The organism is Photorhabdus australis DSM 17609 (assembly GCF_000711895.1).
Lineage (GTDB): Bacteria > Pseudomonadota > Gammaproteobacteria > Enterobacterales > Enterobacteriaceae > Photorhabdus > Photorhabdus australis.
This window is the reverse complement of the sequence record NZ_JONO01000011.1, coordinates 57,672-110,413: the sequence shown is the minus strand read 5'-3', so window position 1 is coordinate 110,413 and position 52,742 is coordinate 57,672. Positions and strand designations below refer to the sequence as shown.

49 protein-coding genes, 3 pseudogenes and 1 other annotated feature (1 of these 53 only partly in view) are annotated in these 52,742 nt (G+C 40.9%); of the genes and pseudogenes, 17 read left to right on the top strand and 35 right to left on the bottom strand.

Going from position 1 to position 52,742, the window contains the following annotated elements:
- From BO26_RS05990 to BO26_RS05960, 7 genes and pseudogenes are all read left to right on the top strand, one after another.
- Positions 1-328: ISAs1 family transposase (locus BO26_RS05990; RefSeq protein ID WP_036769866.1), on the top strand; the 328-nt coding region annotated here is incomplete at its 5' end.
- A pseudogene (locus tag BO26_RS05985) lies at positions 276-962 on the top strand (3-deoxy-7-phosphoheptulonate synthase); the annotation flags it as partial. The gene BO26_RS05990 and the pseudogene BO26_RS05985, both read left to right, overlap by 53 nt.
- 429 nt (positions 963-1,391) lie before the next feature.
- The gene (locus BO26_RS05980; protein WP_036769865.1) at positions 1,392-3,461 is read left to right on the top strand and encodes a TonB-dependent hemoglobin/transferrin/lactoferrin family receptor; all 2,070 of its coding nucleotides are present in this window, start codon (positions 1,392-1,394) and stop codon (positions 3,459-3,461) included.
- Between the two features lie 31 nt (positions 3,462-3,492).
- Positions 3,493-4,566 (top strand): hemin-degrading factor, encoded by a 1,074-nt coding sequence (locus BO26_RS05975; RefSeq protein ID WP_036769863.1) that lies wholly within the window; start codon positions 3,493-3,495, stop codon positions 4,564-4,566.
- A complete protein-coding gene (locus tag BO26_RS05970) occupies positions 4,563-5,381 on the top strand; it encodes a heme/hemin ABC transporter substrate-binding protein (protein WP_036769861.1) in 819 nt (272 codons plus the stop codon). Before BO26_RS05975 ends, BO26_RS05970 begins: the two co-directional genes overlap by 4 nt.
- Positions 5,378-6,379, top strand: coding sequence for a FecCD family ABC transporter permease (locus BO26_RS05965; RefSeq protein WP_036769859.1), 1,002 nt, complete (start codon positions 5,378-5,380; stop codon positions 6,377-6,379). Before BO26_RS05970 ends, BO26_RS05965 begins: the two co-directional genes overlap by 4 nt.
- Complete coding sequence (locus tag BO26_RS05960) at positions 6,379-7,173, top strand: heme ABC transporter ATP-binding protein (RefSeq protein ID WP_036769858.1); 795 nt, start codon at positions 6,379-6,381, stop codon at positions 7,171-7,173. The genes BO26_RS05965 and BO26_RS05960 overlap by 1 nt, the downstream gene beginning before the upstream one ends.
- Positions 7,174-7,233: 60 nt before the next feature.
- On the opposite strand, the gene BO26_RS05955 is transcribed toward BO26_RS05960, so the two are convergent.
- Entirely contained in the window at positions 7,234-7,848 is a 615-nt protein-coding gene (locus BO26_RS05955) for a hypothetical protein (protein WP_036769855.1), read from the bottom strand.
- 262 nt (positions 7,849-8,110) lie between these two features.
- Here BO26_RS05955 and BO26_RS05950 point away from each other — a divergent pair, with 262 nt between their 5' ends.
- A complete protein-coding gene (locus BO26_RS05950) occupies positions 8,111-8,476 on the top strand; it encodes a helix-turn-helix domain-containing protein (protein WP_036769852.1) in 366 nt (121 codons plus the stop codon).
- 663 nt (positions 8,477-9,139) lie between these two features.
- On the opposite strand, the gene BO26_RS05945 is transcribed toward BO26_RS05950, so the two are convergent.
- The 26 genes and pseudogenes from BO26_RS05945 to BO26_RS24810 form a co-directional block, all read right to left on the bottom strand.
- Positions 9,140-9,481: a hypothetical protein gene (locus BO26_RS05945; RefSeq protein WP_036769849.1), complete on the bottom strand. Its 342-nt coding sequence runs from the start codon at positions 9,479-9,481 to the stop codon at positions 9,140-9,142.
- Positions 9,482-9,960: 479 nt separating this feature from the next.
- Positions 9,961-10,416 carry a hypothetical protein gene (locus tag BO26_RS05940; RefSeq protein ID WP_036769846.1) on the bottom strand — a complete coding sequence of 152 codons (456 nt, stop codon included), beginning with the start codon at positions 10,414-10,416 and terminating at the stop codon, positions 9,961-9,963.
- Positions 10,417-10,854: 438 nt separating this feature from the next.
- On the bottom strand, positions 10,855-12,129 hold the full coding sequence (locus BO26_RS05935) for an efflux RND transporter periplasmic adaptor subunit (protein ID WP_036769843.1): 1,275 nt from the start codon (positions 12,127-12,129) through the stop codon (positions 10,855-10,857).
- On the bottom strand, positions 12,122-13,618 hold the full coding sequence (locus tag BO26_RS05930) for a TolC family protein (protein WP_036769841.1): 1,497 nt from the start codon (positions 13,616-13,618) through the stop codon (positions 12,122-12,124). Before BO26_RS05930 ends, BO26_RS05935 begins: the two co-directional genes overlap by 8 nt.
- Positions 13,611-14,801: an ABC transporter permease gene (locus BO26_RS05925; RefSeq protein ID WP_081861857.1), complete on the bottom strand. Its 1,191-nt coding sequence runs from the start codon at positions 14,799-14,801 to the stop codon at positions 13,611-13,613. Before BO26_RS05925 ends, BO26_RS05930 begins: the two co-directional genes overlap by 8 nt.
- Positions 14,802-14,809: 8 nt before the next feature.
- Positions 14,810-15,541 (bottom strand): ABC transporter ATP-binding protein, encoded by a 732-nt coding sequence (locus BO26_RS05920; RefSeq protein WP_477707008.1) that lies wholly within the window; start codon positions 15,539-15,541, stop codon positions 14,810-14,812.
- A gap of 480 nt (positions 15,542-16,021) precedes the next feature.
- The gene (locus BO26_RS05915) at positions 16,022-16,573 is read right to left on the bottom strand and encodes a hypothetical protein (protein ID WP_236637349.1); all 552 of its coding nucleotides are present in this window, start codon (positions 16,571-16,573) and stop codon (positions 16,022-16,024) included.
- A gap of 1,377 nt (positions 16,574-17,950) precedes the next feature.
- Positions 17,951-18,436, bottom strand: a complete 486-nt coding sequence (locus BO26_RS05910; RefSeq protein ID WP_036769837.1) for a C40 family peptidase — start codon at positions 18,434-18,436, stop codon at positions 17,951-17,953.
- A gap of 92 nt (positions 18,437-18,528) precedes the next feature.
- Positions 18,529-18,921, bottom strand: coding sequence for a 4-amino-4-deoxy-L-arabinose-phosphoundecaprenol flippase subunit ArnF (gene arnF, locus BO26_RS05905; RefSeq protein ID WP_036769835.1), 393 nt, complete (start codon positions 18,919-18,921; stop codon positions 18,529-18,531).
- Positions 18,921-19,256, bottom strand: coding sequence for a 4-amino-4-deoxy-L-arabinose-phosphoundecaprenol flippase subunit ArnE (arnE, locus tag BO26_RS05900; protein WP_036769885.1), 336 nt, complete (start codon positions 19,254-19,256; stop codon positions 18,921-18,923). Before arnE ends, arnF begins: the two co-directional genes overlap by 1 nt.
- Entirely contained in the window at positions 19,256-20,917 is a 1,662-nt protein-coding gene (arnT, locus tag BO26_RS05895) for a lipid IV(A) 4-amino-4-deoxy-L-arabinosyltransferase (RefSeq protein WP_036769834.1), read from the bottom strand. The genes arnE and arnT overlap by 1 nt, the downstream gene beginning before the upstream one ends.
- Positions 20,918-20,924: 7 nt before the next feature.
- Positions 20,925-21,818 carry a 4-deoxy-4-formamido-L-arabinose-phosphoundecaprenol deformylase gene (gene arnD, locus BO26_RS05890; RefSeq protein ID WP_036769833.1) on the bottom strand — a complete coding sequence of 298 codons (894 nt, stop codon included), beginning with the start codon at positions 21,816-21,818 and terminating at the stop codon, positions 20,925-20,927.
- Entirely contained in the window at positions 21,818-23,800 is a 1,983-nt protein-coding gene (arnA, locus tag BO26_RS05885; protein ID WP_036769832.1) for a bifunctional UDP-4-amino-4-deoxy-L-arabinose formyltransferase/UDP-glucuronic acid oxidase ArnA, read from the bottom strand. Before arnA ends, arnD begins: the two co-directional genes overlap by 1 nt.
- Complete coding sequence (arnC, locus tag BO26_RS05880; RefSeq protein WP_051690887.1) at positions 23,800-24,813, bottom strand: undecaprenyl-phosphate 4-deoxy-4-formamido-L-arabinose transferase; 1,014 nt, start codon at positions 24,811-24,813, stop codon at positions 23,800-23,802. The genes arnA and arnC overlap by 1 nt, the downstream gene beginning before the upstream one ends.
- Entirely contained in the window at positions 24,767-25,924 is a 1,158-nt protein-coding gene (gene arnB / locus BO26_RS05875) for a UDP-4-amino-4-deoxy-L-arabinose aminotransferase (RefSeq protein WP_036769828.1), read from the bottom strand. Before arnB ends, arnC begins: the two co-directional genes overlap by 47 nt.
- Positions 25,925-26,062: 138 nt before the next feature.
- Positions 26,063-26,839, bottom strand: a complete 777-nt coding sequence (gene btuD, locus BO26_RS05870) for a vitamin B12 ABC transporter ATP-binding protein BtuD (protein WP_036769826.1) — start codon at positions 26,837-26,839, stop codon at positions 26,063-26,065.
- Between the two features lie 19 nt (positions 26,840-26,858).
- Positions 26,859-27,866, bottom strand: coding sequence for a vitamin B12 ABC transporter permease BtuC (gene btuC / locus BO26_RS05865; protein WP_036769824.1), 1,008 nt, complete (start codon positions 27,864-27,866; stop codon positions 26,859-26,861).
- 69 nt (positions 27,867-27,935) lie between these two features.
- Positions 27,936-28,232, bottom strand: coding sequence for an integration host factor subunit alpha (gene ihfA / locus BO26_RS05860; protein ID WP_011146885.1), 297 nt, complete (start codon positions 28,230-28,232; stop codon positions 27,936-27,938).
- Between the two features lie 4 nt (positions 28,233-28,236).
- Positions 28,237-30,624, bottom strand: coding sequence for a phenylalanine--tRNA ligase subunit beta (pheT, locus tag BO26_RS05855; RefSeq protein ID WP_036769822.1), 2,388 nt, complete (start codon positions 30,622-30,624; stop codon positions 28,237-28,239).
- Positions 30,625-30,638: 14 nt separating this feature from the next.
- Positions 30,639-31,622, bottom strand: a complete 984-nt coding sequence (gene pheS, locus BO26_RS05850) for a phenylalanine--tRNA ligase subunit alpha (RefSeq protein WP_036769820.1) — start codon at positions 31,620-31,622, stop codon at positions 30,639-30,641.
- Between the two features lie 94 nt (positions 31,623-31,716).
- Positions 31,717-31,841: a sequence feature (Phe leader region), on the bottom strand.
- Positions 31,842-31,945: 104 nt separating this feature from the next.
- Positions 31,946-32,302 carry a 50S ribosomal protein L20 gene (gene rplT / locus BO26_RS05845; protein WP_015834008.1) on the bottom strand — a complete coding sequence of 119 codons (357 nt, stop codon included), beginning with the start codon at positions 32,300-32,302 and terminating at the stop codon, positions 31,946-31,948.
- A 42-nt stretch (positions 32,303-32,344) separates the two neighbouring features.
- A complete protein-coding gene (gene rpmI, locus BO26_RS05840) occupies positions 32,345-32,542 on the bottom strand; it encodes a 50S ribosomal protein L35 (protein ID WP_006118955.1) in 198 nt (65 codons plus the stop codon).
- A 98-nt stretch (positions 32,543-32,640) separates the two neighbouring features.
- Positions 32,641-33,180 carry a translation initiation factor IF-3 gene (infC, locus tag BO26_RS05835; protein ID WP_072023221.1) on the bottom strand — a complete coding sequence of 180 codons (540 nt, stop codon included), beginning with the start codon at positions 33,178-33,180 and terminating at the stop codon, positions 32,641-32,643.
- Between the two features lie 3 nt (positions 33,181-33,183).
- A complete protein-coding gene (gene thrS / locus BO26_RS05830) occupies positions 33,184-35,112 on the bottom strand; it encodes a threonine--tRNA ligase (RefSeq protein ID WP_036769817.1) in 1,929 nt (642 codons plus the stop codon).
- A gap of 217 nt (positions 35,113-35,329) precedes the next feature.
- Positions 35,330-35,773: a phage tail protein gene (locus BO26_RS05825; protein ID WP_236637348.1), complete on the bottom strand. Its 444-nt coding sequence runs from the start codon at positions 35,771-35,773 to the stop codon at positions 35,330-35,332.
- A gap of 189 nt (positions 35,774-35,962) precedes the next feature.
- Positions 35,963-36,127, bottom strand: a pseudogene (locus tag BO26_RS24810) (IS110 family transposase); the annotation flags it as partial.
- On the opposite strand from BO26_RS24810, the pseudogene BO26_RS05820 reads away from it, so the two are divergent.
- Positions 36,122-36,325, top strand: a pseudogene (locus BO26_RS05820) (transposase); the annotation flags it as partial. The pseudogenes BO26_RS24810 and BO26_RS05820 sit on opposite strands and share 6 nt — an antisense overlap.
- Positions 36,326-36,453: 128 nt before the next feature.
- On the opposite strand, the gene BO26_RS05815 reads toward BO26_RS05820, so the two are convergent.
- Entirely contained in the window at positions 36,454-37,119 is a 666-nt protein-coding gene (locus tag BO26_RS05815; RefSeq protein ID WP_036769815.1) for a transglycosylase SLT domain-containing protein, read from the bottom strand.
- Between the two features lie 219 nt (positions 37,120-37,338).
- Here BO26_RS05815 and BO26_RS05810 point away from each other — a divergent pair, with 219 nt between their 5' ends.
- From BO26_RS05810 to BO26_RS05790, 5 genes are all read left to right on the top strand, one after another.
- Positions 37,339-38,253, top strand: coding sequence for a metal ABC transporter substrate-binding protein (locus BO26_RS05810; protein WP_036769813.1), 915 nt, complete (start codon positions 37,339-37,341; stop codon positions 38,251-38,253).
- Positions 38,250-39,146, top strand: coding sequence for a manganese/iron ABC transporter ATP-binding protein (locus tag BO26_RS05805; protein WP_036769811.1), 897 nt, complete (start codon positions 38,250-38,252; stop codon positions 39,144-39,146). The genes BO26_RS05810 and BO26_RS05805 overlap by 4 nt, the downstream gene beginning before the upstream one ends.
- The gene (locus tag BO26_RS05800) at positions 39,143-40,018 is read left to right on the top strand and encodes a metal ABC transporter permease (RefSeq protein ID WP_036769809.1); all 876 of its coding nucleotides are present in this window, start codon (positions 39,143-39,145) and stop codon (positions 40,016-40,018) included. The genes BO26_RS05805 and BO26_RS05800 overlap by 4 nt, the downstream gene beginning before the upstream one ends.
- Positions 40,015-40,902, top strand: a complete 888-nt coding sequence (locus tag BO26_RS05795) for a metal ABC transporter permease (RefSeq protein WP_036769807.1) — start codon at positions 40,015-40,017, stop codon at positions 40,900-40,902. Before BO26_RS05800 ends, BO26_RS05795 begins: the two co-directional genes overlap by 4 nt.
- A gap of 122 nt (positions 40,903-41,024) precedes the next feature.
- Complete coding sequence (locus tag BO26_RS05790; RefSeq protein ID WP_036769805.1) at positions 41,025-41,894, top strand: fructosamine kinase family protein; 870 nt, start codon at positions 41,025-41,027, stop codon at positions 41,892-41,894.
- A gap of 57 nt (positions 41,895-41,951) precedes the next feature.
- Here BO26_RS05790 and BO26_RS05785 read toward each other — a convergent pair whose 3' ends face one another.
- Positions 41,952-42,494, bottom strand: coding sequence for a YniB family protein (locus tag BO26_RS05785; RefSeq protein WP_036769803.1), 543 nt, complete (start codon positions 42,492-42,494; stop codon positions 41,952-41,954).
- Between the two features lie 941 nt (positions 42,495-43,435).
- On the opposite strand from BO26_RS05785, the gene BO26_RS05780 reads away from it, so the two are divergent.
- Positions 43,436-43,984, top strand: a complete 549-nt coding sequence (locus tag BO26_RS05780) for a metal-dependent hydrolase (protein ID WP_036769800.1) — start codon at positions 43,436-43,438, stop codon at positions 43,982-43,984.
- A 186-nt stretch (positions 43,985-44,170) separates the two neighbouring features.
- Complete coding sequence (locus tag BO26_RS05775) at positions 44,171-45,562, top strand: L-cystine transporter (RefSeq protein WP_036769798.1); 1,392 nt, start codon at positions 44,171-44,173, stop codon at positions 45,560-45,562.
- A 52-nt stretch (positions 45,563-45,614) separates the two neighbouring features.
- Here BO26_RS05775 and htpX read toward each other — a convergent pair whose 3' ends face one another.
- From htpX to BO26_RS05755, 4 genes are all read right to left on the bottom strand, one after another.
- Entirely contained in the window at positions 45,615-46,502 is an 888-nt protein-coding gene (htpX, locus tag BO26_RS05770) for a protease HtpX (RefSeq protein ID WP_036769795.1), read from the bottom strand.
- A gap of 348 nt (positions 46,503-46,850) precedes the next feature.
- Positions 46,851-48,902, bottom strand: a complete 2,052-nt coding sequence (prc, locus tag BO26_RS05765; protein WP_036769792.1) for a carboxy terminal-processing peptidase — start codon at positions 48,900-48,902, stop codon at positions 46,851-46,853.
- 19 nt (positions 48,903-48,921) lie between these two features.
- A complete protein-coding gene (gene proQ, locus BO26_RS05760; protein ID WP_036769790.1) occupies positions 48,922-49,629 on the bottom strand; it encodes an RNA chaperone ProQ in 708 nt (235 codons plus the stop codon).
- Positions 49,630-49,724: 95 nt separating this feature from the next.
- A complete protein-coding gene (locus tag BO26_RS05755; protein ID WP_036769787.1) occupies positions 49,725-50,222 on the bottom strand; it encodes a GAF domain-containing protein in 498 nt (165 codons plus the stop codon).
- 623 nt (positions 50,223-50,845) lie between these two features.
- Here BO26_RS05755 and BO26_RS05750 point away from each other — a divergent pair.
- Entirely contained in the window at positions 50,846-51,088 is a 243-nt protein-coding gene (locus BO26_RS05750; protein ID WP_036769784.1) for a DUF1480 family protein, read from the top strand.
- A 308-nt stretch (positions 51,089-51,396) separates the two neighbouring features.
- Here BO26_RS05750 and BO26_RS05745 read toward each other — a convergent pair whose 3' ends face one another.
- Complete coding sequence (locus BO26_RS05745) at positions 51,397-51,738, bottom strand: YebY family protein (RefSeq protein ID WP_036769781.1); 342 nt, start codon at positions 51,736-51,738, stop codon at positions 51,397-51,399.
- A 287-nt stretch (positions 51,739-52,025) separates the two neighbouring features.
- Positions 52,026-52,742: the 3' portion of a copper homeostasis membrane protein CopD gene (gene copD, locus BO26_RS05740; RefSeq protein ID WP_036769778.1), read on the bottom strand. Its footprint extends 177 nt past the window's final position; the window shows 717 of its 894 coding nt (coding positions 178-894); its start codon lies off the right edge, out of view — the gene reads right to left on this strand; the stop codon is at positions 52,026-52,028.

Here is a 52,742-nt window from a genome sequence, read left to right as displayed (position 1 = left end):
CGTCAGTGAACGAAGCGTAAAAGGCCAGCCTCCCCATCGTGATTCACGCTGGTATGTCAGCTCGCTACCGTTGGAGGCGGAAATCGTGGCTAAGGCAATAAGAAGGCACTGGTCGGTAGAAAACGAGCTGCATTGGGTATTAGATGTCACTTTTCGAGAAGATGCTATCTCACTCAAAGATCCTGATGGGGCTGCACAAATGGCGCTTTTTAACCGAATTGCATTAAATGTGATTAAACAGAATACCAGTATAAAAGACAGTCAGGCGGCTAAACGTCGAAGAGCCATTTGGTCAGGGGAATTCCGTAGTCAACTTATCTTTGATTAAATTAAATACAAAGTGGAATCCCACCCTGACCAGCCAGTATATTGCTGATCTAATTAGCTGGGGAGCCGTCGGCGCCAGAACAACTGAAAGTCAGATTCATCGCGAAATGGCATCAGCACTCTCCTGTCCAATCGGTTTTAAAAACGGAACTGATGGCAACACCAGAATAGCAATAGATGCCATCCGGGCAGCCAGTGCCAGTCACTCATTCTTATCACCGGATAAGCATGGTCAAATGACTATCTATCAAACCGAAGGCAACCCATATGGCCACATCATTATGCGTGGAGGTAAACAACCCAATTACAGTGCCGAAGATATTGCCTCAACTTGTGATCAACTACGTGAATTTGATTTACCGGAACATTTAGTCGTCGATTTCAGTCACGGTAATTGCCAGAAAATACATAAGCGTCAACTGGATGTAGCAAAAGAAGTAGGTCAACAGATTCAAGAGGGTTCTACAGCAATTGTCGGTGTGATGGCTGAAAGCTTTCTGATTGAAGGCTCTCAAAAAATCATTCCAGGGCAACCACTAAATTACGGCCAATCTATCACAGATCCTTGCCTGAGCTGGCAAGATACAGAACAACTTATTGAAATTCTTTCTAAAGCAGTAAATGCTCGTTTCTAAGCCCTTTTTCCAAGTTAGCTTTTTGATTCACCAAAGGCTAACTAACAATACATTAATAAATTGCATTAATATATTGATCTTGAACGTTAAAAATATTACTTGAAGTCATCTCTCCATATAACGATAATGATTCTCAATATAATAATAGTTAGCATTCTCTAAGCGGATCTATGATTAAAAATTCTACCAATTTCGCCAAACTAAAATCGATAAACTAGTATTAACTAAATAAAAATAACTCAGCCACCCAGAACATGTATCAGGGCAGCTATCTATACCCAATAGATTTCAAGATGCATCGCGACGGCAAGGCAGTCACATAGCTAACTATGTGACTGGGATGAGTGAGTGCGGCCAACAAAGAGGCAACTTGAAAGATAACGGGTATATATCCATAAATCACAAAATATTATTATGGGGATTCGTCTGATGTCTCAATCTACGAAATCAACACTTAAATTATCAGCGCTAAGCTTGGCAATTATCAGTAGTATTCCGACTGTTTATGCAGCAACAAAATCGCCCGATTCCGAAAGCGATAAATCATCCCGCGATGTGATAACAGTTTATGCAACGGGTAATGAAAGGGATAGTTTCGAAGCACCCATGATGGTAACAGTGATAAATAATAAATCACCACAAAGCCAGACAGCCGGCAATGCCAACGATCTCATCAGAAAAGTCCCCGGCATTAATATAGCCGGTACAAACCGTGCCAACGGACAAGATATTAGCTTGCGTGGTTATGGACCACAGGGTGTTTTGACATTGATTGACGGTATCCGCCAAGGCACAGATACCGGCCATATTAATGGTACGTTCCTGGACCCGGCATTAATTAAGCAAGTCGAAATTGTACGCGGTCCTTCAGCTCTGCTCTACGGCAGTGGAGCCTTAGGCGGTGTTATCGCTTATCAAACTGTAGATGCCGCCGATCTTCTGCAAGCGGGTCAAGATTATGGATTCCGAGTTTTTGCCCGCGGTGCAACTGGTGACCATAGCACGGGTTTTGGCGGTGCGACTTTCAGCAAGACAGAATCTCTGGATGGTTTATTTGCATTCAGTACACGTGATGCAGGTAATATCCGCCATAGCAATGGTTTGACGGCTGATAATGATGAATTTATCAGTAACCTAATAGCAAAAGGTCGTTGGAAAATTGATGAAAACCAGTCCCTAAGCAGCCAGCTACGCTATTACCGCAATGAAGCTAATCAACCTAAAAATCCACAAAAGCTCACCGGGAAAAATCAAGAACCTGACTCGTGGACTGATCGAACAACAACTCAACGTGATGCACAACTCAGCTACCAGCTAAATCCGAAAGAATATGATTGGTTAAATGCTAAGGCTGACCTTTATTATTCAGATGTTACTATTGATGCCCGCACTAAAGAAAAGGGTTTCGAAGGCCGCAAGCAGAAAACCTATGGCGTAAAACTGGAAAACCGCTCCCGCCTGTGGACAGACAGTCCATTAGCGCATCAATTTACCTACGGTGGTGAAACTTACCAACAGAAACAAACCCCAGGGGGCAACACAGACAGCTTTCCGGATGCCGATATCCGCTTTTATTCCGGTTGGGTACAAGATGAAATAACCTTACGCGACCTGCCAGTATCTATTATCGCCGGTACTCGCTATAACAACTATAAAGGAACCAATTCTAAATATAAGGATGTCAGCGCAGATAAATGGTCTTCCAAAGGTGCTATCAGCATCACGCCAACTGATTGGTCAATGCTGTTTACCTCTTATGCTCAGGCTTTCCGAGCGCCGACAATGAAAGAAATGTATAACGATTCCAAACACTACTCAATGGGCCCAGGAATGAATAACGACTGGATACCTAATCCTAACCTCCGCCCAGAAAGTAATACAACATGGGAATCGGGTTTTGGGCTACGTTTCGACAACCTGTTAGCAGAGAATGATGAGCTGAAATTTAAAGCCAGCTATTTCGATACCAAAGCTAAAGATTATATTAAGTTAGAGCTTATTAATCCGCTTAAGAAAAAATCGGGCGAGATAGTCAAATCACCATCGGGTGATCCAATATACCTGAACACAACATCGGCTAATGTACCCAGTGCCAAGATTTGGGGGTGGGATATTTCTATGAATTATGAATCCAACCTGTTCTCCTGGGAACTGGCTTACAACCGCACTGAAGGCAAAGATGAAAAAAGCGGGGATTCTCTCAATAACCTTAACCCGGATACTATCACCAGCATACTTGATATCCCTATTGCACAAACTGGTTTCTCTGTTGGCTGGATAGGTCAATTCACCAAGCATACTGATTTTAAAGGCCAAACCAAACAACAAGCCGGTTATGGGATTAATGACTTCTATGTCAGTTATCAAGGAGAAGGAATGTTAAAAGGTGTGACCACTACGGCAGTTCTAGGTAACGCCTTTGATAAAGAATACTACTCACCACAGGGAGTCCCGCAGGATGGCCGCAATGCCAAACTATTGGTCAGTTACCAGTGGTAATTTAATACACTGATTTTTAAGGAGTTAAACTGTGAATTCATCACTTTATGAGCGTTACCTACAAGCCAAAACTGATAACAAAGCCAAATATGCCCGAGATCTGGCTACTTATCTGAATGTCAGTGAAGGTGAATTATTGCATAGCCGTGTTGGTATCGATGCCAAACGCCTTGATATTGATGCCCCCACTTTACTGGAAGAATTAGCTGTTGTTGGTGAAACTAAAGCGATTACCCGCAATGATTTTGCAGTTCATGAACAAATTGGCCGGTATGAAAATACACGTTTCAACAACCATGCCGGGTTAATCCTAAATCCTCGTGAACTCGATTTGCGGATGTTCTTTAATCATTGGAGCAGTGTATTTTATCTGGTTGAACCCGCAAAAAATGGTCTGCGCCACAGCATCCAGTTTTTTGATCATCAAGGTGATGCTCTACATAAAGTTTATGCAACAAGTAATACTGATATGGCAGCCTGGGAAACCTTGGTCGAAAAATATCAGACAGAAGAAAACCCAGCACTGGTTATCAAACCCATAGAAGAAACTCATCATTCAGCGATAACAAATGAACTGAAAGCACAGCTTGATGAAGAATGGCGTGCTATGACTGATGTTCATCAATTCTTCATTATGCTTAAACGCCATAACTTGAGCCGTCAGCAAATTTTCAATGCCGTACAGGACGATCTGGCCTATAGAGTGGAAAATTCTGCCCTGAGTGAGATCATTAATACTGCTTATGGTGATCAAAACGAAATTATGATTTTTGTTGGCAACCGGGGTTGCGTACAGATCTTCACTGGTAAGCTGGAGCGGCTGATGCCATATCAGGAAGAAAACTCAGATCAAAAATGGATTAATATCTTTAACCGCAATTTCACACTACATTTAATAGAGAGTGCTATTGCTGAAAGTTGGGTAACTCGCAAGCCAACAACTGATGGCTTCGTCACTAGCCTTGAATTATTTGATGCTAATGGTAATCAAATTGCTCAATTGTTTGGTCAACGCACAGAAGGCACTCCTGAGCAAACTCAGTGGCGTGAGCAAGTGGCTGCTCTGCCAAAATTGCAACCAGTACAGGAAGAGCGTGTAGCATGAAACAATGGCTTCTAACATTTGTCCTTGTGGTATCGTTCGGTGCTTTTTCCACTGAGCGAATCGTTACTATCGGTGGCGATGTATCTGAAATTGTTTTTGCACTTGGTGAAGGTGAAAAAGTTGTCGCCAGAGACAGCACCAGCCTAAAACCAACAGAGCTGCTTTCCTTACCGGATGTTGGCTATATGAGAATGCTGAACCCTGAAGGCATTCTTTCCATACATCCGACACTGGTTCTGACCAGTGAGCTGGCAAAGCCTTCACTAGCTCTCAAGCAAATCCAAGATTCTGGCGTAGAAGTTATTCAGATAACCGGAAAAGCAGCGTTAGAAGCCATTCCTGAAAAAATTAAGACCGTCGCCAAGGCGGTCAATCAAGGTGAACGCGGCGAACAACTGATTCAGCAATATCAAAGAGAACTGGCAAAAATACCAACAACCAAATTGTCAACCCGCATTCTGTTTGTAATGAGCCATGGGGGTATCATGCCAATGGCTGCCGGGCAGAAAACCGCAGCTGATAAAATGATTCGTGCTATTGGCGCAACCAATGCAATGCAAGGCTTTAACAATTATCGCCCACTTTCTCAGGAAGGGGTTATTGCTAGTGCCCCAAATTTATTACTGGTGACTGAGGATGGTATCAAATCAATGGGTGGTTTAGACAAGATCTGGCAATTACCCGGATTAAAGCACACCCCAGCAGGCCAGAAAAAACAGGTTTTGATCGTAGATGATATGGGGCTGCTTGGTTTTGGCCTCGAAACCCCCACAGTAATGAAACAACTGAGACAGGCGGCGGAGAAAGCTCAATGAGTCGTATGAAATCCCCCGGTTTGGGGGTAGCATTTCTTTGTCTATTACTCTCTGGGTTAGCTATTGGCTCTGCCAATATGGGCGCGTTATCACTATCTTTTAAGACATTGTGGGAAGCCTCTATCAGTGATCCTCAGTGGCAAATCTGGTTAAACATCAGATTGCCAAGAGTATTATTAGCAATACTGGTTGGTTGTGCTTTAGCGACTTCTGGTGCTGTGATGCAAGGATTATTTCGTAACCCATTAGCAGATCCTAGCCTACTAGGTATTAGCAGCGGTGCAGCACTGATGGTCGCCGTGGTCATTGTTCTACCATTTAGCCTCCCATCTGCAATTGCTGTATATGGATATATTATTGCAGCCTTTATTGGCAGCATATTAATTTCATTACTGATTTTTTCATTGAATAAATATAGCTCCGGGAATCTGGCTCGTTTATTGTTAGCAGGTATTGCCATCAATGCGCTCTGTATGTCTGCAATTGGTATCCTAAGCTATGTCAGTGATGATCAACAATTACGACAATTTTCTTTATGGATGATGGGATCACTTAGCCAAATAGAGTGGCCAACTCTGGCAATTGCTGCTTCTTTGATTATTCCAGCCACCATTCTGACTTTCAGTCAGGCCCGTAAACTGAATCTGCTACAATTAGGCGATGAAGAGGCTCACTATCTTGGTATTAATGTCCAGAGCACCAAATTCCAGTTATTACTGCTAAGCGCTCTACTTATTGGTAGCGCCGTTGCACTAAGTGGTGTCATTGGATTTGTCGGGTTGGTTATTCCGCATCTGATCAGAATGCAATTTGGTGGCGATCATAACTGGCTGCTTCCCGGTGCTGCGTTGGGTGGAGCTTCCCTCCTGCTTACCGCAGATACACTAGCAAGAATATTAGTTTCCCCAGCAGAAATGCCTGTTGGTCTAATCACTGGTTTAATCGGCGGTCCATATTTTTTATGGCTGATACTCAAACAGCCAGGGAACCGCGCATAATGGATACAACAAAGAATAATATTTTTCTACAGGCGAAAAATCTGAGTTATTCAATTGATAATAAGAAAATAATTGATGATGTTTCGCTCTCTGTAAATAAAGGCGAGGTTATCGCCATTATCGGACCAAATGGTGCAGGGAAATCCACATTATTGCGGCTATTAACGGGATACATGAAACCTGAATATGGGCAATGTTATTTACATGGAATACCTATTGAGCAATGGTCAGCTCAACAGTTAGCGCGAACCCGTGCTGTCATGCGTCAATACAGTTCACTCTCCTTCCCCTTTAGTGTGGAAGAGGTTATTGCTATGGGACGCTCCCCTCATGGTAATCATCACAAACAAATAGCAATTGATACGGTTATTGAGCAAACAGATTGCCAAGAATTACGCCACCGCGACTATCGACAATTATCCGGTGGTGAACAACAAAGAGTACAATTGGCTCGTGTACTTGCTCAGCTCTGGCATCCAACACCAACAGAATGTTGTTTATTTCTCGATGAACCAACATCAGCCTTGGATCTCTACCACCAGCAGCATACGCTACGTCTGCTTTACCGACTGACTCGAGAACAACCCGTAGCCATGTGCTGTGTTCTGCATGATCTCAATCTCGCCGCTCTCTACGCCGATAAAATATTTCTATTATATAAAGGGAAGTTAGTCGCAGCAGGTACGCCAGAAGATGTACTGAGTGATCAGATTCTAAGGAAATGGTATCAGGCAGATCTTGGTATCACCCGCCACCCTGAAACCCAGCAGCCTCAGATTTATCTGAGGCAATAATAGCAAAGGCTAGCAGGCAAATTATTTCGGTAATTTGCCTGCCTTATTTCTTCACTTATTCTACTCACGAAACTTTATTGCATCAGGAAGATACCAGAAAGTTGAAATCAGACAAAAACAATAACCCAATAGCTCGCATCCCTCTTCAGCCATAGTTTTTACTGTGCGCTCAAACTGCTCCAACATTAAACCTTGCCATAGTTCTCCCATTCCAAACAAACGGGAAAAAACCAACACACATAAAATACCCGCAACCATCATGCCGTAACTTTGATGGCGAGCAAAATGAGCAAGCCCTGCTAAGGTATTCCTACCTCTGCGAACAGCATAAAAAATACAGATCAACGCTAATGGAATGGCTATCCACGCCCAAGCACCATGAAATATTTCATCAAATATGGAATCCAGCTCTCTTATCAACAAGCAGGCAAAAAAACCAGACATCAAAATTAAGGCAGGACGTAATTTGCTATTCTTCCTTGCTTCCCAAAGAAATACAGCAGAAATAACAAACAGTATACTCTCCTGAGAAATTTCAGTTAATGAGTTCTCCTTCACTGCATTCTGCAAATAGATAACATCGATAAAAAGTAAGCCTATTACTATGGACAAGATCAGGGCATACAGGATGAAAAATACCAATCTTTTAGTTAAAAAGGCCAAATCCGATTGCATTACAACCTCCATTAAATTGAACAATTAAAGATGATACTAATTTAAATAAATTGATGAAGAGCATTTGATGCTACTTATTTTTAAAGTGAAGAAAATCTTTATAAATGATAATAATTATCAACTATAAATAGCATTTTTTGCCTACCGATATTTCCGATTTATTTTAAAATACACACATTAATAACTGATGTTATTATCATTACGAAAATAACTAACAGACTCTAATATTTTAGCAACTAGCCCACCCTAGTGGGAGGTGAAAATGTCAGAAATTGTAGTAAACGATATTATCCGGTGGCTTGAAACTCAGCTTCAACGTAACGAAGGTATAAAAATAGACACTATTGCCAACAAAAGTGGTTATTCAAAGTGGCACCTACAAAGAGTGTTTAAAGAGGTAAAAGGTTGTACCTTAGGTGAATACGTTCGCAAACGGCGCTTACACGAGGCCGCAAAATCTCTACGTGAAGGAAATATGCCAATCCTCGATATTGCCTTACAGTATGGTTTCAGCTCTCAGGCAACATTTACCCGAATCTTCAAGAAGCATTTTAATACCACACCTGCCAAGTTCAGAGAGAATGGTAACCTACCTGAATTAAAGTACTTTTTAGGTTATGAGCCATAATCGATTTCTTATACTTTATTGGCAGCACTCTTTAATGGTCAATAATTCATTGGCCATTATTTTCTTATGCTATCTGAACTAACCCCCTCCTACAATGAAGTAAAAACCAGATAAGAATTTCCCAAACAACCATTGGCTAGCCCCAGTTTATTTCCTGGAAATGGAGAACAGATTTCCATAAATCTTCTAGAACAATTACCACATGTACCAGCATAAGTGATTCCGGATAACAATTTTATGAAATGGCAAAAAAACCATCCAGTTTTATTAACCAACGATGAATAAAACAATTAATATAATTTAAAAAAACATTTCCATACAATTCACAATCATAATATACAGTATTTTTTATTCAATCATTAGGATCATTTTCACTCTCAGCGGGCAGATAAAAACCAATCAAAAATATTAAAATACTGTTCCTAAGGTTCAATGTATGTTCAGTTATTAAGAAGTAAAAACCCTGAAAAACTAAACATCAGGGTTTTATTTAGAATTAATTCCGATTCACTATTTATCCCAACAAACGTTATTTTTCATAAATCTTGAGCACTGCCCAAGTTTAAAATGGAAAAGAAAATAACATAATAAGATAGACTTTTAATACCTTTAACGTAAATAATATTTTCTATAGGAATTCTCACTCCTATAATATCTTACCTATCATCCGCCACTTCCTCCTCCACTTCCGCCACTTCCCTTATCCCCTTTAATTAATACGCCATTGATATATCCATGTTTATTATATTCATACCCGGTAGTTCTAAGAGTAACCTTTTTTGAATTAAGGTGTGCAAGAAGCAAAGTTATTAGACTACCATTTCCCTGATAACCCCCGTCAGAGTTATCCAACAGAAAATCCCTTGAAGCACCTTTGTCATCAATAATGACTACATGCACATTGTCTCTAGCTATTTCCGGAGCAATTTGAATGGAAGACACAGTTACATCAGAAATCGATACATTAGGGGCAACTATGTCATTAGAATTATTTTGATCAATCATAATATATTATTCCTTATAAAATTGAGTTCATACCAAGTTACGAATATAGAAATTTATATTACACAAAAAAACTCAACTAATTTATCAACATCCATATTAAACCATCATAATCCATAAACTTATAAAAAATAAAAAAACTTTACAACTTTAAAAATAGTGTAGAACCATTAATTCGTCAATAAAACACTAAAGAAAATCAAACTAAAAAAAATAAACATTTAACATTAATTTATAACAATAAATTAAATTACTGTATATTTTTTATTTTTAACTTAGTGCTAACACATCTCATATATTGTGTTATTTACACCTAACATTATAATAAATAAAAAACCTCCTGATAATAATCACTAATAATTATATAACCAGCAGAAACTGAAAAAATAACCAGCTGACATTTAACTAAATATCAATTCAATGCAAACAATAAAAACAAAATGAGCCAGATATCTCTAATAAGATAACTGACTCATTATTTATTACTTCATAGTAAATTCAACTGACCATTCGTAAGTCACAAAGTTAGTAAAAGTGATGGTCGCATTGCAAATGGCACCACCGCTCGGAGTTGCCCCCTTATTCCACTTAGGCACTTTAACACCATTGACATATGTATTAACGAAAGTAGTCGAAAAAACACAAATCTTATTTCCAATTTTATATCGCACAATCGCATAATTTCCATCAGGTGAAATCGGGCTTTGAACCCGATAAAGATCAGACTCGCCTTGCCTTACGCTAGCCTTGGGCTTGGGTGATGCATTTACCTGTGTACTGACTTCATTATTAGTAACGATGGTATAAACAGCATCAGCACTACCCTGCGCGCCGAGATGCTTAAATGTAACTGTTACGGCTGGTCCTGCATGAACAATACCTGCAGCAGATAAGGAAGCAGTTGCAAACAGGGCCAACAACGATCTACGTACTAACATTTAGATATTTTCCTTATGTTGTTTAGAATGGCTTACTGCATCTTGATACAACTTTTTCTTCTACAAAATCACTTAGAGCACGATATATGTACCAACCTCATAAAGCGAATTTTTGCTTTATATATTTATATAATAGACTACTTTCATTAGAATTTATTCAGAGAGGTAAAATATTCTCAGTTATAAAATCTATAGATATTTTTACCGGGAAAATATGGAGATAAATAAATGGGAATTATTTCATGGGAGAATTAAATCTTACCAACAAATATTAACATTCACTTGTAGCAACACCCAGAATTTACATTTGAACAGTGTAAATATATCAAAGTAAATTAGTTGTAACAAATAAGTTTCAATATATAAATTCTCAGTGCAAATAATAACACCCAAACTGGATTATCCATACGCCGCTACACCATTAGGCCAAATCGATCATTATTGCACAGGAATTTCAACATAGCCGGCTTCTAGCCCACTTACCTCTACCCCCTGAGGAACAGCGTATCCTGGCGTCACCCTAATCTGTTGCACTGGATCACGTAACTCTCGTCGATAAATGACAAAAACCTGTCCGTCAGGACCTGTACGTAACGCATCCGTTGGTACCGCTAAGCCATGTTCATTGCGATACGTGACAATAGCCAGTGTCGCACTCATGTTCAGACGAATACGCTGTCGTTGTTCAGGTGTTAATGGATCAACCTCGACCAACACGTCATAAGTTACACCAACCCCCTGCGATTCAGTTGAACTCCCCTGTACACCAATAGTCTTAATCTGCCCTTGCAAGGACAACCCGGCAAAACCATCTCCTGTGATCTGAACCGGCATTCCTTCATATAATTGATGTAAATCTGCCTCTTCAATGCGAGCCACCGCCTGAATTTGTTCCAAATTAATTATCCCAAAAAGCGGTGTTCCCTGAGTTACCCGTGTCCCTTTTTGAATAGATAACGTTTTATCTGACTCAGCAACAAGAGGACGGACAACAATTCCGTCAAAAGACGAAACCAATTCCCGTTGCGCTTTCTGAGCTTGCAGCGCTTGATAACGCGCTTGAGCATTCGCCAATTCCATATCGGCAATCTGCCGATTCTCACCTGTACCTTTATCAAGCATAGCATTTAGTTCCGCCTTAGCTGCGGTAAGATCGAGCCGTTGAACTTTAACTTGCTGTTTCAGTGCATCAACTTCCATACGAGCAACGATGCCTCGTTCAAACAAAACGCGAGTATCAGCTAATTTACGTTCAGTATCGTTCAGGTTTAGCTGAGCGTTGGTTAAAGTCCTGCGTGCTCTGGCAACATCCTGACTGTTCTTCCAATCCGCTAAATCCTGTACGGCTCGCTGGGCTTTCAGCAATTCTGTAAGTGCCTGTCGCAACTGAATATCCAGTTGTGCAGTATCAATGCTCAATAATGATTGTCCACGCTTAACTCGCTGACCTTCTATCACGACCACTTCGGCGATAACTCCATCGAACGGCGCAGTAATAGTCAAACTGGTAGCGGCCTGAATACGGCCAACTAACCCAAGATGATTTTCTAATAATTGAGGTTCAACGCGAACCCATTGCTCTGGTAATGATGTATTGGTTGAAGCAGAAGAGAAAACATAGGCAATAGTTGCCCCGGCAACCAGAGTCACAGCGAATACCACGAGCCAATGAATTTTATATCTACAACGAGCAAGTGCCCTGATTTTAGTCATTAAGTGCAATATCCCAACTCCCTAGAGTGGTACCCAATGTTTCATCCAACTTCGCTTGTGCATTTAGATAAGCAATCAATGCATTAAGACGAACATTCTCAGCATTGCGCAAATCAGTTTCAAAGCTCAATACCTGAAAGTTGCTGGAGCGACCCACCGTCAATTTTTCACGTTCAATCTCCAGCTTACGTCGGGATAGGTCCAAAGCACGCTGTGCTATCTCATATTGACGCCAACGTGTGCCAATATCGCGCACCGCATTACCTACATCACGCTCCAATGATTGTTTTGCTTCAGTAAGACGGATATCCTGATTCTGAACATCAACCTGCGCCCGGACTTCCGCCTGACGCTGACTCAAATCCCCTATAGGTATCTCCACTTGGACACCCGCATAATTTTCCCAACTGCGGGAGCTATTTGAGCCTGTTCGATCACGTACCTGACTGGCCCTACCGACCAAAGAAACATCCCATAATCGCTCATTACGAGCAACTATCAGGTTTATCGCCGCCTGTTCTGCACTAATCAATTGGGTAAGGTATGAGGGTTGATGTTCTTGTGCCAAATATTGTGCCTGGAGGAGATTGATATCTATGCGTTTAGCCTCCAATTTGTCAGTTGCCTTTACTTGTGTTTGTAAGTCCAAAGCAAGTAAACGTAGTAACTCTAAGCGACTGGTATCCAGTTGATGGCCTGCTTCCTCAGCAGCCAATTCCTGCATAGCAACATCAGCCTCAGTCTGGACAATTTCAAAGGCTGCCATTCTACCCGCATCAATCATGGCTTTGTTAACTTCCAGCAGTTGGCGCGACCGTTCCAGAGCAGCGCGCGCAATTTGCAATTGTTCTTGCGCACGCAGCAACTCACGATAAGCCATAATAACCTGTGTGATCGTCTGGGATACCGTCGCTTTCAGGTTCAAACGATTTATCTGCTCCATCATTTGGGCAAGACGTACCGGTGCTGTAGCCACATCCTTACCAGCACCTCTCAGCAAAGGCTGAATGACAGAGAAGGAAACGCCATCGTTACGATTACGGCCAGCATTGTTTGCCCATGTCGTTCGACTCGTCCATGACAAGCTGAATCGAGTACCATATTCTCCAAGCATTGTAGATGTAGGCATAATCTCACTCTGCTGGTAACGATCACTTTGATTACTCGCAATGGCATAACGACTATTAAGCAATAACTTAGGCGTAAAACGATCCTCAGCAACCCGCAAATCAAATTTCTGCGCAATGCGATCTAAATAGGCACTACGAATAGAACGATTATTTCGTAATCCCAAATAGATCGCATCACCGAGCGTTATATCAATAGTCTGCTGAGTAAGAGAAATTGTCGTTGTTGCAGACATTGTACTTGTTACAGACATAGTCGCCTGTGACGGAACCAACTGCTCCGCAAAAACCGGCTTTACAGACAAGACTACTACCAATCCAATGATGGCCCCCATAATACGTAGAAAAATTTGGCTAATCATCACGCAGTGCCTCTATAGGTTGTAGCTTAGCAGCAGCCAACGCGGGATTAATGCCAAAAAACAGACCAATCACTAATGAACTGACAATACCCAGCGGCACAGAAAATGGGGATAACGTGAATACCCAGCCAGAAAATTTTACGAACAAGTACCCGACAGCCACTCCTAACAATGAACCAACTATTGCACCGGCGATTGCCAGGGTGGCAGCCTCCAACATAAAAAGCACACCGATATCAATGGGTCTGGCCCCCAAAGCCATACGTACACCAATTTCACGCCTGCGTTCCGAGACATTCATCAACATGACGTTCATAACACCTACACCGCCCACCAACAACGAAATACCCCCTAAACCAGCAAGTAAATAAGAGAATGTCTTAGTCTGACGCGTCAACCCATCAAGCAATTGTTGCGGGATTTGAACTTCGACATTACGACCTTTTGATAGTGAGATAAGGTAGTTACGTAATAATGTAGCGTCACTGTTTAACGTTGTTGTGTCATGTGTTTTGGCAATGATGCTGCCAATCTCCGGAGCAGGCCGCAACCGTCTCATTCCTTCAATAGGCAATATCACAGAATCGTCAATAGGGACAGGAAGTAAAGGATTCGCCCCCTGAACAGCGAGAATTCCTATAACTTCAAACAGATAATCCCCAATTTGCAGTTGGCTGCCTACCTGAATCTTCGACTGCTTCGCTATATTTGCACCCACTACGGTATAAGTCGTCTGACGATCATAGCCCGATAAAAAACGCCCCTGCTCAATTTGTAAATTAAGCACTTTAACCAGATCAGGGGATGTCCCTGTAATATTCGTATCGATGCCTCGCCCCTGAAAACGAACATGAGTTGAATGTAATGTAATGGGTGCAGCATATGCGATAGTAGGTAATGTACGAGTCAATGCTTGAACATCCAATGTAGATGGTGCAGGTTTAACATCAACGCCGGGAATAAAACTAAAATGGGCAACCAAAATATTGCTTCCCATGCTTTTAAAAGTGCTAATAGCTTCATTAGCGGCATTATAACCGATGTTCAAAAGTGCAATAACCGAAGCACACCCAACTGCAATGCCAAGCAAAGCAAGCAGAGATCGCCTTCCCAGAAGACGCAGACTATCCAACGACTCACGCAGGGCTTGCGCGAGAGAAAGGCCGTGGCGACCAGAACTCATACTAAACATCAAATATCCGACAGATTAGTTTCGGAAATTCGCCCATCATTAACATACAAACAGCGTTGCATATTTTTAGCTATTTCCCCATCGTGTGTAACCATGACGAGCGTAACGCCCTGCTCATCGTTTAATGACAGAAGAAGTGTCATGATATCGCGTGCCGTAACACTATCGAGATTGCCTGTTGGTTCATCAGCCAAAATGAGAGAAGGCTTGCCAACCAAAGCTCGGGCGATAGCAACGCGCTGCCGTTGTCCACCGGAAAGATCTGCCGGACGATAATGAATACGATTAGCCAGGCCAACCAATTCAAGCTGGTATTGCGCTTCCTTCCGAGCTAGCGAACGTGAATATCCACGATATAACAATGGCAGTGCCACATTATCCAATGCCTGCATTCTAGGAAGTAAATTAAAACTCTGGAATACGAAGCCTATTTCCTGATTTCTTATTTTCGCCCGCTCATCAGAAGTTACTTTTGTTACATTAACGCCATTAAACTTAAAATATCCAGAAGTTGGCTGATCCAGTAAACCTAAGATATTAAGTAAAGTACTTTTACCCGAGCCGGAAGCACCGAGAATAGCACAACTTTGCCCACGCATTATAGTCAGTGATACTTTATCAAGCACAGGGTAATATTGTTCCCTCACACGATAGAATCGACAAATATTTTCCATGTAAATCAAAGACCCCATACACCTGGAAGTCGTGATTGTCATGTCTGATTTATTCATCGTTTTTTACGTCCATTAAATGTTTCACTGACTCCATTTAATCGTTTAACCAAGTTTATATCATGGGAAAAATCTCTTGTAAAAGATTGCGGCCTGAGCAAAGCATAAAAACAGCAAACATTAAAAATACATTATACCAACTTAACAAAAAATCAGATTGTCTATTGCATCTCAAGGTTATCCCATCCAAATTAATCGTGTCTCCTTTAACGTATCGTGCATATTTTTATGAAAATTTAGGAGCAAAAAAGCGCGAGATCGAAATATACCCGTTATCTTTCAAGTTGCCTCTTTGTTGGCTGCACTCACTCACCCCGGTCACATTGTTCTCTATGCTCCCGGGGATTAACTCCCTTGTCGTCGCGATTCATCTTGAAATCCATTGGGTATATATTCTTGTATTCCTGCCCGAAAATATTCTCTGCCAAGACAATAGATGGCAACATCAGTCACCATCTCGATATATCCAGGTGATTAATCCTATGGGAGTTTAACCCCTTTATAACCAGATAAAATAAGCTCCCATTCCTGTTGGGCAAACCATGTCTGAGCTTTGCCCGCATAATGTATATTATCAGGCAAAAAGACACCAAACTGGGGGGCTATTCCGGTAAAGTCAGGAGAATTCCTCGTATCAATCAGTGTCCGGTATTGGGGCGCATCAGCGATAACATTGTTGATTGCCTCAAGCACATAATTGGTGTTGATGGAATCAAACGCAACCGAAAGTGGGTAATACAATCTCCACGGTATACGACAAGAACCCAAGGCATCGCTGATACCGGTAATGATGTGGGTAAAATTCTGCTCTGATGCCTGTGCTGCCAATAAACTCTCAGTTTCTGCTTCCCACTGATTCCAATGGACAGCCAAGATGCGAGGGTTTTTACCCAGTTTGTGCAATGATTCGATTGCCATGCGCAACGTTCTGATTGCACGGGGATAGAGCGATTCCACATCGCAGGGATCACGCTCAGGCGCCCAGCGGTTATCCGGCGGATTGTCCAAATATGATAAATAGAGGGGCATCATTGGGTGCCCATGAGGGACAGTTTATTTCAGGAGAATAAAGTTGTTTATCTATCATCAGTTTTCCTCTCAAGATGATTTAAATTATTGGGTTAGTTCTAATCACAAAAATATAATTGATTTCTGGAAAAAAATAACACCTTATTAATCAATCATATTTATGGTAAGAAAATAAAAACTTCTTTATATATTAAATTTATATTTTAATTATAAGTTAAATCAAATAAAATATAATGAGTCATTAATTTGCTATTTTTATAAAATTACCTTATTCCTTTAAGATATAAATCTGATATCATTATTCACAAACAAAGTCATATTTCATAATATATTTTTCCTTGGAATACAATATACAGAATTGTAATAACTTATCGCTCCTTTCATTAAAAAATACACTTATTATCCCAATCCAGCAAATTAAAATATCACTTATAAAAACAACTTGGTTTAATAAATAATATCTAAGTTTTTTTGTCATAAAGATAAATAAAATGATTTTTATTACTATACGTATATTCTGGTTTTTATGGCCAAGTAGAATCAAATATTGGCTTTAAATATAATACTACCTATACCCAATAGATTTCAAGATGCATCACGACGGCAAGGGAGCATAGATAACTATGTAACCGGGATTAGTGAGTGCAGCCAACAAAGAGGCAACTTGAAAGATAACAGATATATAATATATAGAAATCAATTATGAAAGTAGGAAGCCGTAACCAATAAACTATTCAATATATTGAAGGAAAAGATAACTTTACTTATAAAAATGGTTTTAAACCTGGTAGTGAAGTATAATTTACAATATATAAAAACCTAAATAGTGCAACCAGAGAAATATATTGGGTAACTTCCAATAAGGGTTATATACTCAAGATACTTCAAAGTGTATGTTTGAAAAACGATTATGTTGTTTAATTTAAATGTTTTTATGTCTGACGACTCAAGCATTTTGAAGTTCATTCGGTATATGGGTATACTTATTTCAGATATAAAGAATACTAATATCAGCTCTGTAAAAAACTGGGAAATATTATCTACAATTGCCATATTTCGTGGACTTGAAAGATAACGGGTATATAAACAATCAACCTGTTAAACCAATAATTCATGCGACAAAGAAGGCAAATATTACTAAAAACTCTAATAACGCCAAGATAGAAATAATAAAACAATAGATATTTCAACCAGTTCCCAGCATATTAAGGAACTGGTTGTTTGTTTTATGATTTTATCATGACCTTAATTTATAATTATATTAACCCAACGATATTGAAATAAAGTTGGTAAATCGGGGATCACTGCCATTAATAACTAACAGCTTAAATGCAGTTGCTACCAATAGAATTAATTTTATAGATCGTTCATGAGAAATATTTAAATCCTACGAGCTTGCCAAAAAGCTTTTCTCCAGTAAGCACTATTCATAGATGAGCGGGTAACTCCCTTACTGGTTGATGCATGAATAAATTGATTGTTAGCATCATAAATGCCAACGTGTAACCCATACTCACCACTACCTGTCTTGAAAAAGACTAAATCACCCGGCATTAAATCACTTTTATCAATGCGTGTCCCTAATCCTATTTGCCCACGGGTAGTACGAGGTAACTGAATATCAAACCGGTCACTAAAAGTACGGTAAACAAAACCCGAGCAATCCACACCTCGATGATCCATCCCACCGTAATGATATGGTGTACCATACCATTGTTTCAGCTGCTCCTTAAGCTGAGCAATCACCATAATTGGATCAGAAAGTGCCGTTTTTAACGCTGGTGCTTGAGTCTTGGGAGAATGACTGGAACAACCAATGAGCATCAGGCTGAATAACAACAGCAACACTTTCATTCTTATTGTCATACCCCCTCCTCATAGAACCAGCAAAATAGGCTAACTTTATCCATCACCCAATAGAAAAACAAGACGTTATCCTAAACAGAATGACTAAATATTCATTTTACTGTTCGTTCTGGACGACTGATCAGCCAGACACCAAACAGAACAAAAATCACGCCAACTGTTTTCAATAAGGTAACCGCTTCATTAAACCAAGGCATTAAAGCAACCACCAAATATACAAATACATAACTCAGACTTATTAACGGATAGGCTTTATTTAATGGTAAATATTTCAGTGCAAATAACCAACACAGCATAGATAACAGATAGCTAGTCAAACCAGCCATTATCACCACAAGAGAATTACGATTACCCCACAACCATTCAATATCAAACCAATGCAAGCTAAGGTTTAGTGTGGGCAGGTTTACTACTCCCCATTTCAATAATAACTGTGCTATTGTCACCAACAATACACTAGCTAATCCCCAAATATAACCCTTCATTAATTCAAGCTCATCAGCAGAATTCCCAACATTATACAAACAACGCCAGCCCAATGTTTTCTACCGACTTTTTCCTGATAGAAAAATTTCCCTGCCAAAGTAACAAGAATAAAATTAATGCTCAGCATTGGATAGGCAATTCCCAACGGCAATATCTGTAATAAACGAAGCCAAAACAGCATTCCAATAGCTAACAGAATCACTGCCCCCATTAGCCATTTCAGCGCTGATACCCGCTTATAAACATCACTCTGCCAACATATCACAGCCTGTTTCTGACACAGCTGGCCAGCACATGTAAGCAAACTGACCAACAGCAATAGAGCAAAACTTATCACGGGCGTTTCTCATAGACCATAATAACAAAACGATAATTACGGCTAACTTGATCTGCTTTGGGTAAATCAGGTAATTCTTCATTCTTATACAAATGAAGGAGTACTGATACCCGCCCTTCTTTACGCGCTTTCTCCAACCATTGTGGAAAATCTTTATAACTGATACGCCGATATTGGCTATCTGGGTAATTCAGACCATATTCCAATTCTCCCCAACGTTCAAGCATATAAATATCGCTACGTTTCATTTCCCACGCTGCACTGGTTGCAAGACCAACACTCTCTGAGAGAATATACCGGCTGCCTTCAAGTTCCTGACGATGCAGGTTAATAAAATTCTGGGGTAATTTAGAATTAATCGTATTTTCAGGCAACGCATTACCGATCGCCAGGCTGACAACAATAGAACAATACGCAGCCAACAGCCAGTATTTCCCATTCAACATAAAACATAAGTAACCAATAATTCCCCAGATACCAAAGGCAACAATAGCCAAAACCCATTTAGGCCATTCTGATGGTTGATATAAAGAATGTTGCGTCACAGTTTCCATAGCAAACAAAGCCATCACTGCCAACAGACCAATAAATACGTTAACCATTCCATTGATCTTCAGTAATTTCATCTTGCCATTTTTTACACAATCGACACCAAACTTGGCCATCATCATTGCCAGCGGTGCCATGCAAGGTAAGATATAAGTTGGCAATTTTCCTTTTGCAATACTGAAAAACAATAACGGCACTGCAAACCAGCAAAGTAGAAAAAACATTTCAGGATTGGATTTTCTTTCTTTCCAACCTTTAATCACCGCTCCCGGTAATAACCCCAGCCACGGAATTACACCAAGGATCAGAATAGGAATGTAATACCAGAATGGCGCAATATGTTGCGCATCATTGGAAGAGAAACGCTTAATATGTTCAATCCAGAAAAAATAATGCCAGTAGTCAGGCTCACGTTGAGCAACCGCAATAACCCACGGCAGACTGATGGCTACTGCCGAAATAATGGCAAGCGGGCCAAAATACACTGTTTGCAGGAACCGCTTCTGGTAAATGACAATTGGCAACATAGCAATCACCGGAACAGCCAGTGCCAAAAATCCTTTAGTCATAAAACCCATACCGCAGCACAAACCGAGCACCAAATAAGCTATGACTCGCTGTCTGGTACAGTCTGCTTTTAGCGCCCAGAAACTACACACCATAGCAGCTGTCATCCACAATGAAAACATTGGATCAAGTACGCTATAAGTGCCAATCGCCAATACCAGAAACATTGAGATGTAAATCAGACTGGTGACAAAAGCAATATGCCGACTTTGCCACATCATCATAGCAAGCCGATATAATAAAATCGCACTGATAAAAATACAGAAAACTGAACCAAAACGAACAGCAAAGTTATTATTGCCAAAAATCCATTGGCTGATGTTGTTAATCCAATAACCTGCTACAGGCTTTTCAAAATAACGAATGTCCAGCAAATACGGAACAATCCAATCCCCTCGTTGGAGCATTTCCCGGCTGATTTCTGCATAACGAGTTTCATCAGGCTGCCATAACAAACGGCCATTAAGGGGTAATAAATAGGTAAGGACAAAAAAAAGAGCCATCAAAAAGGCCCCCACTTTACACGCCCGGTTATTTAACATAGATAAGTTAAACCTCTTGTTGACATCCTAACCACCCTTCTCTGCCGGGAAATTCGGAACGAACAATTCTCCCTACAGGAAGTCGCTGTATATTTTCAGGTAGCAGATGACTCAATGCACAAAATTGTATGTTTTCCCGGTGAGCCATTTCCAACAGAGTTGCAAATCCTGTCGCTTTGGACATCCCTTCCACTTCTGTATGGATGGTATATACCGGAACACCTTGGTCGTTTTTCATCTCATTAAGAATAAACTGATTAAAATCCTTGTCCTTAATCTGAGTTCCTACAACTTCATCATAAGTTGGTAGTGTCACCGGGATTTGCACCGTACCGATAGTGCCATCCGGCAAAACTGGCCTAAATGGGTGCGTACCACGGCAATCACTGTTGTAATCGAAACCAAACTGCTGCTTTACCGCCAGTACTCGCTCATCCGCCCGCCAACCAGCTACAGCCGAGCAAGTTACCCGTTGACCCGTTGCCTGAACCAAAGCATCCACTCCCAATTTAACCTGTTCTGTTAATTGAGCTTCAGACCAACGGCCAACTTTCGCCTGCCAACCCTGATGATCCCATGCATGCAAACCAACTTCGTGACCGGCATCCAGAGTCTGCTTCATCAAATAGCCTAAATCCTTGGCTATTTTTTTACCTGGCCATGCAGTACCCGCCAGTAAAATATCAAGACCATACAGAGATGCCGCATTTGATCTCAGCATCTTCCATAAGAATTTCGGTCGCAAAAGGCGCCATAAATGGCGCCCCATATTATCCGGGCCAACACTGAAGAAAAAACTGGCCTGAGTCTGATGCTTTGCCAAGATCTTAAGCAACTGCGGCACACCTTCAACAGTTCCCCGATAAGTATCCACATCAACTCTCAAGCCAACTTGTTTCATTATTTTTTCCCTAATTCTTCCACTGCACCACGCAAGAAGAAATCCAGTGTCTCATCTATCGTCTGTTTCATATCAATAGTGGGTTTCCAGCCCAACAACCGCTCCGCATTTTTAATGCTTGGCTTACGGTGTTCAACATCCTGATAGCCTTTGCCATAATAGCTTCCGCTTTCAATCTTTTTGAATCCAGCAAACGGAGGAAAATAACCTCTCAATTCATGATTCTCGAAGCTATCAAGCAACATTTCTGCTAGCTGACGAATACTGGCTTCATTAGTTGGATTACCAATATTAATAATCTGACCGTCACATAATCCATCACGGTTTTCAATAATACGGAATAACGCTTCAATACCATCATTAATATCAGTAAAACAACGTTTCTGTTCCCCACCATCCACTAGTTTGATCGATGAACCCTCAACTAAGTTCAATATCAGTTGTGTGATTGCTCTAGAACTACCAATACGTGCAGAGTTCAGGTTATCCAAGCGTGGTCCCATCCAATTAAATGGGCGGAACAAGGTGAATTTTAGCCCCTCTTTTTCGCCATATGCCCAAATAACGCGGTCCAGCAACTGCTTAGAAACAGAGTAGATCCAACGTTGTTTGTTAATTGGACCAACAATTAGACGAGAATCATCTTCGTCAAACTCTTTATCATCACACATTCCGTAAACTTCTGATGTGGATGGGAAAATAATCCGTTTATTGTATTTAACGCAATAACGTACAATTTTAAGATTCTCTTCAAAATCCAGTTCAAATACACGCAGTGGGTTACGGGTATATTCAATTGGAGTTGCAATAGCAACCAATGGCAGAATCACATCGCATTTCTTGATGTGATACTCGATCCATTCAGTATGGATGTTGACATCACCTTCAATGAAGTGAAAATGCGGGTTACCGATAAAACGCTCAATCGCGGAAGAGCCAATATCCATACCGTAGATGTCATAGTTGCCATCACGCAACAGACGTTCTGTCAGATGATTACCAATAAAACCATTCACGCCAAGGATTAACACTCGCTTACGGTGGCTAATCTGAGATGTTGCCTTTGGACCAACACGTACATCAGTCACAATGCTCATCTCTGCTGCCAGGCGAATCCCTCGAACATATAAACTAGATTCACTTTGTCCACTGATAATTTCTAATGCCCCTTTTCCACAAGCAATAACCAGTGGATCTACCGATAATACCGTACCCGGCTGTTTGTTATGGACTTCATTCAACGGAGAAGCTCGCCAGATAGTAATCTTGCGCTCACCCAAGAAAGTAAATGCCCCTGGGTATGGCTCAGCCACTGCCCTGACAAGGTTGTTGATTTCCGTTGCTGATTTGCTCCAGTCAATCTCTCCATCAGCAGCGGTACGGCGACCAAAGTAAGTTGCCTGACTTTGATCCTGAGATGTTGAAGTATAGGTTCCTGCTTTGATCTGAGGTAATACTTGATCAAGCAATTCTTCCGCCGCTTCACGGATTTTTCCATGTAAAATCAGTGAAGTATCCGTTTCTGCAATAGCGACTTTATGTTGAGCAATAATATCCCCGGCATCCGGTTTCGACACCATCTTATGCAGGGTTACACCTGTTTCTGTTTCACCATGCAAAATTGCCCAGTTGATGGGCGCACGACCACGGTATTTTGGCAATAGTGATCCATGCAAGTTAAATGCTCCTGAACTCGCCAGTGATAAAATGTCTTCACTCAACATGTTCCGGTAATAAAAAGAGAAAATGACATCCGGTTTAAGTTCACGAATACGTTCAATCCATAGTGGGTGATTAACATTCTCTGGCGCAAAAACCGGAAGCTCTAAATCTGCACTCAAACGGGCAACAGAAGAGAAAAAATGGTTTTCAGCAGGATCATCTGTATGGGTAAATACCGCCTGAATATCAAACCCAGCTTTAATTAAGGCATTGATCCCGACACAGCCGATATCATGATAGGCAAATACAATTGCTTTCATTAGTACTCTTCCTGATTGTCGTTGGTCTTTTTATTTCCGACCACTTTTTGAATAAAATAACGTGGGCGCGCACGAACATCGTTATAGATACGGCCTATGTATTCACCTAATAAGCCCATCGCGACGAACTGTGCACCAATAAACATGAAAAGGATGGCAAAAAGGGTAAATACACCGTCTGCTGCCCATATAGCGCCAAAGATTAGACGTAAAACCACCAGCAATACCGCCAGCAAAAAACCAGAAACTGCAATCACGCTGCCTATTACGCTCAGTAAACGCAAAGGTGCCGTTGTCAAACAAGTAAGCAGGTCATACATCAGATTAATCAGCTTCATGAAGTTGTATTTGGAATCACCAAATTCACGTTCCGCATGAGCAACATCTATCTCGATCGTTTTACGAGCGAAAGTGTTCGCCAGAATAGGAATAAAGGTACTGCGCTCATGGCACTGCAACATAGCTTCAATAATGTGACGACGATAGGCACGAAGCATACAGCCATAATCTCCCATAGAGCGGCCTGTTGCCTTAGTGATCATCGCATTGATGATTTTTGACGCTGTTTTACGGAACAGAGAATCCTGCCGATTAGCCCGGCGGGTACCAACAACGTCATAACCCTGTTCAGCCGTTTCAACAAGACGAGGGATCTCTTCCGGCGGATTCTGTAAATCTGCATCAAGAGTAATCACCAAGTCACCATTGACCTGATTAAAACCCGCCATAATCGCTGAATGTTGACCATAATTACGGTTCAGCAGAATGGCAATAATATGATTTTTAGGTTGTTCCGCTGCTTGAACCAAAATTTCAGCAGACTTATCACTGCTGCCATCATCAACAAGAATAATCTCATAGTCCTGAGTCAGTTGCTTACAGGCTGCTAAGGTTCTTTCCAATAAAAGAGGTAAACTTTCCTCTTCGTTATAAACTGGAATAACAACAGAAACTTTTTTAATTTGTTCAAAAGACACGAAATCTGCGCTCCGAAAGAATTTCTTGTAAAGCATCAATTACACGATCCACATCGTGATCACTCATATCAGGAAAGAGTGGTAATGAACAAAGCGTTGCTGAGTTCCACTCTGATTCAGGCAACAACAATCGCGGAAAGCGTTCCCTATAATATTTTTGTGTGTGTGCGGCTCTGAAATGCAAACCTGTGCCAATATCTTTTTCTTTCAGACATTCCATTAATGTGTCACGGTCAATGCCACATACATCCTTATCCACCCGTACCATAAACAGATGATGTGCATGCAAATGCTCATAATCAGGCACATTCAACATCTGCAAGGGAGAATTTTTTAATGCTGCTGAATAACGAGCAACAATTTGTCGGCGACGAGCATTCATTGATTCCAACTTACTTAATTGCACCACAGCAATGGCAGCATGAATATCTGACAAATTATATTTGTAACCTGGCTCTACAACTTCCGCTTGTGGTTTCCTACCCTGAATCTGACGATCAAAAGCATCAACACCTAATCCATGAAACTTAAGACACCGAATTCGTTCAGCAAGTTCATTATTGTCAGTCGCAACCAATCCGCCTTCTGCACAAGTAATATTCTTTATGGCATGGAAAGAAAAAATAGCTGTACCCTGTTCACCAACCCATTGATTCTTATAACGGGTTCCTACTGCATGAGCAGCATCTTCAACCAATGGAATACCCGCATTCTGAGCAATTGCACGCAATGCATCTAAATCGCAGGGAGCACCAGCATAATGAACGGGAATAATGGCTTTGGTTCTGGGAGTAATCGCCCTTTCCACTGTTGCTGCGTCAACCATTAAAGTATTGCGATCAACATCAATCATGACCGGCTCTGCACCAAGCAAGCAGATCATATTGACTGTAGAAACCCAAGTCAGAGATGGAGTAATCACTTCATCACCAGGGCCAATACCCAATGCCATTAATGTCAGATGCATACCCGCGGTTGCAGAGGTCAACGCAATCGCATGCTTACAGCCAAACATTCGGCAGAAATCCTGTTCTAACTGATGATTTTGAGGGCCTGTTGTAATCCAGCCCGAACGAAGAACTTGTTCTACTGCCTGAATTTCTTCATCACCTAAAGCAGGACGGGAAAATGGAAGGAAACTTCCCATAAAATGCAATCCGATTCGTTCATTAATATAATGATATATTAGATGACTATATTTTAACGAATCATCAACGCAGGCATAGATTTAACAAATTAAGTGGGAAATAAAGCTATCAAAACAATAAATTCACTGTGGCATACATCAAACTGAATTATATTTAGGCAAAAAAGCACGCCAATATTTGTATGTTTTTTCAGACACGCATTTGATATCAGCAGCAAAAACTTTAGATAGCGTATTTTCTTTCATTACCTCATCTGGTTTTCCATCCGCGACCAACTGCCCATCAGCAAGCAACCAGATCCGATCAGCTCTATCATAGCTATGGTTAAGATCATGACCACTCATAACTACGGAACCACCTAGTTCACAGAATTTTTTTACTAACAGATCAAGCGCTGCTACCTGAGCGATATCGAGGTTATTCGTTGGCTCATCCAAAAGTAATAGTTTTCCTTCCAGATTGAATGATGACCAAACTTGCAAAAAAACACCCGTTAATCGAACTCTTTGCCATTCACCACCGGATAATCTCCCTACCGGTGTCTCCAGAAGCGTTCTTAACTTAAAAAAGGAACATAACTCTGACAGTACATCATCATAATTAACCGGAGGAGATGTTAAATACAGCTGCAAATATTGAAAAACCGGCATTATTGGTACAGAAATAACTTGCTGACTCAACCATGCCCTATGACGTGCTAATTCGCAGGGGCTATATTCACTGAGACACTTTTGTTGCAAACAGATTTTGCCACTATACGGCAGAATACCTGCCATACAAGCTAATAACGTACTCTTTCCTGAACCATTCGGCCCAATAAGATGTATTTGTTCACCTTGTTGTACTGACGCTGTCAGCGATATTAAACGGTTTTGGACTGATACTTGCCTGATAGTCATCAATTGACGGGTCATTTGCGCTCTACTCACTTTCTTAACTCCAATCTCTGACTTTTAATAATAACCAAATGAATATTGGTGCTCCTAATGTTGCTGTTACAACACCAATTGGTACCTCTGCGTTAATCAGACTAAGGCGGGAAAGCAAATCAGCCAACAATAACCCATAACCTCCAGTCAGAACACATGCAGGCAACAGTGTCTTGTAATCTGTCAAACCACATAAGCGCAAAATATGTGGAATAACTAAGCCGATAAAGCTGATTGTTCCAGCAAGTGCAACACTTAACCCCACCAACAATCCAACAGCGAGGACAAATAAATTACGCCAATAATAAAGTGAGATACCTAACTGGTGAGCCTGTGTTTCTCCCAACGAAAGAAAATTAAGCACTTTTCCTTGACTACTCAGCCAAATAGTCAAAGGAAATAAAGCGACTACCAACCATTGCTGTCGCCAATCTACTCCACTGAAACTGCCCATCATCCAATACATTAGCTGACGCAAATCTAAACTGGTACTAAAATAGACCATCCATGTCATTAGTGCACCAGAGACAACGCCAAAAGCAACACCTACCAACAACAATCGGGTATTATTCAAATGACGCTTTCTTGAAAAGAACAACAATATCATTGTGACAATAAGCGCTCCCAACACAGCGCCAGTGCTCAGCAACCAAAATGGGGCAATACCGTGAAATATCAACACCAAAAACACAACAACAACACCGGCACCATTGCTAATCCCCAGTAACCCAGGTTCAGCTAAAGGGTTTTCAAACAATGCCTGCATTATCGCGCCCGCGACAGTCAAACTTGCACCCACAGCGACTACAGCCAATACACGAGGAAAACGCAATTGCCACACAAACAACCGACCTGTTTCAGAAAACCACTCATCAGGCCATATCCAATTTTCTCCGGCACAAAGTGAAAGAAAAAAAACAAACAAAAATAAACAAGTAAGAATCGCCAGAAAACGATAATCACGTCTCCTCTGACGAATCACTAATTCAGCAATGGAATGGGTGTGTTGCATTGGACATCAGCTCATGAGAGAAGATATTTTAAGAAAAAGGCCGCTATTAACGCGGCCTTTTTAATTTGATTATTCCTTAGGTGTGGCTTTCTCAACCCTGCTTTTTAACTTCTGACCAGGACGGAATGTCACTACTCGGCGAGCTGTAATCGGAATATCTTCACCAGTCTTAGGATTGCGTCCCGGACGTTGGTTTTTATCCCGTAAATCAAAGTTGCCAAATCCAGACAATTTTACCTGCTCACCATTCTCCAAAGAACGACGCACTTCTTCAAAGAATAATTCAACTAGATCTTTAGCATCACGTTTGCTAATCCCCAGTTTCTCAAACAGATTTTCTGACATTTCAGCTTTAGTAAGCGCCATAGGTTCAGTCCCTCAAGGATGCTTGAAATCGCTGTTTCAGTACTGCAACACATTGATTAACGGTCGCAGCAATCTCTTCTTCTTCCAGTGTACGCGCAGTATCCTGCAAGATAAAACTTATAGCGAGGCTCTTATGACCCTCTGCTACACCTTTACCACAATACACGTCAAACAAGTTTATGCCAACTATATGATTTACGCCAACTTTCTTACATTCAACCAAAACATCTTCTGCTGCAACATTTTCAGGCACAACGATTGCGATATCACGACGGTTTGACGGGAAACGTGAAATTTCTTTCGCGTCAGGAATCACGCAGTCTGCCAGCTTATTCCAAAGCACTTCGAACACCACAGTTCGGCCATTTAAATCAAGTTTGCGTTCTAGCTCTGGGTGAACAACACCTATGTATCCGATATATTCATTTTCCAGATAAATTCCGGCGCTTTGACCTGGGTGCAATGCTGGATTTACATCTGTTCTAAAAGAGATCTTAGATAATTTTCCGGTCAATTCCAGTACAGCTTCCAAATCGCCTTTCATATCGAAGAAATCAACTGACTGCTTTTCCTGTGACCAATGCTCTTCAAAACGATTCCCGGTGATGGCCCCCCCTAACACCAGCTCCTGGCGAATACCCTGTTCCGCATTTTCATCAGGAACAAAACGCAAACCAGTTTCAAACAAGCGCACACGGTTTTGCTGCCGGTTCTGATTATATACCACCGTTGTTAGCAAACCAGTCAACAAAGACAAACGCATTGCTGACATATCCGCTGAAATTGGGTTAGGTAGCATCAACACGTGTTGCTGTGGATGTAACAGTGCCTGAATTTTAGGATCAACAAAGCTGTAAGTAATCGCTTCCTGATAACCTCTATCGACGAGCATTGTTTTAACACGTTTCAGGGAAAGATCTGCTTCACGGTGTTTTTTCATGACAAGATCTGCACGCATCGGTACATCTGGAATATTGTTGTAACCGTAGATACGGGCAACTTCTTCAACCAAATCTTCTTCAATTTCCAGATCAAAGCGCCAGCTTGGTACAACCGCCTGCCAACAATTTTCTTGCGTAGTGACTTTACAACCTAAACGGGTCAGGATGTCACCAACTTGTTCATCAGACACATAATGACCAATTAAACGATCCAGCTTTTCACGACGTAGAATGATTGTCGCTGGTTTTGGCAATTGAGATTCATCAGTAGCATCAATGATTGGACCGGCTTCACCACCACAAATATCGACCAGTAATTGAGTCGCCCTCTCCATAGCTTTGTGCTGTAACTGAGGATCAACACCACGCTCATAACGATGAGAAGCGTCAGTATGTAAGCCATAACGACGAGCGCGACCAGCAATCGCCAAAGGTGAAAAAAATGCGCATTCAAGTAAAATATTTTGGGTTTCTTCATTCACACCGGAATGTTCACCGCCAAAAATACCTGCCATTGCAACAGCTTGTTTTTCATCAGAAATAACTAGAGTATCAGCAGAAAGGTTGGCTTCTGTACCATCCAGTAGCACCAATTTTTCATCCTGTTTCGCCATGCGTACAGTGATTGAGCCATTTAGACGTTCCAAATCAAATGCATGTAATGGCTGACCCAATTCAAGTAACACATAGTTAGTCACATCGACTATCGGATCGATGGAACGGATACCACCACGGCGCAATTTTTCACGCATCCACAGTGGCGTTGCCGCTTTCACATTAATTTTCTTAATTACCCTACCCAAGTAACGTGGACATGCTTCTGTCACTTCAACACGAATAGGGAAGGTAGCATCTGTTGTCGGTTTTACTGCTTCAATTTGCTGTTCAGATAATGAAATTTTATTAGCTACTGCTACATCACGTGCAACGCCAATGATACTTAGGCAGTCAGCACGGTTAGGTGTAATACTAATTTCAATTATGCTGTCATCTAACTTCAGATATTCACGCAGATCAACACCTAAAGGTGCATCAGTTGGTAATTCAATAATACCGTCATGGTCTTCTGAAATACCTAGTTCAGAGTAAGAACACAGCATCCCTTCAGAAGGCTCACCGCGCAGTTTAGCCGCTTTGATTTTGAAATCACCCGGTAACACAGCTCCCACAGTTGCTACAGCAACTCTCAATCCCTGACGACAATTCGGAGCACCGCAAACGATATCCAGCAGGCGTTCACCACCCACATTCACTTTTGTTACCCGCAATTTATCCGCATTCGGATGCTGGGCACATTCGACAACTTCACCAATAACTACACCATGGAATTGACCAGCTACTGCCTCCATGCCATCAACTTCCAGACCAAGCATGGTCATTTGGTCAGATAATTCTTCACTGCTAATGGCTGGATTTACCCACTCGCGTAACCAGAGTTCACTGAATTTCATGAGATACTCCCGCCTTATTTAAACTGTTTGAGAAAACGCAAATCATTTTCGAAGAACGCACGCAGATCAGTTACACCGTAACGTAACATTGTTAGACGTTCTACCCCCATGCCGAAAGCGAAACCAGAATAGATTTCAGGATCAAGACCAACGTTATTCAGTACATTAGGATGAACCATACCGCAACCCAACACTTCCAGCCATTTGCCATTTTTACCCATTACGTCGACTTCCGCCGAAGGTTCTGTAAATGGAAAGTAAGATGGGCGGAAACGGATCTGCAAATCCTCTTCAAAGAAATTGGTTAAGAAATCGTGCAATGTTCCTTTCAGATTGGTAAAACTGATACCTCTGTCAATCACCAAACCTTCCACCTGATGGAACATGGGAGTGTGCGTCTGGTCGTAGTCATTGCGATATACACGGCCTGGTGCAATAACGCGAATCGGTGGCTGTTGGTTATGCATAGTCCGAACTTGCACACCTGAAGTCTGAGTACGCAATAGACGTTTAGCATCAAACCAAAACGTATCATGATCAGCTCGGGCAGGATGATGCGCAGGAATATTCAATGCATCAAAGTTATAATAATCATCTTCAATTTCAGGACCTGATTCTACAGAAAAACCTAATTCACCAAAGAAAGTTTCAATACGCTCTATTGTACGGTTAACCGGATGTAACCCACCATTTTCCATCCTACGACCAGGCAATGATACATCAATCTTTTCTGCTGCCAGACGGGCGTTCAAGACATCAGCTTCCAGTTTTTCTTTACGAACATTCAGAACTTCTTGAACTTCCTGCTTAGCCTGATTAATAACAGCCCCTGCGGCTGGACGTTCTTTGGCCGGCAGATCACGCAGCGATGACATTTGGAGGGTTAAATGGCCTTTTTTGCCTAAATATTCAACACGCACCAAATCCAACGCAGCAACATCTTGGGCATCTTCTACGGCTGCTTTTGCTTTTGCAACCAGCTCAGCGAGATGTGGCATCGTTTTCCTCTTCCTTTGGCCTAACGGCCTGCTAATAATTATCGTTAATAACTTAATGACTCTATATACCTGCTTCTGTTTTTATTGTAGCAAAAACAAAAAAGCCTCCACGATGGAGGCTCAGGCGCAACTTTTCGTTTCTTTTCTTACGCGCAAAGCCCCCTGAATTCAGGCGCTAAAGTAAAAAAAGAAGCGAAAAAAAGCGAATAACATAATATTAGTTCTCTCAATAATGGTATTTTTTTCTGGCGGCGACACATTAGTAAGCCATATTTTTAAACAAAAGTAAAAGAGGGAGCGATGCTCCCTCTTACTACTCTAGCTTATACCAGAGCACCTTTCGCTTTTTCAACCAAAGCAGCAAATGCTACTTTGTCAAACACAGCGATGTCAGCCAAGATTTTACGGTCAATTTCAATAGATGCCTTTTTCAAGCCATTGATGAAACGGCTATAAGACAGGCCATTTTGACGCGCTGCAGCGTTGATACGTGCAATCCACAGTTGGCGGAACTGACGTTTACGCTGACGACGGTCACGGTAAGCGTACTGTCCTGCTTTGATTACTGCCTGGAAGGCAACACGGTAAACGCGCGAACGAGCACCGTAGTAACCTTTCGCTTGCTTTAAAATTTTCTTGTGACGTGCACGGGCGACAACACCACGTTTTACGCGAGCCATATACTTCTCCTATCGTCTCTGAGTTCTAATCTAAAAAATTGCTTATGCGTATGGCAGACAAGCAACAACCAGGCCCAGATCACCTTTGGAGACCATGCCCTTTGGACGTAAATGACGTTTACGCTTAGTTGATTTCTTAGTCAGAATGTGACGAAGGTTAGCGTGCTTACGCTTAAAACCACCACTTGCAGTTTTTTTAAAGCGTTTAGCTGCGCCGCGTACTGTTTTAATCTTTGGCATTTTAATTTCCACTTCGCATTGTTAATTACAACGAATTAGTAAGGCGAACAAACCCCAACCAGACAAAACCAGCTGGAGTTTGTTACTTGATTGCCTAACTATTTCTTCTTAGGAGCGAGCACCATGATCATCTGACGACCTTCAATCTTCGAAGGGAATGATTCAACCATCGCCAGTTCATCCAGATCATCGCGAATACGGTTGAGCATTTCGACACCGATCTGTTGATGCGCCATTTCACGTCCGCGGAAACGCAGAGTGATTTTGGCTTTATCGCCATCTTCCAGAAAACGAACCAGGTTGCGTAGTTTGACCTGATAGTCGCCTTCATCTGTACCAGGACGGAATTTAATTTCCTTAACCTGAATAACCTTTTGTTTCTTCTTCTGTTCTTTAATCGACTTACTCTTCTCATAGAGGAACTTGCCGTAATCCATGATACGGCAAACCGGCGGCTCGGCATTTGGGCTGATTTCAACCAAATCAACACCCACTTCCTCAGCTTTTTCAAGAGCTTCTCTCAGACTGACAATACCAATCTGTTCGCCATCTAAACCTGTTAAACGAACTTCAGAAGCGCGAATCTCTCCATTAATGCGATTAGGACGCGCCGTTTGAATTCTTTTTCCGCCTTTAATACCTTATTCCTCCAATTGATGAAGCTTACGACTGCGTATTTCTATAAGCAGTTTTTCGATGAACTCGTTAACGTCAATGCTACCCAAATCTTTCCCGCGGCGGGTACGCACAGAGATTTTCCCTGATTCGACCTCTTTTTCACCGCAGACAAGCATATAAGGAACGCGACGCAGAGTGTGTTCACGGATTTTAAAGCCAATCTTCTCGTTTCTCAAGTCTACTTTTGCACGAATACCAGATTCTTGGAATTTTTTTGCCAATTCCTGTACATAATCAGCCTGACCGTCAGTGATATTCATCACAACTACCTGCTGTGGAGCAATCCATGTCGGGAAGAAGCCCGCATATTCCTCAGTCAGGATACCGATAAACCGTTCCAGTGAACCCAAAACCGCACGGTGAATCATTACAGGAACTTTACGCTCATTGTTTTCACCTACGTAAGACGCACCCAAGCGACCTGGTAGTGAAAAATCAAGCTGCACAGTACCACATTGCCATGCACGATCCAAACAATCATGCAAAGTAAATTCAATTTTAGGACCGTAAAAAGCACCTTCTCCTGGCTGATATTCAAACTGAACACCATTTTCTTGCAGTGCTGCTGCCAGAGATTCTTCCGCCTGATTCCACTGCTCTTCAGTACCAATGCGTTTTTCCGGACGAGTTGACAGTTTCACGGCGATTTTTTCAAAACCAAAAGTACTGTAAACGTCGTACACCATCTTAATGCAGTTGCTAACTTCTCGGTGAATTTGCTCTTCTGTACAGAAGATATGCGCATCATCCTGAGTAAAACCACGAACACGCATTAAACCATGTAATGCACCTGACGGTTCATTGCGGTGGCAACTACCGAATTCAGCCATGCGTAAAGGTAAATCACGATAGGATTTTAAACCTTGGTTAAAAATCTGAATATGCCCTGGACAATTCATCGGCTTAACGCAATATTCACGGTTCTCTGAAGAAGTGGTGAACATATGCTCATTGTAGTTTTCCCAATGGCCTGTCCTTTCCCACATCACACGATCCATCATAAATGGACCTTTAACTTCCTGATACTGATATTCTTTCAGTTTGGTGCGCACGAAAGTTTCTAGTTCACGAAAAATTGTCCAGCCATCGTTATGCCAGAATGCCATACCAGGAGCTTCCTCCTGCATGTGGTACAGATCTAACTGTTTACCAATTTTACGATGGTCACGTTTAGCAGCCTCTTCCAAACGTTGTAGGTAAGTATTGAGCTGTTTCTTATCAGCCCATGCAGTGCCGTATATACGTTGCAACATTTTATTGTTGCTATTCCCGCGCCAATATGCCCCAGCAACTTTCTGCAATTTAAAATGATGGCAAAAACGCATATTTGGCACATGTGGGCCACGGCACATGTCAACATATTCTTCATGATTGTACAAACCAGGATGATCATCACGGTCAATGTTTTCATCCAAAATCTGTACCTTGTAATCTTCACCACGAGCAACAAACGTATCACGAGCCTCTTGCCAACTTACTTTTTTCTTGATGACGTCATAGTCTTTTTTGGCAAGTTCCAACATGCGTTTTTCAAGCAGTTCGATATCTTCCTGCGTCAAAGCTCGGCCAAGATCAACATCATAGTAGAAACCATTATCAATAACTGGGCCGATAGCCATTTTAGTATCTGGCCATAATTGTTTAATCGCATGGCCCAGTAAATGTGCACATGAATGGCGGATAATTCCCAACCCTGTTTCATCTTTACTGGTGATGATGGCAAGGTTTGCATCTGAATCGATTAATTCACAAGTATCCACCAGCTCACCATTTACACGGCCAGCAATACATGCTTTCGCTAAACCAGGACCAATATCACAAGCAACATCCATTACAGAAACAGCACGGTCAAACTGGCGTTGGCTACCGTCAGGAAGTGTAATAACAGGCATTTACAATCCTTATCTACAGTGGTGACCCACACGACAGGTCACTTGAAGGAGAAAATAATTTATAATTTACAAGTAGTTATATCATTATTCTTACTATACTACGCAAGATATGTACACAATTAAAAATGTACTATGCACTTCAATATAACGAGCAACATGATATCACACGATTAAACCGCGAAACACTATGATTGAAAAGGGCCAAGCGGCCCTATCATTATGCTGCCCTTACAATGTAGTTAAACGCTATGTTACGTGGTCTTGATACCCCGATATAAGCAGCATTGGCAGCCCAAGTCGTTGCCGAGCCTCCAGACGCTCTAGCTCTTAATTGAATATCTTTATCTTGGGGAGTATCCCACTGTAATTTCGTATGCTCGTTGAGTGAGAAGTTAACAACATGATCAGCAGTTTGTTGAGCTTCCTGTATTAAATAAGACCCCTCTTGCCATGCTAGCAGTGAGCGCGATGGATCAACTCCGCGCCCATCGTCCCATCCCCGGATAAATTCACCGTGCAAATCGGGCAATCTACCACTAGGATAAGCCTTGGCTAATTCCGGAAATTTCGATTTATCAAAGACCGCACCATTACACCGCAACCACCCGCCTGGTGGTATGGCCGTCGGCCAAGGAATCGGAGTACCTACGGGTATTATCACAATTCAGTGTATTTTAATAAAATAATAATAAAACACTCTTATAACTCAAAAGATTGATTTTTTTATATAATTTTAGGAACAAACAATCTAATATTTCTTAACCAAAGACACACTAAATCTATTTATATTTAGCGTCTGAAATCATTCCGCCATTTCATTGCTTACTGAAATATTTTCATAAATAACTTATATGGACACCGACTCATTATTGAGCCCGCTGCAGGCTATCACGCCTTTTAACCCGCGTTGTAATCCATTACATTGTTCGTCAGGGATTTTTTGCACCCGATAAACAACTGAACCAGCACCATGAATCAGTATTCCTCGCAAATAGCCATCCCCGCGTTTCGTAATTCTCGATTATTTATCAATGTATTGGAAGAACTTGATCGCCAATATTGTCACGCTGAAACCCTCACGTTAATTTTGGATAATTATAGTATTCACAAAAGCCGGATAGTCAGTGATTGGCTGAATCGTCATTCTAAATTTAACCTATTGTTTTTACCTGTTTATTCCCCCGGGCTGAATAAAATTGGGCGCCTGTGGCAATTCCCAACAACCCAAAAGTCCTATAAGAAGCGATAAGCAAACAATTGGGCGGTTTCTAATGCTAATGACAATATAATATACAATGTAGAAAAACCCATTAGAAATGAATCACCATTTTCCTTAGCTCGTTACTCTATCATTGTCAATGAACGATAAGCATTTTTTACTTTCCACAAATAACGTGGAGCCTGGGCTGCCGGATGATTATCCTGAACATGCTGATAAAACTCATCCGGTGTCATACGATTTATTTTATTAACAGCTAATTGACGATCTGTACTAAAAGTGCGTAAAAGGGCACCTGCACCATTTACATAAGCAACAATAGTCGCATAGTAGAGAGTCTCAGGGTTATTAATTCCGGCCAGATGCTGCTCTTTCAGAATGCTGATGTAAGCAGTACCAAGATCAATATTAGTTTTAGGATCTTTCAACTCACGAGTTGTCGGTTGACCAAAACGTCCCTTCTGCCGATATACATCTCGCCCTGCTGTTGATGCTTTAATCTGCATAAGGCCAATTGCATTCGATTTACTAACTGCACCAGGGCGAAAACCTGATTCAACTTGAATAATCGCTCTAATAAGTGCTTCATCAACACCATATCGATTAGATGCCTGCCGAATAAATGTATCAAATGGTGTCGGAGGGAAATTAGAAGAAAACTTAGCTACAGCACCACTAAGCATACGTTGCTGGCCTAGTTGCTTACCGAGACTTGTTTGCCGGGGATTCCTTTCGGCACAACCTACCAATAGTACGATCAGTACTGCAACGCTGAATCTTAATTTCACTTTAATAATCCTCTAGATAAGATTTATTCAAACGGAGCATATACAATTTCACTTACAACCCAAAAATATTTTTACTTAACTTTTAACTGTATTCGTGTTCATATCATGTAATGACTATCGCAATAATCTCTGGTTTCAAATTTTATAATCTTGACTTTACTTAAATGATATTGATAATCGTTATCATATATATACTTATAACAAGTAAGGTTTGAATTCATGAAGAAAAAACTTTCTCTGTTCCCTTCTCCCATACTGGGAATGACGTTGATTCTCCTATCTATAGTTTTATTCAGCCAGCAAGTATTTGCCTCTAAGAAATTCAAAGTCGTCACCACCTTTACTATCATTCAGGATATAGCACAAAATGTAGCAGGAGATGCTGCAATTGTTGAATCAATTACTAAACCAGGTGCTGAAATCCATGATTATCAACCTACCCCCAAAGATATTATTAAGTCCCAACATGCCGATTTGATCCTATGGAATGGATTGAATCTGGAACGCTGGTTCGAGCGTTTCTTTGAAAATCTCAAAGATATACCAGCAGTTGTTATTACTGACGGCATTCTACCATTGCCTATCCGAGAAGGACCTTATAACGGAAATCCTAACCCTCACGCATGGATGTCACCAACAAACGCCCTGGTCTATATTGAAAATATTCGCAAAGCATTTGTGAAATATGATCCTGAAAATGCAGAAGTCTATAATAGGAACGCCAAAACCTACGCTGAAAAAATCGCTAAATTGGATTCTCCATTGAGAGAACGCCTTTCCCGTATTCCACAGGATCAACGTTGGCTAGTCACCAGTGAAGGTGCTTTCAGTTATCTGGCTAAAGATTATCAACTCAAAGAAGTTTATCTGTGGCCAATCAATGCCGAAGAACAAGGCTCGCCACAACAAGTTCGTCATGTTATTGATACTGTGAGAGCAAATAAAATCCCAGTTGTATTTAGCGAAAGTACAATTTCCGATAAACCAGCCAAACAAGTCAGTAAAGAAACTGACGCCCGTTATGGTGGTGTTCTTTATGTAGACTCACTCTCTAGTAGTGACGGTCCAGTGCCAACGTATATTGATTTGTTGAACAAAACCGTAGATACAATAGCAAAAGGATTTAATCAATGAATAGCAGTAATCCGTTTGAACGCCCTCATTTAGTGGTTGACAATGCCACTGTAACTTACAACAACGGTCACACCGCTATTTATGACGCAAGTTTCTCTATCACTGGCGGTACTATCTGTGCGTTAGTTGGTATTAACGGTAGTGGTAAATCCACATTGTTTAAGACTATTATGGGCTTGGTAAACCCATCTCAAGGGAAAGTTACCCTGAGCGATATGTCTGTTAAAAATGCTTTAAAGAAAAATATCATTGCGTATGTACCCCAGACAGAAGAAGTTGACTGGAACTTTCCAGTACTGGTTTCCGATGTTGTTATGATGGGACGCTACGGCAAAATGGGATTTTTGAGAATCCCAAGTAAAAAAGATCACCAAGCTGTTGATGAAGCTCTTGAGCGTGTTGGCTTAACTGCCCTACACAATCGGCAGATTGGTGAACTTTCAGGCGGACAGAAAAAGCGGGTCTTTCTTGCAAGGGCTCTGGCTCAAGAAGGAAAAGTTCTATTACTGGATGAACCTTTCACCGGTGTTGACGTAAAAACAGAGAATGCCATCATTGACTTACTGTGTGATTTACGTGATGAAGGCCATCTAGTTCTGGTTTCAACACACAATCTCGGTAGCGTACCTGAATTCTGTGACCATGTTATCCTGATCAACCGAACTGTTCTGGCCAGTGGCCCAACAGAAACAACATTCACTCAAAAGAATTTAGAGAGGACTTTTGGTGGAGTACTTCGTCATATCAATCTATCTGGACCAGAATTACACGATGACGATGACCCACGTTCTCTGACTGTTATTACTGATGATGAACGTGCAGCAGTGTTTTATGGTCATAACCATCATGTTCCGCCGCGACAAGCTCAGCAAAAGGAGAAACGCCAACCATGATAGAACTTTTGCTGCAACCTTTTCACTATAACTACATGGTGAAAGCCATCTGGGTCAGTGCTATCGTCGGTGCCGTCTGTGCCTTTCTTTCCGCCTATCTGATGCTAAAAGGCTGGTCATTAATGGGAGATGCTCTCTCTCACTCGGTTGTACCTGGTGTCGCCGGCGCTTACGCACTAGGTCTTCCTTATGCTGGTGGCGCTTTTTTTACCGGCATGCTGGCAGCCCTGTCGATGACTCTTGTTCGTCATATCACCCGCTTACGCGAAGATGCGGTGATCGGATTTATATTTTCCACCTTCTTTGCTGCCGGTTTATTAATAGTTTCTCTCAATCCAACATCTGTTAATGTACAAACTATTATTCTTGGCAATATTCTTGGTATCGCTGATGAAGATGTTCTTCAAGTTGAAATTATCATTGCAGTTTCATTTATCGTGCTAATGTTTATCTGGAAAGATTTACTCGTTGTGTTTTTTGATGAAACTCATGCACGTTCTATTGGTCTATCGCCCTTGAGGATGAAAATTATTTTTTTTACTTTATTAAGCGCATGTACAGTCGCAGCTTTACAAACTGTTGGCGCCATTCTAGTAATTGCAATGGTAGTAACTCCAGGAGCAACGGCTTATTTACTGACTGACCGTTTTAAACGTTTGCTGATAATTGCCATTGCCATTGGTTCTCTAACTAGTGCATTTGGCGCTTACCTAAGTTTCTTTCTCAATGGTGCTACCGGTGGTGTCATTGTCACGCTTCAAACAGTTATTTTCTTATTGGCGTTCTTCCTTGCACCAAAACACGGGCTATTCGCTTCTCGTATACGTGCCAAAAAAGCATCCTCAGCATTGGTTCAGGAGACGCAATCATGAATGAGTTAATTCAGTTAATCACTGAGCCGTTTATGTTTCCATTTATGCAACGAGCAATATTTGCAGCCATCATAACAGGTGCAGTGTGCGCTATGCTCTCTTGCTATCTGGTGCTTAAAGGTTGGTCGTTAATGGGTGATGCTATCTCTCATGCAGTATTACCAGGAATTGTTCTGGCTTTCGCTGCCGGGATACCACTGGCTATTGGCGCGTTTCTTTCTGGTATTTTTTGTGCCTTTGCAACAGGATATCTGAAAGAACACAGCCGAATAAAAGAAGATACTGTTATGGGAATTGTCTTCTCTGGCATGTTTGCTTTTGGTCTGGTTCTTTTTGCCCGAATGGATACCGACCAGCATCTCACCCATATTCTGTTTGGTAATATGTTAGGGATAACTAAAGATGAATTGAATCAAACATTATGGATTACCTGTATTACCATGGTAGTGATACTACTGAAACGCAAAGACTTCATGCTTTACTGTTTTGATCCTAACCAAGCCCGTGTAGTGGGATTACCCATTAAGTTTTTGCATTACGGCTTACTTTGCCTGCTAGCAATGACAATAGTTGCCTCCTTACAGGCTGTAGGAATGATTTTGGTCATTGCAATGTTGATATCACCAGGAATCATAGCTTTCACACTATGCCGCAGCTTTGATCGGATGTTAATTGTCGCCGTTATTGTATCAGTCAGCTCCTGTGTTCTTGGTACACTAATTAGTTTCCACATTGATGGAGCGACAGGTCCATGCATTGTTATTGTCCAAGCTATTTTCTTTACACTAGCACTAGCTTATAGCCAAATAAAACTGGCAAGGATAAAATCCAAACATAAAACTCATCAAATTTCTCTGAAAATTTCTAACGAGCTCAATCAATAACAAAAAGGGTTATATTTGTTTGATATAACCCTGTTAATCATCTTTTTTACCTGATCATATATTTTCTCTGACTATAATTGTTAATTGTTTATAAAGTGATTGAGGACATAGAGAGGTGAACCATGTGGCAAGCAGTAAATCGTTTATTGAATGAGCATTTCGGTGTTGCCGAAATTCACGATAAAACTGAGTTAATCGGAGGAGATATCCATCAAACCTGGCGGATTACCCATGGAGAAAGGCAAATTTTTGTCAAATCTAACCAGAGGGAAATGCTTTCCGTCTTCAAAGCAGAATCAGAGCAACTTGAACTTCTTGCACGCAGCCAAACTATCCGTGTTCCAGCCATTTATGGTATTGGCTGTGATCGTGACTATAGTTTTCTGCTACTTGAGTTTCTGATTTTAAAACCTTTTGATTCTCACAGTGCTTATTGCTTCGGCCAACAACTGGCAAAACTTCATCAATGGAGTGAACAGCCTCAATTCGGCTTTGATTTCGACAATATGCTAGCAACAACACCACAACCAAACAGCTGGCAACGACGCTGGCATCAATTCTATGCAGAGAAAAGAGTTGGTTGGCAATTACAAATTGCGGCAGAAAAAGGCATGATATTTGGTGATATTGATAATATTGTTCAAACTGTAAGTAGCAAACTGCAACACCACCATCCACAACCCTCTCTGTTACATGGAGATCTCTGGCCAACTAATTGTTCTTCTCTAGATGATAACGCAGTTGTCTTCGATCCAGCATGCTATTGGGGAGATCGTGAGTGTGATTTTGCGATGCTACCGTTATACCCTGACTTACCAATGCAAATTTTTGACGGGTATCAGAGCGTATGGCCACTCCCCGCTAGCTTCATTGAACGACAACCTATATATCAACTTTATTACTTACTTAACCGATGTAACCTGTTTGGTGGTGATAATTTTATTACAGCTCAAAATGCTATTGATAATATTCTGGCCGAAAATGGTCAATAAATAAAGTAATCAGGCTGCGAAAACACTTTAATTCCGCAGCAATAACCATTGGAGAACTTACCAACCTAAAATTTCCAATATAAAATAGGCAGTTACACCAACAATTATCGGTGAAATATATAAGATATAAATCTGGCTGAACAGTGTATGATGAGGAAGTTTAATTTTTGATTCAATCTGTTCCCTTGTCAGCCCATTGTTGCCTTTAGCTTTTTCAAGAATAAGCTGATCCTCAATATTTTCACGTATAAACTTCACCTGTCTATACATACGTTGACCTGATGCTCTCATAGCAAGACCAATAAAAATAAGGAAATAGATAGTCAAGAAACCAAAAGTTGATCCTGTAAAACCAACCAAACGATCGGGCGTTGGGGAATTTTTCCAGAAAAAATCCAAGAATGGGGTATTAAAACGCACCATTTCTGCCATCATCTTCAAAAAATCATCCAAAACCGCATTGATGCCATCTCCCCTAATACCATGCTGCCAAACAAGATTGATTACAGAAACAGTAGTTGATACAAGTGCCGGAATAAAGATCACCCAACCCAAGATTCGCTTCATCATCGCGATATATCCGGCTTTCTGATAAGTCATCGATCTCTCCCATAGCGATAAATAGAGTTTATTTTTGTTCAATCATAGACCATCAGTCATAAAATTTAACTTTATATTTAATTAACTAAGAACTTCTTACGATTTTCCATAAGAAAAAGATTCCATCTATCGAGATTACTGCTGTCAATTTTCGCTAACTATATGACCAATGGGAGCACCCGATAGCTAACCTGCCACCTCAAGACAAGAAGCTTAAAAATACGTAGCCAGTCTACATACAATTTACTCAAAAGTTTCAACCAGGCAAACCGCTACGATCATCTAGAAGTCATTGAACAGAGGAAAGTAATTTATTGTCATTGTGAGGATTCATATCTTCCCCTCGAATTAAATAATATGATTTTATAATTACCATATTGAATCATCGTACAGATGATTTCTCACAATTATCTTCAATCAGGGTCTAATTTGAATGAAAAATAATGGAATGCTCTTATTTCTTAAATTATTAACCATTTTTATATAATTGGCAACAATAAGTAATTCAACATTTTAGAATAGAAAATATATTCAGAATTTATATTGGATTCCGTTATAAGCCAAGTCTCTCAATAACTCTAGAAGAGTTACCTGGACTACTTAAGAGGACTGGGGACATAGAAAAAACCATCAGCTCATCATTTTAATGATCCATGTTGAGCATTAACAGATATAAACCACATTCATTCGAACAACTAAATGCAATAGATATCTTTTAACTGTGACTTTAACTGCTATTATCTATCCAAATGGCAATCTTTAATTGTTTACATAGTCGCCGTAGCGTTCATATCTTATTCTGTCAAATAAAAACTTGATTAAATATTAATGCTATTTATTAATAAATAACATTTTTTATTTTTCAACCTCTATCTTACCTGCATAAAACCCACTATACTCGCCCCACTGTATGGATAGACAGTCACCAGCCAGAGGAGCTTATGACCGCGGAAGGGCATCTTTTATTTTCAGTTGCCAGTATTATGCTGGCACACAAACTCGAAATAACACCAGAAATAGCTAATGGTGACTGGTTACACATGCTACCAGGAGCGCTTCTCACTGCATTGTTACCAGATATAGATCACCCAAATTCAACCTTGGGCAAACTATTTAGGTTTATCTCCATACCAATCGCCAAATTATGTGGACATAGGGGATTTACTCATAGCCTACTTGCTCTCATATTAGGTGTCGCTTTATTTTGGCTAAAAATACCAGAAGAGTGGCCTATTCCAGCTGATTTTTTCCATGCCATGATTGTTGGTTATCTAAGTCATCTGATCGCAGATATGCTAACTCCTGCTGGTGTACCATTATTATGGCCAATAAAGATACGTTTTCGCCTACCGGTGCTTGGCAAGCAAGGAAATAAGAAAGCAGAAAGATTTATTTCTGTCCTACTGATTGTTATTGCCATTTTCCTGCCAAGAAATATTGAATACTCTATATTCTTTTATATAGATTGTATCAAGGAACTCTATTTTTAATGCTGTAATAGACTAAAATTAAATCTTAACCACCACATTTGTTATATAAAATTCGATCTAGTTATAAATAGAAATGATTTAAACTGATATTATATTCCCCAACTGCTTGTTGTAATGTGTTCGTTTGCAAACTTACACGATTCAATACAGCTTATTACCTAACTAATTGAATTCTGGAGTTTGGGGATGGATCTACCACTAATTCTGAACGTGCTCATTTTTGCAGCACTACTTTTGCTATTGTCAAAAACCAACTCACATCAACCGAGTTTGTCAAAGAAAGTTCTTGTTGGCCTTGCCATTGGCGTTATTTTTGGTCTGGCACTACAACTCATTTATGGTCCCGATAATGCCACGGTGAAAGAATCAATATCATGGTTCAACATTGTCGGCAATGGTTACGTACAACTTCTACAGATGGTAATTATGCCTCTAGTATTTGCCTCTATTCTGAGCGCAGTTGCCAGATTACATAAAGCATCTTCTTTAGGAAAAATCAGTTTCTTGACCATCGGAACGCTGCTGTTCACAACAATGATCGCAGCATTTATCGGTATCATTATTACTAACCTATTCGGCCTGACTGCTGAAGGTTTAGTTCAAGGAATCCAAGAAACCGCACGCCTGTCTACCATAGAAAACAACTATATAGGCAAAGTCTCTGACTTGTCTGTGCCACAGTTAATTTTGTCTTTTATTCCTAAAAACCCATTTGCTGATTTAACGGGTATCAATCCAACTTCTGTTATTAGTGTTGTTATTTTTGCAACCTTTTTGGGTGTTGCTGCGCTACAAATGCTGAAAGATGATCACAAACATGGTGAACTAGCATTAGTCGCTATTGATACAATACAGGCATGGACAATGAAATTAGTTCGCCTGATTATGCGTCTGACACCATATGGTGTCATGGCTCTAATGACTAAAGTCGTCGCTAATTCTAACATCAACGAAACCGTGAAACTGGGTAGCTTTGTTATCGCATCTTATATTGCACTCGCTCTGATGTTTGTAATTCACGGAGTTTTGCTCTCTTTTACTGGTATCAACCCAGTAAAATTTTTCAAAAAAATCTGGCCAGTGCTAACCTTTGCATTCACCAGCCGTTCAAGTGCTGCCAGTATTCCGTTGAATGTTGAAACACAGACACTCCGTATCGGTGTACCTGAGTCTATTGCCAGCTTCTCAGCATCTTTCGGAGCAACAATTGGCCAGAATGGTTGTGCTGGTATTTATCCTGCCATGCTGGCGACCATGGTTGCTCCAACAGTAGGAATCGATCCATTTGACCCTGTTTGGATTGCAACACTAGTCGGTATTGTAACTATCAGTTCTGCTGGTGTTGCCGGTGTAGGTGGAGGTGCCACATTTGCTGCACTGATTGTTTTACCGGCAATGGGATTACCTGTTACGTTAATTGCCCTGTTGATTTCTGTTGAACCTCTTATTGACATGGGCCGCACAGCCTTGAATGTAAGTGGTTCAATGACTGCAGGTGCAATTACCAGCCAATTGATGAGGCAAACCGATACAGCCATCCTCAATCGAGAAGAAGAAATTGAGTTAAATCAGGTATAATTAATCTTCAAAAGCTGGGGGAAATTCCCAGCTTTTTATTTTGTTCACTAGATTATTTATTCAAGTATTGCCCACTACGCAGTGCTTCAATACGTTTGTCTAATGGTGGGTGAGACATAAAAAGCTCACTGAATGTCTTAGATTTCCCATTAATACAGAACGCCATCATACTGCCTTCTTCTTGTGGCTCATAACTGGTTTTCAGACGCTGTAAAGCAGCAATCATCTTCTCACGGCCCACCAACTTGGCAGAACCTGCATCTGCGTGGAATTCACGGTAACGGGAGAACCACATTGTGATAATACTTGCCAGAATGCCGAATACTATTTCCAATACCATTGAAACGACCATGTAAACAATCGGATTACCGGAGTTGCCTTCTTCTTCATTTTCATTGTTGCCAGACAGAAAACTTGATACAGCCTGAGCCAACAAACGGGAAATAAAGATAACAAAAGTATTTACTATCCCTTGCAGCAAAGTCATGGTCACCATATCACCATTAGCAATATGGCTAATCTCATGAGCGATAACAGCTTCCGCTTCTGCTCGACTCATATTGTCTAATAGGCCAGTACTGACAGCTACCAGAGAAGCATTACGACGCGCTCCAGTAGCAAATGCGTTAATATCAGGCGCAGCATAAATCGCAACCTGTGGCATAGCAATATTGACTTGTTCTGCCTGACGACGAACAGTTTCTACCAACCAATGTTCAATTTCATTTGTTGGCTGTTCTATAACCTGACCACCAACAGAACGTAGAGCCATCCATTTGGACATTAGCAGAGAAACAAACGCGCCACCGAAACCGAACAGACCAGCCATAATCATTAGACCCTGTACACTACTTCCCTGAATTCCTGTCAGAGAAAGTATTATCCCAAACACCAACATAACAGCAAGGTTAGTGAGGAGGAACAAAGCAATTCGCATCATAAAAATGGGCTTCCTTATATTAATAATCAATACACTTCAGAGCTATCCTATAAATAAGGCTATTCTTGCAATATTCAAGCTTTTTAACTTTTCAAACGATAAAACCAACACAACTTTACAAAACCGTAAAAAACTAACATTAGCCTAACACCAATTGGTTAAGCAAAATACTTTGGCACCAGGCAACACAAGGAAATTGTGAAACAGCTCATCCTTCCCGAAAAATAACAACCGTCTAAAAAATGAGCGCTTAATATACTGAAATACTGAAAGCCCAATACCATTCGCTCAAAGCATCTAAGATGAACGATATTGGGCATTATTAAGCTGATTATTTAATCTATTGCTCTACTTAGATTGAGCTAACACTTTCTCAGCAGGCTGATGTGCCAAATCAAGTGCAATCTTCACTGATTCATCAAGATATGGATCTGGTCCTTGATAATCCTTAGGTAAATCATCCAGTGAAGCTAATGGTTTCTTTCCTTCTCGTTTAAAACGATCATTAATCCGGTTCAATTTCAAAGCATCATCTTCTTTATTCTCTTTCTCTCTTTGTGCATAGTTCAGAGAAACAATATTTTTACGCTCTTTCATCGCTTTATAGCGAGCAATATCCTCATTGATATACTTAAATTCTGGATCACCTGCAATACGAGCATTATGAGCCACATTTAACTGTGGAACTAACGCGGCAATAACTTTAGACCCAGTATAACGAGCGGGAGGAATACTATCCCAAGGCAAAGCATTATCTTCAAAACTTTCCCCAGTTTCTGCTGGATCAACACCCGTTGGCATTACAATATCAGGAGTCACACCTTTACGCTGAGTGCTACCGCCATTTACACGATAGAATTTCTGAATTGTATACTGAACAGAACCCAATGATGGCCAATCAGGACGCATCATTTGATCGTAAATACGACTCAAAGAACGATATTGCTGAACAGTACCTTTACCAAACGTTGGCTCTCCAACCACCAAAGCTCGCCCATAATCCTGCATAGCTGCGGCAAAAATCTCAGAAGCAGATGCACTGAAACGATCTACCAGAACAACTAGAGGTCCTTTATAGTAGACCACTTCATCAGTATCAGAATCCTGACGAATTTTCCCATTATTATCCCTGACTTGCACTATTGGGCCACTTGGAAGAAACAGGCCAGACAAAGAAACTGCCTCTGTCAGTGCACCACCACCATTACTACGCAGATCTATGACAATAGCACTAACATGCTGCTTAGTCAGTTTTTGCAATTGAGTCTTAACATTATCAGTTAAGCCAACGTAAAAACCTGGGATATCAAGCACCCCTACTTTTTCTTTACCGATTGTCTTAACTGACATCTTCACTGCCCGGTCTTCCAGACGGATCTGTTCACGAGTTAAAGTGATAGTACGTGGTTTCGCCCCTTTCGTATCAGAAATAACCTCAAGCCGTACTTTACTACCTTTAGGGCCTTTAATCAGTGCAACCACATCATCCAAACGCCAGCCAATAATGTCTACCATTGACTTCCCTGACTGACCGACACCGATAATCTTATCTCCCACTTTTAGCGCTTTACTTTTAGCCGCAGGACCACCAGCAACCATAGAATTTATGACAGTGTAGTCATCGTCTATCTGCAAAACAGCACCAATGCCTTCAAGGGACAGGCTCATTTCTGAGTTAAACTGCTCAGTATTGCGTGGTGAAAGGTAATTAGTGTGAGGGTCAATCTCACGGGCAAACGCAGTCATAATCAGCTGAAAAACGTCCTCACTCTGACTTTGTGTCAGACGTTTTAACGCAAACTGATAGCGCTTAATCAGCACTTCTTTAATTTCTTTATCATCTTTACCTGTGAGCTTGAGATTAAGCCAATCATATTTAACTTTAGCATCCCAAAGTCTATTCAGCTCTTCTACACTCTGCGGCCAAGGGGCTTTAGACCGATCAATATCAATCGTATCGTTGCCATCAAAATTCATTGGCTGCTCAAGACGAGATAAAGCATACTGATAACGCTCAAAACGGCGTTTCTGTAACAGATTAAACAGGTCATATGGGATTTCCAGATTCCCACTTTCCAATTCCTGGCCTAACAATTTTTTCTTATCAGCATACTGAGTTACATCTGACGCCAACAATATATTGTGGCTGTAATCCAGTATATTGAGATAACGGTCAAATATTTTTGCTGAAAAGTCACCATCTAAATTAAATTGACGGTAATGGGAACGAATGAAGCGGGATGTTACCCGCTCGCTCACAGTTGAATGCTGAGGTTCTTGCTCCAATATAGGCAGTTGTTTAATACGAACAGGAACCGCTGCTGGACTGTTTGTATTTGCATAGCAAGTACCAAAAATTGAAACGCCTAAGACAAAAGCCAGTCTGACGAATTTGTTCATGCCTGGGTTGGCCTCCGTATCAGAACTGTAAATGTTCTGCGCGTACAATCATTGCCAAACCGGAAGGCAATTGCACCCGTACACCATCTTTAGCGATTTCAAGCACAGAGGCATCCATCGAGCTCTTACCTACTCTAACTTTAATTTCCTGGCCAATTTTCAGCAATGAAACATCAGCAATCTGAGTCGATGCAGGTTGGCTAAGTTTATTAGCAGCAGGTTTACGTGCTTGTTTCTGAGGTCGATTTTGTTGACGTGGCTGCCGTTTTTCTCCTTCAGTATTATGAGCACGACGACGAGGAGTTGGCTTTTTAGTTGCCGGACGATCATTTTTTTCACCGGCAGCTGTATTTTCAGCTTCACGTTTTTTGGCTCTTTGCTCTGCACGCTGTGACTGGACCCGCGCTTTGGCTTCAGTCAGTTGCTGAAGAGCATGCTCAATATGTTCCGCTTCCAATTCACCGCACGAGTTACCATCAAGGTCAACACGCTGCGCCCCTTCTTTCACACCATACAAGTAACGCCAGCTTGATGTATACAAACGCAAGGCGGAACGCAATTGTGTTTTACTTAAGCATTCTTCGTCCTGAATACGTTCAACGATATCCTGAAAGATACCAATTTTTAAAGGACGAGCTTCACCTTCAGCGACGAAACAGAGCGGAAAGCGCTCAGCTAAAAAAGCAATGATTTCTTTACTACTATTCAACTTAGGTTGATTTTCCATGAAATTTCCTGATTACAACGGTTTTGCCAACCAGCATAGGCATGAACTGGCGTCATTATAATAGCGTTGCTGATAAATGCCACGTTATCGATATGTTAAGTTACATTCAACTCAACATATTTCGGCACAACGCACTGTTCTAAATGAGCACATAGCCCATCAATAAGGGCTTGTAAGCCAAATTCGTCTTCTTCATCAAACCGATGAAAAATCACGCTATCAATATCCAATACACCAATGATTCTATCGTTAACGATCAACGGCAACACAATTTCAGCGTTACTAGCAGCATCACAGGCAATATGACCAGGGAATTCATGGACATCATTAACACGTTGAATTCGCTTTTCTGATACAGCAGTTCCGCATACTCCCTTACCAACAGGTATTCTGACACAGGCAACCTTCCCCTGAAATGGCCCCAGAACCAACGTATCACCATCAATCAGATAAAAACCAGCCCAGTTAACGTCATGTAAACGTTCATACAACAATGCACTAGCATTGGCGAGCGTCGCTATTAAGTCATACTCACCAGACAACAAAGCTTTTAAGTCTCCAACAAGATCTCGATAGAACTCATTTTTATTCATATTGACCTATCCGATGAAATTTACAAAATGCATCTCTATTTTTATATCAAAAAAATATCAAATGCCCATAACAATAAGGTTAACAGCCTGCCTCACTGACGTAAATTTTTTACTGTCTCTATTAAGATATTCTTTATTATATTTATTGCGCGTTTATCAAGGTTAGCGAGATATCACGCTCATTAGCAAAACATCAAAAGGTACAGCTAATAAGAAGTATAATGCACCTGTAAGAGCCGCTATACCCTTTTAGCAATAAAAATCAGACTGTATTCTGCCCACATTTTATCTAGATGCTGACCAGCAGAGTAACGAAAAGTAAAACATTCAAACAATTTATCCGTAGAATTATTAGATTTGCCATTCTGTCATTAACACTTTTTGCTCCAGAAATTACACTAAAATAAAATATTTCCTACTGAATGTGGAAAAGTCCAAAGAATGACGAAGATGAAAAAAACAATATTACAAAACTAAGTTTTAGTACAGATAGTTATAACAGCAATATCATCTAACGATTATTCAATTCTGGAAATATTATTACTGGCAATCTCAGTCATTTGATCTATTCTCAAATGATGGCCTCACTGGTCGTACCTGTTAATTGAAATTAAGGAGCCATCATGAACCAGACAAAACTGAGAATTTCCAGCTACGAAATTGATGATGCTATTCTGTCTCAACCTTCCGCAGGAGACGATACTACCATTAGTATTCCTTGCAATTCCGACCGCGAACTTTGTATGCAACTAGATGGCTGGGATGAACATACCAGTATCCCCGCCTTACTAAACGACAAACAGATTCTGTTGTACAGAAAACATTATGACAAACAAAACCATGCATGGGTTATGAGGGTAGTCTGATGTCCGCAAAGCTTCTGACAAAAAAAGGCCGAGTTGACTCCTCTACTCGGCCTAGGGAAAATGGCTCTTAAGAGCCGTGCGCTAAAAGTGTCATTGAGACGTAAAACAACTTACAACTTAAAGCGTAGCTGACATATTACATTTGAACAACTTTTTGGATAATAAATAGCCAGAAATGACACTTATTAAGTCAAATGTCACGCTACGCGGCTTAGCTCAATAACATTATTTCTTATCGCATCACTTTCTACCACGCATCACTTTCTACCACGCATCACTTTCTACCACGCATCACTTTCTACCACGCATCACTTTCTACCACATAGTGCTAAAGCTGCTCTCTGAAATGGTTTTATGCTCATTTTTTGAGCGGAATTTTTACTATCATCTAATAGAATAATATCCAGAGACTTCGCATTCACTTTCCCTGCCCTGACCATCTCTGTGGCTATATCATTCAATGGGTATTGCACCAAAGTACTTGGATTAATCACAAATAAAGCCTTATTTGCTCTGCAATTCAGCATCACCTCTTCTCGAGTAAATGCCCATTTATCACCAAATTGCAACTTACTCACTGTCTCAATAGGAGCAGCAACATTTTGAAAAGATAGACATAATAAGGAAAGTAATAGAAATAAACGTTTCATAATAGTTACCAATGTGTAGATATAAGGACAAACGAAACGAATCATCCTCACGTACTGCGTGTACGCTACGGTTTCAGCACGCTGCCCGCATTCACTATTTATTATTATCAATAATCAACTGCATAAATAACACCTACTGAAACAAGTTGTTATACCTGTTATCTTTCAAGTTGCCTCTTTGTTGGCTGCACTCACTCACCCCAGTCACATAATTAGCTATGCTCCTGGGGATTCGCTCCCTTGCCGTCGCGATGCATCTTGAAATCCATTGGGTATAGTTAAAAAAGTCAAATCGGCTGATAAGTAGCAAAAACAGCAACACATAATAAAGCCAACGCTCCAAAAATAATTTCAATCCAGCTATTGATAATCAGCAGTTGATAGCGGCCAGGCTGTCTTAGTTTAGGAACCAAGATATAACGGTTAATCAATGCAAGCATCACCATAGCAGCTACCAGCACTATCTTCAGCCATAGCATTGACTGATATTCAGTACCGCTATACTCCGGCCAACCCGGGAGCAAAATCAAGCTACTTATTATACCTGTAACGATGATAAGAATTACTGCAATATGGCCATAGGTGGAAAAACGCATCATAGAAATCATAACCTGTTTATCCAACTCTACAGCGAGTTCATTCCGCATACGCAAAAGTTGCAGGCATAACAAAAACGGCCATAATCCACCAAACCAGTACCCTACACTTAATAAGTGAATTATCTGGTTAATCTGATGAAGAATACCCAACATCCCATCATGTATCACTGCATGTCCTATAAAAGCATGACAGGATAATAAAATGGCCGAGCCAATTAACATTAGAATATTTCTGGTCTTTTGGTTATTAATAAACAAGAACCCTGTAGTAACTATTGAAATCAATATTTGCCACTGCCAGACTTTGCCAAAGGTTGTTCTCAGAACTGCTAACCAAACTTCCAGATCATAAGTATCCTGCCAGCCATCTCCCATTAGCCCCGCTTGTATCACCAACCAACCAAT

Bases quoted from the DNA above. Each gene is read 5' to 3' on its own strand.
- arnA (WP_036769832.1), bottom strand. From the start codon at position 23,800: ATGAAAGCAATTGTATTTGCCTATCATGATATCGGCTGTGTCGGGATC.
- BO26_RS05950 (WP_036769852.1), top strand. From the start codon at position 8,111: ATGTCAGAAATTGTAGTAAACGATATTATCCGGTGGCTTGAAACTCAG.
- BO26_RS05790 (WP_036769805.1), top strand. From the start codon at position 41,025: ATGTGGCAAGCAGTAAATCGTTTATTGAATGAGCATTTCGGTGTTGCC.
- rpmI (WP_006118955.1), bottom strand. From the start codon at position 32,542: ATGCCAAAGATTAAAACAGTACGCGGCGCAGCTAAACGCTTTAAAAAA.
- BO26_RS05745 (WP_036769781.1), bottom strand. From the start codon at position 51,738: ATGAAACGTTTATTTCTATTACTTTCCTTATTATGTCTATCTTTTCAA.
- proQ (WP_036769790.1), bottom strand. From the start codon at position 49,629: ATGGAAAATCAACCTAAGTTGAATAGTAGTAAAGAAATCATTGCTTTT.
- btuD (WP_036769826.1), bottom strand. From the start codon at position 26,839: ATGACCCGTCAATTGATGACTATCAGGCAAGTATCAGTCCAAAACCGT.
- BO26_RS05800 (WP_036769809.1), top strand. From the start codon at position 39,143: ATGATAGAACTTTTGCTGCAACCTTTTCACTATAACTACATGGTGAAA.
- BO26_RS05780 (WP_036769800.1), top strand. From the start codon at position 43,436: ATGACCGCGGAAGGGCATCTTTTATTTTCAGTTGCCAGTATTATGCTG.
- BO26_RS05785 (WP_036769803.1), bottom strand. From the start codon at position 42,494: ATGACTTATCAGAAAGCCGGATATATCGCGATGATGAAGCGAATCTTG.
- BO26_RS05980 (WP_036769865.1), top strand. From the start codon at position 1,392: ATGTCTCAATCTACGAAATCAACACTTAAATTATCAGCGCTAAGCTTG.
- BO26_RS05925 (WP_081861857.1), bottom strand. From the start codon at position 14,801: ATGAGTTCTGGTCGCCACGGCCTTTCTCTCGCGCAAGCCCTGCGTGAG.
- BO26_RS05810 (WP_036769813.1), top strand. From the start codon at position 37,339: ATGAAGAAAAAACTTTCTCTGTTCCCTTCTCCCATACTGGGAATGACG.
- htpX (WP_036769795.1), bottom strand. From the start codon at position 46,502: ATGATGCGAATTGCTTTGTTCCTCCTCACTAACCTTGCTGTTATGTTG.
- arnF (WP_036769835.1), bottom strand. From the start codon at position 18,921: ATGAAGGGTTATATTTGGGGATTAGCTAGTGTATTGTTGGTGACAATA.
- BO26_RS05960 (WP_036769858.1), top strand. From the start codon at position 6,379: ATGGATACAACAAAGAATAATATTTTTCTACAGGCGAAAAATCTGAGT.
- BO26_RS05750 (WP_036769784.1), top strand. From the start codon at position 50,846: ATGAACCAGACAAAACTGAGAATTTCCAGCTACGAAATTGATGATGCT.
- ihfA (WP_011146885.1), bottom strand. From the start codon at position 28,232: ATGGCGCTTACTAAAGCTGAAATGTCAGAAAATCTGTTTGAGAAACTG.
- arnT (WP_036769834.1), bottom strand. From the start codon at position 20,917: ATGTTAAATAACCGGGCGTGTAAAGTGGGGGCCTTTTTGATGGCTCTT.
- BO26_RS05910 (WP_036769837.1), bottom strand. From the start codon at position 18,436: ATGACAATAAGAATGAAAGTGTTGCTGTTGTTATTCAGCCTGATGCTC.
- BO26_RS05955 (WP_036769855.1), bottom strand. From the start codon at position 7,848: ATGCAATCGGATTTGGCCTTTTTAACTAAAAGATTGGTATTTTTCATC.
- BO26_RS05755 (WP_036769787.1), bottom strand. From the start codon at position 50,222: ATGAATAAAAATGAGTTCTATCGAGATCTTGTTGGAGACTTAAAAGCT.
- rplT (WP_015834008.1), bottom strand. From the start codon at position 32,302: ATGGCTCGCGTAAAACGTGGTGTTGTCGCCCGTGCACGTCACAAGAAA.
- BO26_RS05795 (WP_036769807.1), top strand. From the start codon at position 40,015: ATGAATGAGTTAATTCAGTTAATCACTGAGCCGTTTATGTTTCCATTT.
- arnB (WP_036769828.1), bottom strand. From the start codon at position 25,924: ATGGGAAGTTTCCTTCCATTTTCCCGTCCTGCTTTAGGTGATGAAGAA.
- btuC (WP_036769824.1), bottom strand. From the start codon at position 27,866: ATGCAACACACCCATTCCATTGCTGAATTAGTGATTCGTCAGAGGAGA.
- BO26_RS05920 (WP_477707008.1), bottom strand. From the start codon at position 15,541: ATGAATAAATCAGACATGACAATCACGACTTCCAGGTGTATGGGGTCT.
- BO26_RS05965 (WP_036769859.1), top strand. From the start codon at position 5,378: ATGAGTCGTATGAAATCCCCCGGTTTGGGGGTAGCATTTCTTTGTCTA.
- BO26_RS05970 (WP_036769861.1), top strand. From the start codon at position 4,563: ATGAAACAATGGCTTCTAACATTTGTCCTTGTGGTATCGTTCGGTGCT.
- arnD (WP_036769833.1), bottom strand. From the start codon at position 21,818: ATGAAACAAGTTGGCTTGAGAGTTGATGTGGATACTTATCGGGGAACT.
- thrS (WP_036769817.1), bottom strand. From the start codon at position 35,112: ATGCCTGTTATTACACTTCCTGACGGTAGCCAACGCCAGTTTGACCGT.
- BO26_RS05945 (WP_036769849.1), bottom strand. From the start codon at position 9,481: ATGATTGATCAAAATAATTCTAATGACATAGTTGCCCCTAATGTATCG.
- BO26_RS05940 (WP_036769846.1), bottom strand. From the start codon at position 10,416: ATGTTAGTACGTAGATCGTTGTTGGCCCTGTTTGCAACTGCTTCCTTA.
- pheT (WP_036769822.1), bottom strand. From the start codon at position 30,624: ATGAAATTCAGTGAACTCTGGTTACGCGAGTGGGTAAATCCAGCCATT.
- BO26_RS05930 (WP_036769841.1), bottom strand. From the start codon at position 13,618: ATGATTAGCCAAATTTTTCTACGTATTATGGGGGCCATCATTGGATTG.
- prc (WP_036769792.1), bottom strand. From the start codon at position 48,902: ATGAACAAATTCGTCAGACTGGCTTTTGTCTTAGGCGTTTCAATTTTT.
- arnC (WP_051690887.1), bottom strand. From the start codon at position 24,813: ATGCTTTACAAGAAATTCTTTCGGAGCGCAGATTTCGTGTCTTTTGAA.
- BO26_RS05915 (WP_236637349.1), bottom strand. From the start codon at position 16,573: ATGATGCCCCTCTATTTATCATATTTGGACAATCCGCCGGATAACCGC.
- BO26_RS05805 (WP_036769811.1), top strand. From the start codon at position 38,250: ATGAATAGCAGTAATCCGTTTGAACGCCCTCATTTAGTGGTTGACAAT.
- pheS (WP_036769820.1), bottom strand. From the start codon at position 31,622: ATGCCACATCTCGCTGAGCTGGTTGCAAAAGCAAAAGCAGCCGTAGAA.
- BO26_RS05775 (WP_036769798.1), top strand. From the start codon at position 44,171: ATGGATCTACCACTAATTCTGAACGTGCTCATTTTTGCAGCACTACTT.
- BO26_RS05935 (WP_036769843.1), bottom strand. From the start codon at position 12,129: ATGACTAAAATCAGGGCACTTGCTCGTTGTAGATATAAAATTCATTGG.